The sequence below is a fragment of the Arenimonas donghaensis DSM 18148 = HO3-R19 genome, assembly GCF_000743535.1.
GTDB classification, from domain to species: Bacteria; Pseudomonadota; Gammaproteobacteria; order Xanthomonadales; family Xanthomonadaceae; genus Arenimonas; species Arenimonas donghaensis.
Map to the genome: position 1 here is coordinate 1 of NZ_AVCJ01000043.1, position 57,278 is coordinate 57,278.

At 69.3% G+C, this 57,278-nt stretch carries 45 protein-coding genes and 1 tRNA gene (1 of these 46 running past the window's edge); 12 read left to right on the forward strand and 34 right to left on the reverse strand.

The features are described from left to right. Together N788_RS10895 and N788_RS10900 are read right to left on the reverse strand one after the other, a co-directional pair. Positions 1–1,178 (reverse strand): tetratricopeptide repeat protein (locus N788_RS10895; protein ID WP_051924589.1); only part of this gene is annotated, 1,178 nt, incomplete at its 3' end. Positions 1,179–1,238: 60 nt separating this feature from the next. After that, complete coding sequence (locus N788_RS10900) at positions 1,239–3,362, reverse strand: RelA/SpoT family protein (RefSeq protein ID WP_425476482.1); 2,124 nt, start codon at positions 3,360–3,362, stop codon at positions 1,239–1,241. A 103-nt stretch (positions 3,363–3,465) separates the two neighbouring features. Between N788_RS10900 and N788_RS10905 the strand changes: the two genes are divergently transcribed. After that, complete coding sequence (locus tag N788_RS10905; RefSeq protein WP_034225010.1) at positions 3,466–3,945, forward strand: hypothetical protein; 480 nt, start codon at positions 3,466–3,468, stop codon at positions 3,943–3,945. 623 nt (positions 3,946–4,568) lie between these two features. Here the strand turns inward: N788_RS10905 and hrpA are convergent. Continuing rightward, positions 4,569–8,531 carry an ATP-dependent RNA helicase HrpA gene (gene hrpA, locus N788_RS10910; RefSeq protein WP_034225011.1) on the reverse strand — a complete coding sequence of 1,321 codons (3,963 nt, stop codon included), beginning with the start codon at positions 8,529–8,531 and terminating at the stop codon, positions 4,569–4,571. A 91-nt stretch (positions 8,532–8,622) separates the two neighbouring features. On the opposite strand from hrpA, the gene N788_RS10915 reads away from it, so the two are divergent. Then, positions 8,623–9,138, forward strand: coding sequence for a Dps family protein (locus tag N788_RS10915; protein ID WP_034225012.1), 516 nt, complete (start codon positions 8,623–8,625; stop codon positions 9,136–9,138). A gap of 6 nt (positions 9,139–9,144) precedes the next feature. Here N788_RS10915 and N788_RS10920 read toward each other — a convergent pair whose 3' ends face one another. Then, positions 9,145–9,792, reverse strand: a complete 648-nt coding sequence (locus tag N788_RS10920) for a YiiX/YebB-like N1pC/P60 family cysteine hydrolase (protein ID WP_034225013.1) — start codon at positions 9,790–9,792, stop codon at positions 9,145–9,147. 4 nt (positions 9,793–9,796) lie between these two features. Continuing rightward, positions 9,797–10,189 carry a DUF4878 domain-containing protein gene (locus N788_RS10925; protein ID WP_160171924.1) on the reverse strand — a complete coding sequence of 131 codons (393 nt, stop codon included), beginning with the start codon at positions 10,187–10,189 and terminating at the stop codon, positions 9,797–9,799. A gap of 111 nt (positions 10,190–10,300) precedes the next feature. Between N788_RS10925 and recQ the strand changes: the two genes are divergently transcribed. Both recQ and N788_RS10935 read left to right on the forward strand, forming a co-directional pair. Next, positions 10,301–12,103: a DNA helicase RecQ gene (gene recQ / locus N788_RS10930; RefSeq protein ID WP_034225016.1), complete on the forward strand. Its 1,803-nt coding sequence runs from the start codon at positions 10,301–10,303 to the stop codon at positions 12,101–12,103. A 61-nt stretch (positions 12,104–12,164) separates the two neighbouring features. Next, positions 12,165–13,166 carry a lipid A deacylase LpxR family protein gene (locus tag N788_RS10935; RefSeq protein WP_034225017.1) on the forward strand — a complete coding sequence of 334 codons (1,002 nt, stop codon included), beginning with the start codon at positions 12,165–12,167 and terminating at the stop codon, positions 13,164–13,166. Between the two features lie 93 nt (positions 13,167–13,259). Here N788_RS10935 and N788_RS10940 read toward each other — a convergent pair. The 19 genes from N788_RS10940 to N788_RS11030 all read right to left on the reverse strand — a co-directional run bounded on the left by N788_RS10940 (position 13,260) and on the right by N788_RS11030 (position 28,674). Next, positions 13,260–13,335: transfer RNA gene (locus tag N788_RS10940), tRNA-Lys, on the reverse strand. A gap of 42 nt (positions 13,336–13,377) precedes the next feature. Next, on the reverse strand, positions 13,378–14,061 hold the full coding sequence (gene queC / locus N788_RS10945) for a 7-cyano-7-deazaguanine synthase QueC (protein WP_034225019.1): 684 nt from the start codon (positions 14,059–14,061) through the stop codon (positions 13,378–13,380). A gap of 20 nt (positions 14,062–14,081) precedes the next feature. Then, complete coding sequence (queE, locus tag N788_RS10950; protein WP_034225021.1) at positions 14,082–14,738, reverse strand: 7-carboxy-7-deazaguanine synthase QueE; 657 nt, start codon at positions 14,736–14,738, stop codon at positions 14,082–14,084. A 24-nt stretch (positions 14,739–14,762) separates the two neighbouring features. Further along, positions 14,763–15,602 carry a tol-pal system protein YbgF gene (gene ybgF, locus N788_RS15150; RefSeq protein WP_034225023.1) on the reverse strand — a complete coding sequence of 280 codons (840 nt, stop codon included), beginning with the start codon at positions 15,600–15,602 and terminating at the stop codon, positions 14,763–14,765. 3 nt (positions 15,603–15,605) lie between these two features. Continuing rightward, on the reverse strand, positions 15,606–16,112 hold the full coding sequence (gene pal / locus N788_RS10960; protein ID WP_034225025.1) for a peptidoglycan-associated lipoprotein Pal: 507 nt from the start codon (positions 16,110–16,112) through the stop codon (positions 15,606–15,608). Between the two features lie 67 nt (positions 16,113–16,179). Continuing rightward, positions 16,180–17,490: a Tol-Pal system beta propeller repeat protein TolB gene (gene tolB, locus N788_RS10965; RefSeq protein ID WP_034225026.1), complete on the reverse strand. Its 1,311-nt coding sequence runs from the start codon at positions 17,488–17,490 to the stop codon at positions 16,180–16,182. Then, positions 17,487–18,437 carry a hypothetical protein gene (locus tag N788_RS10970; protein WP_034225027.1) on the reverse strand — a complete coding sequence of 317 codons (951 nt, stop codon included), beginning with the start codon at positions 18,435–18,437 and terminating at the stop codon, positions 17,487–17,489. Before N788_RS10970 ends, tolB begins: the two co-directional genes overlap by 4 nt. Beyond that, positions 18,427–18,867, reverse strand: a complete 441-nt coding sequence (gene tolR, locus N788_RS10975) for a protein TolR (RefSeq protein WP_034225028.1) — start codon at positions 18,865–18,867, stop codon at positions 18,427–18,429. Before tolR ends, N788_RS10970 begins: the two co-directional genes overlap by 11 nt. Before the next feature lie 44 nt (positions 18,868–18,911). Continuing rightward, entirely contained in the window at positions 18,912–19,562 is a 651-nt protein-coding gene (gene tolQ / locus N788_RS10980; protein ID WP_244444130.1) for a protein TolQ, read from the reverse strand. A 144-nt stretch (positions 19,563–19,706) separates the two neighbouring features. Continuing rightward, the gene (gene ybgC, locus N788_RS10985; protein ID WP_034225030.1) at positions 19,707–20,105 is read right to left on the reverse strand and encodes a tol-pal system-associated acyl-CoA thioesterase; all 399 of its coding nucleotides are present in this window, start codon (positions 20,103–20,105) and stop codon (positions 19,707–19,709) included. Further along, positions 20,102–21,139, reverse strand: a complete 1,038-nt coding sequence (ruvB, locus tag N788_RS10990; RefSeq protein ID WP_034225031.1) for a Holliday junction branch migration DNA helicase RuvB — start codon at positions 21,137–21,139, stop codon at positions 20,102–20,104. Before ruvB ends, ybgC begins: the two co-directional genes overlap by 4 nt. 47 nt (positions 21,140–21,186) lie before the next feature. Further along, complete coding sequence (locus tag N788_RS10995) at positions 21,187–23,076, reverse strand: potassium transporter Kup (RefSeq protein WP_034225033.1); 1,890 nt, start codon at positions 23,074–23,076, stop codon at positions 21,187–21,189. 31 nt (positions 23,077–23,107) lie between these two features. Further along, positions 23,108–23,704 carry a Holliday junction branch migration protein RuvA gene (ruvA, locus tag N788_RS11000; protein WP_034225034.1) on the reverse strand — a complete coding sequence of 199 codons (597 nt, stop codon included), beginning with the start codon at positions 23,702–23,704 and terminating at the stop codon, positions 23,108–23,110. Further along, positions 23,701–24,228, reverse strand: a complete 528-nt coding sequence (gene ruvC, locus N788_RS11005; protein ID WP_034225035.1) for a crossover junction endodeoxyribonuclease RuvC — start codon at positions 24,226–24,228, stop codon at positions 23,701–23,703. Before ruvC ends, ruvA begins: the two co-directional genes overlap by 4 nt. Continuing rightward, positions 24,225–24,956 (reverse strand): YebC/PmpR family DNA-binding transcriptional regulator, encoded by a 732-nt coding sequence (locus tag N788_RS11010; RefSeq protein ID WP_034225037.1) that lies wholly within the window; start codon positions 24,954–24,956, stop codon positions 24,225–24,227. Before N788_RS11010 ends, ruvC begins: the two co-directional genes overlap by 4 nt. A gap of 66 nt (positions 24,957–25,022) precedes the next feature. Further along, a complete protein-coding gene (locus N788_RS11015; protein ID WP_034225038.1) occupies positions 25,023–25,625 on the reverse strand; it encodes an esterase/lipase family protein in 603 nt (200 codons plus the stop codon). 37 nt (positions 25,626–25,662) lie between these two features. Continuing rightward, positions 25,663–27,438 (reverse strand): aspartate--tRNA ligase, encoded by a 1,776-nt coding sequence (gene aspS, locus N788_RS11020; RefSeq protein ID WP_034225039.1) that lies wholly within the window; start codon positions 27,436–27,438, stop codon positions 25,663–25,665. A 200-nt stretch (positions 27,439–27,638) separates the two neighbouring features. Next, entirely contained in the window at positions 27,639–28,313 is a 675-nt protein-coding gene (locus tag N788_RS11025; RefSeq protein ID WP_034225040.1) for a hypothetical protein, read from the reverse strand. Between the two features lie 40 nt (positions 28,314–28,353). Continuing rightward, positions 28,354–28,674 (reverse strand): FmdB family zinc ribbon protein, encoded by a 321-nt coding sequence (locus N788_RS11030; RefSeq protein ID WP_034225041.1) that lies wholly within the window; start codon positions 28,672–28,674, stop codon positions 28,354–28,356. 167 nt (positions 28,675–28,841) lie between these two features. Here N788_RS11030 and N788_RS11035 point away from each other — a divergent pair, with 167 nt between their 5' ends. Together N788_RS11035 and ggpS are read left to right on the forward strand one after the other, a co-directional pair. Continuing rightward, entirely contained in the window at positions 28,842–30,098 is a 1,257-nt protein-coding gene (locus N788_RS11035) for an MFS transporter (RefSeq protein ID WP_034225042.1), read from the forward strand. Positions 30,099–30,118: 20 nt separating this feature from the next. Then, complete coding sequence (ggpS, locus tag N788_RS11040) at positions 30,119–32,476, forward strand: glucosylglycerol-phosphate synthase (protein ID WP_244444125.1); 2,358 nt, start codon at positions 30,119–30,121, stop codon at positions 32,474–32,476. On the opposite strand, the gene N788_RS11045 is transcribed toward ggpS, so the two are convergent. Beyond that, the gene (locus N788_RS11045) at positions 32,383–33,930 is read right to left on the reverse strand and encodes a sodium:solute symporter family transporter (protein ID WP_034225044.1); all 1,548 of its coding nucleotides are present in this window, start codon (positions 33,928–33,930) and stop codon (positions 32,383–32,385) included. The two genes, ggpS and N788_RS11045, sit on opposite strands and share 94 nt — an antisense overlap. A 112-nt stretch (positions 33,931–34,042) precedes the next feature. Continuing rightward, a complete protein-coding gene (locus N788_RS11050) occupies positions 34,043–35,947 on the reverse strand; it encodes an ABC-F family ATP-binding cassette domain-containing protein (RefSeq protein WP_034225046.1) in 1,905 nt (634 codons plus the stop codon). 57 nt (positions 35,948–36,004) lie between these two features. Here N788_RS11050 and ybaL point away from each other — a divergent pair, with 57 nt between their 5' ends. Continuing rightward, positions 36,005–37,702 (forward strand): YbaL family putative K(+) efflux transporter, encoded by a 1,698-nt coding sequence (gene ybaL, locus N788_RS11055; protein ID WP_034225053.1) that lies wholly within the window; start codon positions 36,005–36,007, stop codon positions 37,700–37,702. Positions 37,703–37,791: 89 nt separating this feature from the next. Here the strand turns inward: ybaL and clpB are convergent, their stop codons facing one another. The 3 genes from clpB to rluD form a co-directional block, all read right to left on the reverse strand. After that, the gene (gene clpB, locus N788_RS11060; RefSeq protein WP_034225058.1) at positions 37,792–40,371 is read right to left on the reverse strand and encodes an ATP-dependent chaperone ClpB; all 2,580 of its coding nucleotides are present in this window, start codon (positions 40,369–40,371) and stop codon (positions 37,792–37,794) included. Positions 40,372–40,478: 107 nt separating this feature from the next. Then, positions 40,479–41,234: a peptidoglycan editing factor PgeF gene (gene pgeF, locus N788_RS11065; protein ID WP_034225062.1), complete on the reverse strand. Its 756-nt coding sequence runs from the start codon at positions 41,232–41,234 to the stop codon at positions 40,479–40,481. 2 nt (positions 41,235–41,236) lie between these two features. Then, positions 41,237–42,232: a 23S rRNA pseudouridine(1911/1915/1917) synthase RluD gene (rluD, locus tag N788_RS11070; protein WP_034225064.1), complete on the reverse strand. Its 996-nt coding sequence runs from the start codon at positions 42,230–42,232 to the stop codon at positions 41,237–41,239. Between the two features lie 112 nt (positions 42,233–42,344). On the opposite strand from rluD, the gene N788_RS11075 reads away from it, so the two are divergent. After that, positions 42,345–43,181: an outer membrane protein assembly factor BamD gene (locus N788_RS11075; protein WP_051924593.1), complete on the forward strand. Its 837-nt coding sequence runs from the start codon at positions 42,345–42,347 to the stop codon at positions 43,179–43,181. A gap of 99 nt (positions 43,182–43,280) precedes the next feature. Here N788_RS11075 and N788_RS11080 read toward each other — a convergent pair whose 3' ends face one another. The 4 genes from N788_RS11080 to sucC form a co-directional block, all read right to left on the reverse strand. Beyond that, positions 43,281–44,915 (reverse strand): NAD+ synthase, encoded by a 1,635-nt coding sequence (locus N788_RS11080; protein ID WP_034225067.1) that lies wholly within the window; start codon positions 44,913–44,915, stop codon positions 43,281–43,283. Positions 44,916–44,940: 25 nt separating this feature from the next. Further along, complete coding sequence (locus N788_RS11085; RefSeq protein ID WP_160171925.1) at positions 44,941–46,884, reverse strand: acyltransferase family protein; 1,944 nt, start codon at positions 46,882–46,884, stop codon at positions 44,941–44,943. Positions 46,885–46,990: 106 nt separating this feature from the next. Continuing rightward, positions 46,991–47,866 carry a succinate--CoA ligase subunit alpha gene (gene sucD / locus N788_RS11090; protein ID WP_034225070.1) on the reverse strand — a complete coding sequence of 292 codons (876 nt, stop codon included), beginning with the start codon at positions 47,864–47,866 and terminating at the stop codon, positions 46,991–46,993. Positions 47,867–47,884: 18 nt separating this feature from the next. Next, positions 47,885–49,045, reverse strand: a complete 1,161-nt coding sequence (gene sucC / locus N788_RS11095) for an ADP-forming succinate--CoA ligase subunit beta (protein ID WP_034225072.1) — start codon at positions 49,043–49,045, stop codon at positions 47,885–47,887. A 115-nt stretch (positions 49,046–49,160) separates the two neighbouring features. Between sucC and N788_RS11100 the strand changes: the two genes are divergently transcribed. Next, positions 49,161–50,795, forward strand: a complete 1,635-nt coding sequence (locus tag N788_RS11100) for a sensor histidine kinase (RefSeq protein WP_051924595.1) — start codon at positions 49,161–49,163, stop codon at positions 50,793–50,795. A gap of 50 nt (positions 50,796–50,845) precedes the next feature. Then, positions 50,846–52,231, forward strand: coding sequence for a sigma-54-dependent transcriptional regulator (locus N788_RS11105; protein ID WP_034225074.1), 1,386 nt, complete (start codon positions 50,846–50,848; stop codon positions 52,229–52,231). 24 nt (positions 52,232–52,255) lie between these two features. On the opposite strand, the gene N788_RS11110 is transcribed toward N788_RS11105, so the two are convergent. Continuing rightward, positions 52,256–55,261 carry a spermine/spermidine synthase domain-containing protein gene (locus N788_RS11110; protein ID WP_034225076.1) on the reverse strand — a complete coding sequence of 1,002 codons (3,006 nt, stop codon included), beginning with the start codon at positions 55,259–55,261 and terminating at the stop codon, positions 52,256–52,258. 323 nt (positions 55,262–55,584) lie between these two features. Here N788_RS11110 and N788_RS11115 point away from each other — a divergent pair, with 323 nt between their 5' ends. Together N788_RS11115 and N788_RS11120 are read left to right on the forward strand one after the other, a co-directional pair. Next, a complete protein-coding gene (locus N788_RS11115) occupies positions 55,585–56,016 on the forward strand; it encodes a pilin (RefSeq protein ID WP_034225078.1) in 432 nt (143 codons plus the stop codon). 85 nt (positions 56,017–56,101) lie between these two features. Then, on the forward strand, positions 56,102–57,278 hold the 5' portion of the coding sequence (locus N788_RS11120) for a tetratricopeptide repeat protein (RefSeq protein ID WP_152560465.1). 785 nt of this gene lie beyond the right edge of the window; the window shows 1,177 of its 1,962 coding nt (coding positions 1–1,177); the start codon lies at positions 56,102–56,104; the stop codon falls past the right edge of the window.

Consider the following 57,278-nt stretch of genomic DNA (forward strand, 5'->3'; position numbering starts at 1 on the left):
GGCAGCTCCTCGCGGGCGGCGCGGGCGCGTTCGAGCCGGCGTCCGGCAGCGGCCACGGCCGGCGAGTCCGGCGCCCACTCGCGGGCCCGGGCGATGGCATCGGCGGCGGCATCGAAATCGAAGTCGGCGGCATCCCGGCCTGCGCGTGCGGCCAGCATCGCCGCGGCATCGTCCAGGCCCTGGCGGGCCTCGACGTCGTCGGGCTTGCTTTCGAGCAAGGCCTGGAAACCACTTGCCGCGGCATCCAGGCGGCCGGCGCGCAGTTCGGCCTGGGCGGCGCGCAGCGCGGTTTCGCGGCTGCGTTCGCCCGCGGCCCGGACTTCACCCAGGCGCGCCTGCAGCGCCGGCAGGCCCAGGTGGCTGGGATCGGTGGCGACCACCCGACCAACCAGGGCGACGGCGGTGCGCAGGTCGCCGGCATCCAGGGCGGCGTCGGCATCGCGCAGCAGGCCCGCGAGCAGGCTGCGCCGGCCTTCGAGCGCGATGGCGTTGTCGGGCTGGCGACGCAGCACGTCTTCGTAAAGCGCCAGCGCGCCGTTGGACGGCTGTTCGATGCGACCCAGGGCGTGCGCTTCGCGGGCGGCCTGCAAGCGCTCGGCGACGTCGGCTTCCAGGGACTCACGCTCGGCCAGTTCGGCTTCGATGCTGGCCATGTCGGCGGCCGGCGCCGCCATCGTCCGCGCCAGCGCCAGGCGTTCGCGCGCGGCGTCGAAGTCGCCGTCGGCCAGGGCGGCGCGCGCCTGCACCAGGGCCGCTTCGCGCACCGCCACCAGGCCGCTGCGTGCCGCCGGGTGGTCGGGGTCCCGGGCCAGCACGGCCTGGAAACGCTCGCGCGCACCCTGGCCGTCGGGCCGGCTGAGCTCGCCGCGCGCCAGCGCCAGCTGGGCGGCTTCGATTTCCTGGTTGAGTTCCGAAGAAGGAATGAGTGCCTGGCTCAGGCTCTCGCGCCAGACGCCGAGCACCAGGCCCAGCGCCAGGACAAGGACGACCACCGTGCCCAGCGCCAGCCAGGCCCAGGTGTGGCGGCGCGGGGGATTGGCTCCACGGCCGTCGTCGCGACGCGGCGGCGACGGCGGCGGGGCCTCGCCGCGGTCGCGGTGGCGCGGCGCATCCAGGTCCAGCTGGTCCATCGCGCCCAGCGACGGACTGGCGTCGGGGTCCTTGCGATCACCGATCATGCGGGCGTCTCATCCATGCGCGGCAGGATAGCAGCGCAGCATGAACCGACCCCGGCCGGCTCAACCCAGGCGGTGCGCCTCGCGCACGCCGGGCACGGCGTTCAGCCGCCCCAGCAGGTCGCTGAGCTGGCCGTAGTCGGTCACCCGGACCGCCAGCCGCAGGTCGGCCAGGCCGCGTTCGTCGTCCACCCGCGACTGTAGGCCCAGGATGTTCACGCCCTGCTGGGCGACGAGGTTGGTGAGGTCCTTGAGCAGCCATTTGCGGTCGAAGGCGTGCACCTGGATGTCGACGTCGTAGCTGCCGCGGGTGCCCCGGCCCCATTCGACCGGCAGCAGGCGTTCGGGATGGCGGCTTTCCAGGCGCTGCAGCGCCGGGCAGCCCGCGCGATGGATGCTGACGCCGCGACCGCGGGTGAGGTAACCGACGATGGCATCGCCCGGCACCGGCCGGCAGCAGCGGGCGATCTGGCTGAGCAGGTTGCCGACGCCTTCGACCGTGAACGGCGCGTTCGCCGGTGGCGGCGGCGGGCTCCGGCGGGTCACCGGCGCCGGTTCGGCAGGCTCCCTGGCTTCCTGCGCATGGTCGTGCAGGCAGCGGGTGACCTGGCTGGGCCCCAGGTCGCCCAGGGCCAGGGCCAGGTGCAGGTCTTCGAGGCTTTCGAGCCGGAACTTGGCCAGCACCGGCCCCAGGTCGGCCTGGGTCAGCGCCATCCTCCGCAGTTCCTTGTCCAGTATGTCCTTGCCGTCATGCAGGTTGCGCGCGCGGTCGATGCGATGGAACCAGGCACGCACCTTGTCGCGGGCGCGACCGGTGGCCAGGAAGCCGTTGCTGGCCAACAGCCAGTCGCGGCGCGGCTCGCCGGTCTTGGCGGTGAGGATCTCGACCTGGTCACCGGTGCCGGGCTGGTGGTCGAGCGGCACGATGCGGCCATTGACCTTGGCTCCGCGGCAGCGGTGGCCGACTTCGGTGTGCACGGCATAGGCGAAATCGAGCACGGTGGCGCCACGCGGCAGGTCGACCACCTCGCCACGCGGGGTGATGGCGTAAACGCGGTCCTCCACCAGTTCGGTGGAAAAACCCTGCACCAGCGCCGCATCGCCGTCGCCGCCGCCGTCGCTGGCGTCGCGTGCCTCCAGCAGCTGGCGCATCCAGGCGACCTTGCGCTCGAAGCTGGCGTCGGCGCCGCCGCCCTCCTTGTAGCGCCAGTGCGCGGCGACGCCCAGCTCGGCGTGGTCGTGCATCTGGCGGGTACGGATCTGCACTTCCAGGGTGCGTCCGCCCGGACCGATGACGGCGGTGTGCAGCGACCGGTAGTCGTTGCCCTTGGGATGGGCGATGTAATCGTCGAACTCGGAAGGAATCGACGGCCAGAGCTGGTGCACCACGCCCAGCACCGCGTAGCAGCTGGGGATGTCGTCGACCAGCACGCGCACGGCGCGGATGTCGTAGAGCTCGCTGAAGGGCACGCCCTTGCGCTGCATCTTCTTGTAGATGCTGAAGATGTGCTTGGGCCGGCCGGCGACGTCGGCACCGGTGATGCCGGCTTCCGCCAGGGCAGCCTGGATGCGCGCCAGCGCGTCGTCGATGAAACGCTGGCGATCACCGCGTTTTTCGTCGAGAAGGCGGGCGATGCGCTGGTAGGTGTCGGGCTGCAGCCAGCGAAAGGCCAGGTCCTCGAGCTCCCACTTGAGCTGCCAGATGCCCAGGCGGTTGGCCAGCGGCGCATGGATGTCCCGGGCGAGTTCGGCCAGGGCGCGGCGCTCTTCCTCCGGCAGCTGCGCCGCCTCGCGCAGGCGCACCAGCTGCACGGCCAGCAGCACCAGCACCGCGCGCAGGTCGCGCACGAGCGCCAGCAGCAACCGGCGCAGGCCTTCGGCGCTGCCCTGCCCCGGGCGATGGTGGTGCAGGTCGTCGACCTGGCCGGCGGCGGCCAGGCCCTCGAGCAGGCGCTGGACACGCGGGGCCTGTTCGAGCGCCTTCCCGGGCAGGGCCGCGCGCAGGGCCGGCCACAGGTGCAGCGCGGCAGCGGCCTGGACTTCAGCGTCGGCGCGCAGCGGCCGCAGGGTGTCAAGCACGGCCAGGGCGCAGCGCTCGTCCTTGTCGGCGGGCAGGCCGGCCGCGGCCTCCACCAGCGCCGGCCACCAGGCGGCGCCGGCCTCGACGCTGGCCAGGGCTTGCTTCAAACGCTCGGGTGGGGGGCTGGGGGTGTTCAAGTAGCGTCTGCATTGGCCGGGGAGTTAGACTGCCCCGCGATTGCTGGCAGTTCAACCAGTACGGAATCAAACCATGCGCCGAATGCTCCTGATCTCCTTCGTCCTGACCGCCCTGATCGGCGGCAGCGCCCTGGCCCAGTCGTTCTCCTCGCTCGAGGAGCGCATGACCGAAGCCGAATTCAAGGCCGCGGGCCTGGACAAGCTGACGCCGGCGGAACTGGCCGCGCTCAATGCCTTCGTGCGGGCGGAAACGAGCGAACTGGCCTCGACCCTGCCGGCGGCGACGCCAGCGGTGGACCAGCGTGGCTTCCATTCGTCGACGGGGCCCGATGGCGCGATCTTCAGCTCGATCAGCGGCGAGTTCCGCGGCTGGGAGAACGGCCAGCGATTCAAGCTCGACAACGGCCAGATCTGGAAGGTCACCGATTCCACCGCGCGCCTGCGCGTGAACCTGACCGATCCGAAGGTGACGATCGAACCCGGTGCGTTCAGCGCCTGGTACCTGAAGGTCGAGGGCTACAACTCGCGCGCACGCGTCACGCGCATCAAGTAAGCCGGCCGTTTTCCCCAAGGCTTCGGGACGCCTGTCCCGAAGCACTCCCCTTGCCCCTGTAGGAGCGCCTTCAGGCGCGAAGCTTTTGCCTTGCCCGTCGGTCAAGCAGGGCTTGGGGTCGTGGTGCCTTCGCGGGTGGAGGCAGCGTGCAGTCGCCCTGGCCGACACGCCGCAAGTACCTCCATGTAGGCTCTTCGTCGACGTCCTTGTCTCCGAAGGTCGGCCAGGGCGACTGCACGCTACCTCCTCAACAATACGCAGTGGCCGCCAGGAAAGCCGGCCGGAAGTCCCCTGGAATCCATGACTCGCGGCCGCCGTTTGGCGAAGCCGAAGCTATTCGACGCCATGCGTCGGGCTGGCAGTCAGCGGCCCGTGATGAAGTGGGAGCGACGACGTGCACGCTATGTCCTCGACGAAGTGTAGGACAGGATGTCCGGAACGGCCGGCCGTGAGCTGGTCATGGATGACGCTTGGTCCCGGCCGGGCGGCGAGGACGTAGCGTGCGCGGCGGCGCCTCCGACGAAAGCAGCATGGGCCCCTGTGCCTGCCCTATGGGCAGGTCCAAGGGCTCGGGACTGAAGTCCCTCCCACAGGGGTGGGAAGCTTCGCGCCTGAAGGCGCTCCTACAGGTTCGAGAGGGTGCGGGCGAGTTTCTTGGCGGAGACCTGGCGGCGGGTGCCCAGTTCCTGGGCGAAGGTCGAGACTCGCAGTTCCTCGAGGTCCCAGCGCAGGGACTGCCAGGCCGGCAGCGCCGCCTGCCCGGTTTCGCGGGCGCGTTCGAGGGCGTCTGAAAAGGGCTTGAGTTCGAGCATGCGGGCCTGGTCGCGCACCGGGTCGCGCAGCGCGCGTTCGGCGCGCAGCGACAGCGCCTTGAGGTAACGCGGGTACTGGGCCAGGGCCTCGGCCGGCGTCTCGCGCAGGAATCCCGGCGGCACCAGGCCGGCCAACTGCGCCTTGAGGTCGTCGAGATTGCCCTGGGCCCAGCCCAGCAGCGGCGATTCCAGCCGTGGCTTGATTTCGGCCACCAGGCCCAGGATCTGCTCGGCCAGCTGCAGGCGCGTCATGGCTTCCGGGAACAGCTGTTTGCCGGCTTGCTGGAGCTGGGCCTGGAACGCCGCCGGGTCGCGCACCGCGCCCAGGTCGCCGTCGGTCACCGCCAGCAGCGCCGCGTCGGCCAGGTCGGCGCGCAAATGTTCATGCGCCGGGCCCTGGCCGGGGCTCTGCTGGAAGCCTTCGATGGTCGCGTACAGCAAGGCCAGCTTCGGACTGACCGGCAGCTGCTTGCGTGCCTGCCTGAGCTTGTCGGCCAGGGCCAGGCGAAGCAGGCGGCGCACGCCGGCGGCATGCTCGCGCCGGGCCTCGTCGCGATCGGCGAAGACGCTCAGCGACACCGTGCCGCCGGCGTCCACCAGCGCCGGAAACGCCGGTACGCCGGCCGCGCCGGCCACCTGGTCCGGGATCGGTGCGTCCGGGAAGTGGGTAAGACCGTCCCTGGCCAGCTCTTCGCCGGCACGCTCGGCGAAGGCCTGCTCGGCGCGGTCGCCAAACCGCGCGCGCAGTTGCGCCAGGTCGCGCGACACGGCCAGCACCCGGCCCTCGCGTTCGGCCAGGCGCAGGTTCATGCGCAGGTGCGGTTCGAGGGCGGCTTCGTTGAAGTCCAGTGCCGCCACCGGGGCGCCGGTGGCCTTGCTAAGGAATCGCGCCAGCGTACCGGCCAGGCTGTCGGCTTCGGGCCTGGGGAAAGCCTGGGCGAACGCGCGGGCGAAATCGGGCGCGGGCACATAGTTGCGGCGCAGCGCCTTGGGCAGGCCGCGAATGAGCGCGGTGGCCTTTTCCTCGACAAGGCCCGGCACCAGCCAGCCCAGCCGGGTGGCGTCGAGCGCCATCAGCAGGTGCAGCGGCACGTCCAGGGTGACCCCGTCCTCGGGATGACCAGGTTCGAAGCGGTAATGCAGGGCCAGGCGGACGTCGCCGAGCGCGAAGAACTTCGGGAACCGCTCGGCTTCGCTGCCCTCGCCCGGCAGCAGCTCGGCCAGCGGCCATTCGATCGACTTCTTCTGCTCCGGACCGAGCTTGCCGTACCAGGCATCGAAGCCGGCCACGGAATTGATCTCCGGTGGCAGCCGGTCCAGGTACCAGCGCGCCTGCCAGTCTTCGTCGGCGACCAGGCCGGCGCGGCGCAGCTTGGCTTCTTCCTGGTGGGCTTTTTCCAGCGTCGCCAGGTTGCGCTTGAGCAAGGGTGCACGGCAGTCGACTTCGCCCGGCACCAGGCCCTGGCGCACGAACAGCTCGCGCGCCTCGGCCGGATAAAGTCCGCCGTAGTGGACCGGTTTCTTCGGGGCCAGCACCAGGCCGAACAGGCTGATCTGCTCGCTGCCGATCACCCGGCCCTGGCTGCGCGACCAGTGCGGGTCGAAATGTTTGCGCGCCAGCAGGTGCGGCAGCTCGGCGATGACCCAGTCCGGTTCGATCTTCGCGGCCATCAGGCCCCAGACCTTCTGGGTGTCGAGCAAGGTGGCCACCAGCACCCACGCCGGCGGCGCCTTGGCCAGCGCCGAACCGGGGAAGAGCTGGAACTTGCGCTGGCGCGGTGCATCGTAGACGCCTTTTTCGGTGCGATGGCCGATCTGCGTGGGCAGGCCGGCGATCAGCGCGCGGTGCAATCGTTCGCTGCGTGCCGGCTGGCCCTTGCCGCGGCGGCGGCCACGCCCCGCGTCAGGCGCCTTGCGGGCGTCTTCGAGCAGGTCGGCCAGGCCACTGGCATCGCCGCTGTCCCAGCGCATCTCCTCGCAGGCCAGGCGCAGCTGGCGATGCAGCTCGCGCCATTCACGCATGCGCAGGAACGCCAGGAACCGTTTTTCGCACCAGCCGCGCAGCTTCGATTGCGTCAGGTCCTCGTGGGCCTGGCGATAAGCGTCCCAGAGCTTGAGGATGCCGACGAACTCCGACCCGGGGTCGGCGAACTCCGCGTGGGCGTTGTCGGCCTTCTCACGGGCATCCGCGGGTCGCTCGCGCGGGTCCTGGATGCCCAGGAAACTGGCGATCACCAGCATTTCGTGCACCACGCCGTGGCCGTTGGCCGCGACCAGCATGCGCGCCAGTTTCGGGTCCACCGGCAGTCGCGACATTTCGCGGCCGATGGGGGTCAGCTTGCGCTCGTCGTCGATGGCGCCCAGCTCGGCGAGGGTCTGCCAGCCGTCGGCGATCGCACGCGGGTCGGGCGCGTCGATGAAGGGGAAGTCCTCGACCCGGCCCAGGCCCAGGGTGAGCATGCGCAGGATCACGCCCGCCAGCGAGGCGCGCAGGATCTCCGGATCGGTGAAGCGCGGACGCGCGGCGAAATCGTCCTCGCCGTAGAGCCGGTAGCAGACGCCGGCGGCGATGCGGCCGCAGCGGCCCTTGCGCTGGTCGGCGCTGGCCTGGCTGACCGGCTCGATGTGCAGGCGGTCGAGTTTGCCGCGTGGACTGTAGCGTTTCACCCGCGCCAGTCCCGGGTCGATGACGTAGCGGATGCGCGGCACCGTCAGCGAGGTTTCCGCGACATTGGTCGCCAGCACGATGCGCCGACCGGGCCCGGGATTGAACACCTTGTCCTGGTCGCGCACCGACAGCCGCGCGTACAGCGGGATGACCTCGGTCGACCGGTACTTGCGCCGGTTGAGCGCGGCATGGGCGTCGCGGATTTCCCTTTCGCCGGGCAGGAACACCAGGATGTCGCCCAGCGGGTCCTGCCGGGTGATGTCGTCGGCGGCGGCGACGATGGCGTCGGCCAGCGGCAGCTCGCCCGCGGGCTCGTCCTCGCCCGCGTTTTTCCCGGGCGTGAAATAACGGACGTCGACCGGAAAGCCACGGCCCTCGACGTTGACCACCGGGGCGTCGCCGAAATGTTTCGCGAAGCGCTCGGTGTCGATCGTGGCCGAGGTGATGACCAGCTTCAGGTCCGGCCGCCGCTGCACCAGTTGCTTGAGGTAGCCGAGCAGGAAGTCGATGTTGAGGCTGCGCTCGTGGGCCTCGTCGATGATCAGGGTGTCGTACTTGGACAGCCAGCGGTCGGACTGGATCTCCGCCAGCAGGATGCCGTCGGTCATGAACTTGATGAAGGTGTCGTCGCCGACGTTTTCGGTGAAGCGCACCTGGTAGCCCACGGCGCCACCCAGCGGCACCTGCAGCTCCTCGGCCACGCGCCGGGCGACCGCGCGCGCGGCGATGCGGCGTGGCTGGGTGCAGCCGATCAGGCCGGCGCCGCCGCGACCGGCGGCCAGGCACAACTTCGGCAGCTGGGTGGTCTTGCCCGAACCGGTCTCGCCGGCGACCACCACCACGGGATGTTTGCGGATCAGGTCCACCAGGGTGTCGGCGGCGCGCGACACCGGCAGGCTGTCGTCGAACCGTGGCTGCGGCCGCTTCGACAGCCGGGCGGCATGCGCCGCCTTCGCCACCGCAAGCGCGTCCACGTAGGCCTGGCGCTTGCCCGCGTCGTCCGGCGCCTTTTGCGCAGCCCCACGCAGCCGCAGCAGGCGGCCGCGGTCGCGGCTGGGCACGGCGTCGTCGGGAAGGGAGGGGAGCGGGGCCGGTCGGGCAGACATATAACGCTATTCTAACGTCGGCCCGGGGTTCATCCGACTTCAACCTTCGCGAGGGTAGTATTTCTGTTGTCCCTTCACGAGGAGTCCCGCCATGGCGTCAAAATCGAAGAAGTCCGCCGCTTCCGCCGCCGCGCCCAGGATCGACATCGGCATCAGCGAGAAGGACCGCCGGAAGGTCGCCGACGGGCTGTCGGCTTTCCTGTCCGACAGCTACACGCTCTACCTCAAGACCCATAACTTCCACTGGAACGTCACCGGGCCAATGTTCAACAGCCTGCATGCGATGTTCATGACCCAGTACACCGAACAGTGGACCGCGCTCGACGAAATCGCCGAGCGCATCCGCGCCCTGGGATTCCCCGCGCCCGGCTCCTACGCCGAGTTCGTCAAGCTCTCGTCCATCAAGGAAGAGCAGTCGCCCGGCGGCCTGGACTGGCAGGGCATGGTTCGCCAGCTGGTCAGCGGCAACGAAGCGGTCTGCCGCACCGCCCGCAAAGTCATCAAGACCAGCGAAGCCGCCGGCGACGACCCGACCGTGGACCTGGCCACCCAGCGCCTGCAGATCCACGAGAAAAACGCCTGGATGCTGCGCTCGCTGCTGGAGTGATGCGCGTCAGCGGCCTGCGGCCGGCAGCCGGTGCTCGAGCACCGGCTCGACCCGGGCGCTGAGCCGCAGGTCGTCGATGCTGATGATCGGCATGCGGCCGAATCGGCTGCGCGGGCGGGCGATGTCCTCGCCGGTTGCGGCCAGCACCAGGGCCTGGATCCATTCCGTGCAGTACATGGCCTCGCCGTCGTCGTCGAGCCGGAAGCGGGCGTCGAAGGGAATCGCCTGCCAGGCCGGATCGCGGGCCAGTTCGAGCGCACGCGCGGCCTGCGCGCGTTCCAGGCGCGGCCTGACGACCGCGACCCCCTGGGCCTGCGCGAGGAAGTGTTCCAGCCGGTCGGTGCGCACGCCGCCCACGCCGGTGCGGTCGTCGGCTTCGGTGTGGACCACCAGCCAGTGGCCGCCGTCGTGCATCAGCAAACCGACATGGCTGAAATAGCCGCGGTCGCCCGACGCACCGGCGAAATAGCCGCTCCAAAGGCCATTGCCGCGGCGGAACACCAGGTCACCGGGCTGCAGGGCCTGCTGCCAGCCGGACAGCGGCGCCAGCTCGAGCAGGGCCGGCACGACCGGCGCCGCGCGCAGCGGCGCCGCCCCCGGCCCGGCCAGGGCCACCGCCAGCGCGGCGGTGGCCAGGGTGCCGATCAGGCGCATCGGCTTATTTTTCGAGGTTGAAGTCCAGCTTCCACTCGCCGTCTTCCTTCACCAGGGTCTCGGTGTCTTCCTTGCCCTCGGGATTGCGGTAGCGCACGGTGGCCTTGTCGCCCTCGATCTTGGTTTCGAGGATCTCGATTTCGCCGGCGGTCTCGCACTCTTCCTTGATCTGGGCCTTCATCTGCTCGGCCTTGGCTGGCTCGGCCATGACGGCGGTGATCATGCCGACGGCGGGCTGGGACTTCTTGCTGACGTACTTCTGCATCACCGAGGGATCGCCGGTGGCGCAGATCTCGGCCTGCATGTCGATGATGGTGTCGCCAGGCTGCTTGCCGCCACCGCAGGCGGACAGGGCCAGCACGGCCGCGGCGAGAAGGGAAATCCGGAGGGTTTTCATGTAGGTCCTTTGGGTTTTGGGGCTGGGGCGACTGCAGCGACAGCGCCACGAGTTTAACCAACGTGAAGAACAGGCGGGTCCGGCCCCCTCGCAGCGGCTAAAATGCCCGGCATGCCTTCCCCTTCCCTCGAACTGCTGCGCCGCGTCTTCGGCCATGCCGACTTCCGCGGCCAGCAGGCTGCCGTGGTCGAGCACCTGGTCGCCGGCGGCGACTGCCTGGTGCTGATGCCCACCGGCGCCGGCAAATCCCTTTGTTACCAGGTGCCTGCGCTGCTGCGCGAGGGCACGGGCATCGTCATTTCGCCGCTCATCGCCCTGATGCAGGACCAGGTCGAAGCCCTGGAGCAGTTGGGCGTGCGCGCCGCCTGCCTCAACTCCTCGCTGCCGGCCTCCGAGGCCGCGCAGGTCGAGGCCCGGCTGCTGGCCGGCGAGCTGGACCTGCTGTACGTGGCGCCCGAGCGGCTGCTGACCGACCGTTTCCTGTCCCTGCTCGGGCGCAGCCGGCTGGCCCTGTTCGCCATCGACGAAGCGCACTGCGTGTCGCAGTGGGGCCACGACTTCCGGCCCGAGTACCGGGAACTGAACCTGCTGCACGAACGCTGGCCGGACGTGCCGCGCATCGCCCTGACCGCCACCGCCGACCCGCCGACCCGGCGCGAAATCGCCGAACGCCTGGACCTGACCGACGCCCCCTGCTTCATCACGTCCTTCGACCGGCCCAACATCCGCTACCGGGTGGTGCTCAAGGACAACGCCCGCCAGCAGTTGCTCGATTTCCTGCAGCCGCGCCGCGGCCAGGCCGGCATCGTCTACTGCCTTTCGCGGCGCAAGGTCGAGGAAACCGCGGCGCACCTGGCCAGTCGCGGCATCGAGGCCCTGCCCTACCACGCCGGGCTCGATGCCGGCGTACGCGCCGCCAACCAGCGACGCTTCCTGCGCGAGGAAGGCATCGTGATGGTGGCGACCATCGCCTTCGGCATGGGCATCGACAAACCCGACGTGCGCTTCGTCGCGCACCTGGACCTGCCCAAGTCGGTGGAAGGCTACTACCAGGAAACCGGCCGCGCCGGCCGCGACGGCGACCCGGCCGAGGCCTTGCTCTGCTACGGCCTGGGCGACGTGGTGCTGCTGGGCCAGATGATCGCCCAGTCCGGCGCCGGCGAAGAGCGCCAGTGGCTCGAGCGCCGCAAGCTCGACCGCCTGCTGGGCTACTGCGAATCCACCCGCTGCCGCCGCCAGGTCCTGCTGGCGGCCTTTGGCGAAGACCATCCCGGCGACTGCGGCAACTGCGACAACTGCCTGGAGCCGCCCAAGACCTGGGACGGCACCGTGGCCGCCCAGAAGGCGCTGTCCTGCGTGTATCGCACCGGCCAGCGCTTCGGCGTCACCCATCTCGTGGACGTGCTGCGCGGCGCCGACACCGAGCGCATGCGCCAGCTGGGCCACGACCAGCTGAGCACCTACGGCATCGGCAGCGAGCTGACGACGCAGCAGTGGAAGGGCGTGTTCCGCCAGCTGGTGGCGGTGGGCCTGCTGGACGTGGACATCGAAGGCCATGGCAGCCTGCGCCTGACCGAAGCGAGCCGTGCGGTGCTGCGCGGCGAGCAGAAGGTCAGCCTGCGCGAGGAAGTCGTGCGCCGGCGCGAACGCGATCGCGGAGCCCGGGCCGCGCCGGCGCCGGTGCAGCTCGGTGCCGCTGACCAACCGGTGTTCGACGCCCTGCGCGAACTGCGCGCCAGCCTGGCCCGCGAACAGGCCGTGCCGGCCTACGTCATCTTCCACGACGCCACCCTGCGCGCCATCGCCGAGCGCCGGCCGGCATCGCTGGCCGAGCTCGGCACCGTCGGCGGCGTCGGCGTCGCCAAGCTCGAACGCTACGGCCCCCGCGTGCTCGAAGTTCTCGCCGACCTGTAGCAGCCCCTTCTGTGGGAGGGGTCGGTAAACTGGGCTCCCCCACGTTTCTCCAGGTTTCCCGATGCTTCGTCCCACCCTGCTCGCCACCGCCCTGCTCACCCTGGCTCCGCTGGCCCACGCCGGCTGCGGCGGCACCGCCACCGCCCGCTCGGACAACGACCTGTACGGCCAGGCCGGCCAGGACCAGGGCTACTCCGCCGGTTTCGCTTTCACCTGGGCCACGCCCACGACCGGCCGGGATCAAACGGGCTGCTTGCCCTTTCTGGACCGCGCCAGCCGCTGGCTGGCCTGGGGCCCGGGGACGCAGCGCAACCTGGTGATCACCTGGCACCACGCGCTTTACACGCCGACCGACGGCACCCGCGCCGACCTGATCCTGGACGACCGTCCCTACGCCGGCACGATGGTGTTCGGGATCGGCCAGCAGGTGCGCGATGAACACCGCCTGGCGGCCACCCACCTGCGCCTGGGCATCGTGGGTCCTTCGGCGCAGGGCGAGGCGGCGCAGGACAGCTTCCACCACCTGTTCGGGCGGGCCCGCTTCCGCGGCTGGGAAAACCAGCTGCGCGACGAACCCCTGCTGCAGCTGGCGCACGAACGCAGCTGGCGCCACCAGCCGGATGCCGGTGCCGACGGCCTGGGCTGGGACCGCAACGTCTGGGTCGGCGGCGCGGTGGGCAGCCCGTCCACCTATGCCAATGCGGGCATCGAGCTGCGCTTTGGCAAGAACCTGCCCGACGACTTCGGCTCCAACCCGATGCGCCTGGCCGGTGACGGTACGGCACCGGTGCTGCGCGGCGCGGCCGACAGTAGCTGGGACTGGCATTTCTTCGCCAGCCTGGAGGCGCGCGCGGTGGCCCATGACGTCACCCTGGACGGCACGCTCACCCGGGACAGCCATTCGGTGGACAGCCGCGCCGGCTTCGCCGAGCTCGGCCTGGGCGTCGTGCTGAGCCACGGCCCGTGGCGCCTGGCCGGCGGCCACTACCGGCGCAGCCGGGAATTCGACGGCCAGCGCGAGGCGCCGGTGTACGGCAGCGTGTCGCTCTCGCGACGCTTCTAATGCCCATGTAGGAGCGCCTTCAGGCGCGAATCTTTTGACTTTGCCTTTGGCAAAGAAGAGATTCGCGCCTGAAGGCGCTCCTACAAGAAGGGGTGGTGGGCCGTGAAGGATTCGAACCTTCGACCAAAAGATTAAAAGTCTTCTGCTCTACCAACTGAGCTAACGGCCCACCGATCGAACCGGTGAAAAACAAGGCGCGCAGTTTACCGCATCAGGCGCGCGGCGCGTAGCGCGTGGGGTCGGCCAGGCCCGCGGCGGCGAATCCCTCGGCGCGCAGGCGGCAGGCATCGCAGCGGCCGCAGGCGCGGCCCTGGTCGTCGGCCTGGTAACACGACACGGTGCGCGAGAAGTCCACGCCCAGGCGGGCGCCCTCCCGGGCGATGTCGGCCTTGGACATCCGCATCAGCGGCGCGTGCACGCGCAGGGCATGGCCTTCGACGCCGGCCTTGGTGGCCAGGTTGGCCAGGGCCTGGAAGGCCTCGATGAAGGCCGGCCGGCAGTCTGGGTAGCCGCTGTAGTCGACCGCGTTGACGCCGCAGAACAGGTCGTCGGCGCCCAGCACTTCGGCCCAGCCCAGGGCGATGGACAGCATGATGGTGTTGCGCGCCGGCACGTAGGTGACCGGAATGCCCTGCCCGCCCTGCTCGGGCACGTCGATGTCGGCGGTGAGCGCCGAACCACCAATGCTGCGCAGGTCCACGGTGACCACCTTGTGCTGCGCACCGACCGAGGCCGCCAGCTCCGCCGCGGCCGCCAGCTCCGAGGTGTGGCGCTGGCCGTAGGAGACGCTCAGCGCATGGCAGACGAAGCCCTGTTCGCGGGCCATCGCCAGCACGACCGCCGAATCCATCCCGCCGGACACCAGCACCACCGCATGCTTTTGATTCTGGTTCATCGCAAATCCAATTTCGTCGGTCACTTGCCGGCGACGTCGCCCCACAGGACCTTGTGGAGCTGGAGCTGGAAGCGGACCGGGAGTTTGTCGGCCAGCAGCCATTCGGCGAGTTCGGCCGGGGACTGCTGGCCCTGGCTGGGTGAAAACAGGACCTCGCAGCGATCGGCCAGGGCGTGTTCGGCCAGCATGGTCTTGGCCCAGTCGTAGTCGGCGCGGTCGCAGACGACGAACTTCACCTGGTCGCGCGCCGTCAGCAGCGGGATGTTCTCCAGCAGGTTGCGGTGCATTTCCTTCGAGCCCGGCGTCTTGAGGTCCACCACCCGGCTCACGCGCGGATCGACGTCCGCGATGTCGATCGCGCCGGAGGTTTCAAGCGAGACTTCGTAGCCGGCGTCGCAGAGCTTTTCCAGCAACAGCAGGCAGCGCTTCTGCGCCAGCGGCTCGCCGCCGGTGACGCAGACGTGGCGGGCGCCGTGGCGGGCGACTTCGGCCAGGATGGTGTCGATCTCCCACCACTCGCCGCCGTGGAAGGCATAGGCGGTGTCGCAGTACTGGCAGCGCAGGGGACAGCCGGTGAGCCGGACGAACACCGTCGGCCAGCCGACCGAGCGCGACTCGCCCTGCACGGACAGGAAAATTTCGGTCAGGCGCAGACGCTCGGCAGCCGGTGTATCCATGGCGGTGTCCGGCACGCGCCGGGGTCAGCGGTTTTCGAGCGCGAGCGTGCGCAGGCGGCTCTCGGCCTTGGCGGCGGCCTCGGAGCCCGGATAGCGCGAGGACACCTCGCGCAGGGTGGCTTCACCGGCGGCGCGCTGGCCCAGGGCGATCTGGCAGTAGCCGACCTTCAGGAAGGCGTCGGCTTCCTTGCGCGAGCCCGGGTAGCCCGACAGCAGGGACTCGAAGGCTTCCAGCGCCAGCTCGTAGTTCTGGGTGACGTAATAACTTTCACCCAGCCAGTACCAGGCATTGGGCACCAGCGGGCTGGCCGGGTAGTCGTTGATGAAGGCGCGGAACATACGCGCCGACTGGTCGGCTTCGAAGCGTTCGACCAGGGTGTCGAGCGCGGCCTGGTAGGCGGCCTCTTCCGCGGCCGGGTCGGCCGGGACACCCGCCGCCGGGTCGGCGGCCGAAGGCGCCGGGCCGGCAACGGGTTCGACCGGCGCGGGCGCCGGGGTGGCGTCGGCCGGAGCCGGCGCCGGGGAATTCGGGGTGGCAGCCACGGGCTCGCCGCCCTCGAGCCGCTGCAGGCGGCTGTCGAGGTCCACGTACTGGTCGCGGTTGCGCTGCTTGAGCTGCTCGATCTCGTGCGTGAGCGTTTCGATCTGGTTGCGCAGGCCCGACACCTCGGCCTGGAGCTGGGTGATGCGGTTCTGCGCCTCGAGGTTGGCCTGGCCGGCACTGCGGTTTTCCGCATTGGCCTGGTTCTCGAGCAGGGTGACACGTTCGGCGAGGCTCAGGCGCTGGGCCTGGACCGGGGCCGGGGTGGCCGCCACGAGGGCGGCCACCACGGTCAGCACGCATACAAAGTGCTGGCGTCCCATCGCTTACTTCGCGGTGTAGACGATTTCGACGCGACGGTTCTGCTGCCAGCAGGACTCGGCCGAGGTGTTGCAGGTCGGACGCTCTTCACCGTAGGACACGACGGTGATCTGGCCGGCCGAACCACCCGCACCCTGCAGGGCGCCGGAGACGGCGTTGCCACGGCGCTCGCCGAGACCCAGGTTGTACTCGCGGGTACCGCGCTCGTCGGCATTGCCTTCCAGCGTGACGCGGGCTTCCGAACGATCGTTCAGGTACTTGGCGTGGCAGGCCATGATCGACTGGAATTCCGGACGCAGGGTGTCCTGGTCGAAATCGAAGTAAACGGTACGCTGGCGCAGGCAGGCGTCGGTATCCAGGTCGGCCGGGGTGTAACGACCGTCGTTGACCGGAGCGGTGGTGGCCGGAGTGGTGTCGACCGGGGCCGGCGCTTCTTCCTTGACCTTCTTGGTGCAGGCAGCGAGGGCGACGCAGATCGAAGCGGCGAGCAGCACGCGGGTGGTGGTATTCATGGCAAAGCCTCTTTGGGTTTTCGGATGCAGTGGTGGTGCTTATTCTTCGTTAGGGCCCGTCCTGCGTTTAACGCTGCCGGTAAGGTGACCAGGCGGGCTCCCGGACGTCACCATCGGCCAAAACCAAACGCTGTCGCACACGACCGTCCGCCGATACGGCGTACAGCACGCCACGCGAAGCTTCCTTCGTGGCATACAGCAGCATGCTGGCGTTGGGGGCAAAGCTGGGCGATTCGTCGAGGTTGCCCGGCGACAGGGTCTGCCAGCGCCCCGCCCCGCCAAAGCTGCGGTCAAGAACGGCAATACGATAAACGTTTCCGTTGCCCTGTGCCATAGCTATCTTCTTGCCGTCAAAGGAAATACTGGCCTTGGCATTGGAGTCGCCCTGGAAGCTCAGGCGGCTGGCGTCGCCGCCGCCGGCGGGCACCTGGTACAGCTGGGGCTTGCCGGCCCGGTCGGAAGTGAAGATCAGGGACCGGCCGTCGGGGGTCCAGACGGCCTCGGTGTCGATGCCCCAGTGGCGGGTCACCTGGGTGAGGTTCTTGCTGGCCAGGTCCATCACGTAGATCTCGGGGTTGCCCGAGCGCGACAGGGTCAGGGCCAGGCGGGTGCCGTCGGGCGAGAAGTTCGGGGCGCCATTGATGCCCTTGAAGCTGGCCACGACCTCGCGGGCGCCGGTGGCGATTTCCTGGATGTAGATGGTGGAATTGCCGCGCTCGAAGCTGACGTAGGCCAGCTTGCGGCCGTCCGGGCTCCAGGCCGGCGACAGCAGCGGCTCGCGCGAGCGCACCACGGTCTGCGGATTGAAGCCGTCGGAGTCGGCGATCATCAACGAGTACTGGATGTTGTTGCCGACGCCGTTGGCGGTGACGTAGGCGATGCGGGTCCAGAAGGCGCCGCGCACGCCGAGGATCTTTTCGTAGATCTGGTCGGCGATCTGGTGCGAGACGTCGCGCATGCCGCGGGCGCGGCCACCCACGGCCAGCCCGAGCAGGCGTTCCTGCTTGGCCACGTCCCACAGTTCGTATTCGACCCGGTAGCCGCCGTCGGGGTTGTCGAGCACGCGGCCGACGACCACGAAGTCCTGGCGAAGCACCCGCCAGGTCGGGAACTTGATCTCGGAGCCGCGGATGGGCTTCTCGATCACGTCCTGTTCGGCCAGGGCGCGGAACTGGCCCGAGCGGTTGAGGTCGGCGCGGATGACCGCGGCGATATCGGTGTCCGGCGCCACCGACGTGCCCAGGTAGGGCATCGGCACCACGGCGATGGGCAGCGCGGCTTCGTTGCCGGTCACCACGCCGATGTCCAGGCCCTGGGCCCGGGCCTGGCCGAAGGGGAGCAGCAGCGCGAGCGCCAGGAAAGAAAGGAATCGCATCATCGGCAGGCCTCTTCGGGGTAGCAGAACGTCAGGGTGACTTGTCGCTCGAACACGGTCTTGAACTCTTCGTAGGGCATCGGCGAACGGCGCAGGGCCCGTTCGACCGATTCCCGGCCCTGGCTGTCGAAGGGACAGCTCAGGAAGGACACATCAATAACCTCTCCACCCGGTATTTGGGTGAAGCGCACCTGACAGCGGGTGCGTTCGGGCGCCAGGACCCGGTTCCAGTTGTTTTGTGCGGTCTGCAGCATCGCCAGCGCGTAGCGGGCCCGCAGGTCGGTGTCGGTGCCGTTGTTGCCGCCGCTGGCCTGGGCCGGCGCCGGGCTGGGGCGCGGCTGCGGGGTCGGCGGGGCCTCGCGGTCGGCCAGCTGGCGCAGGCGCTGTTCCTCGAGGCGGGTGCGGCGCTCGGCGGCCTCGCGCTCGGCGCGCAGGGCTTCGAGCTGCTGGCGGCGCTGGCGCTGGCGTTCCTCCACCTCTTGCTGGCGCTGGCGCTCGGTCAGGTCGATCTGCTCCTGGCGGCGGCGGGCTTCCTGCTCTTCGCGCTCGCGGGCTTGTTCCTGCTCCAGGGCCAGCCGGGCCACGGCTTCCTGTTCGGTGGTGTCGGGCTTGGGAATGGGGGCCTGCGGCGCCGGCTGGGTTTCGATCGGCGCGTCCTGCGGGCGCGGCACCGGGATCGGCTGCGGCGGCGGCGCCTGTTCGAGCTCGGCCCGCGGGGCCGGCTTGGGCGCGGCTTCGGCGGTCTGCTCGGCGGCGCTGATGTCGGCGCTGGAAATGATCAGCGTCGCGTCCATCACCGGCCCGGCCACCGACACCACTTCCGGCGGACGCTGCAGCCAACCGCCCACGAGCAGCAGCAGGGCGATGCCCAGGTGCAGGGCCAGCGCCATCAGCACCGGGCCGCCCAGGTCCTCGCGGGTGTCGCGCAGCGGCAGCGCTTCAGCGTGCATTGCGCTCCGGAGGCTGGCCCATGAGGCCGACGCGCGGCACGCCGGCCTGCTGCAGCAGCACCATGGTGTCGAAGACCAGGGCGTATTCGGCGTCGCGGGCACCGGCGACGAACACCGGCACTTCCGGGTTCTGGGCCACGAAGGCGCGCAGCTTGGCCTGCAGCGTGGCCGCGTCGATCGGCTCGGCGTCCGCGGTTTCAAGCTTGAGCGAGTATTCGCCGGCGGCGTTGACGGTAACGACGACCGGCTCCTTCTGCTGCTGGATCGGCTTGGCCTGCGCCTGCGGCAGCTCCACGTCCACGCCCAGGCTGAGCAGCGGCGCCGTGACCATGAAGATGATCAGCAGCACCAGCATGACGTCGATGTAGGGCACGACGTTGATGTCGGCCTTGAGCTTGCGCTTGTGGCGGCGGGTGATGGTGGCGGACATGCGTCAGTACCTAACGTGGGACCGGGGCAGGCGGGGTTGGCCGCTTATTCCTCGATGTGGGTCTGTCGCTGCAGGATCGAGGAGAACTCCTCGGCGAAGGATTCGTAGCGCACGCTCAGGCGCTCGACCCGGGTGGCGAAGCGGTTGTAGGCCCAGACCGCCGGGATCGCCACGAACAGGCCGATGGCGGTGGCGAACAGCGCCTCGGAGATGCCCGGGGCGACGGCGGCGATCGACGCGCTCTGTTCGGTGGACAGGCCGTGCATGGTGACCATGATGCCGAACACCGTGCCGACCAGGCCCACGTAGGGCGCGGTGGAGCCGATGTTGGCCAGCAGCTCGAGGTTGTGTTCCAGGCGGTCGACTTCGCGGGCGAAGGTGGCGCGCATGGCGCGCTGGGCGCCCTCGAGCTGGGTGCGGCCGTCCAGGCCCTTCTTCTGGCGCAGGCGGGCGAATTCGCGGAAACCGGCCTCGAAGATGGCCTCCAGGCCCGACACCACCCGGTTGCGGTCGGTGGCGCTGCGGTAGAGCTGGGTCAGGTCGACGCCCGACCAGAAGCGCGATTCGAACTCGTCGGCATCGTCGGTGGCCTGCGAATACACCCGGTTCTTGCGGAAGATGATGACCCAGCTCAGCACCGAGCCAAGCAGCAGCAGGAGCACGATCAGCTGCACCGGCAGGCTGGCGTGGATCATCAGCTGCAGGTAGCTCAGTCCCTCGGCGGAGCCGGCGGCGGCCGCGGCGTCGGTGGCGGCCGGAACGGCCTCCACGGGCAGCTCGGTCACCGGGGCGGCGGCGAGGATCAGGGCGGTGGCTGGCGACATCGGGTGGACTCCGGATCAGGGGTTTTGCGCGAACAGCCACTCGGGCAGCGCGCGCGGTTTGAAGCTCGAAGCGACCAGGCAGGCGGCGCGAACCTTCGCGCCGACCAGGACCTGGCCGTCCCGGGTGACTTGTTGCGCGAACAGCAGGCTGGCGCGCCGGCGTTCGAGCAGTTCGACGGTCGCCTGGAGTTCATCGTCCAGGCGCGCCGGCTGGTGGAAATCAAGACTCATGTCGCGGATCACCAGCACCAGGTCCTCGCGGTCCTTGAGCTGCTGCTGGCCCAGCCCCATGGCGCGCAGCCACTCCGTGCGGGCGCGCTCGAGGAACCGGACGTAGCTGGCGTGGTAGACCACCCCGCCAGCGTCGGTATCCTCCCAATAAACCCTTATCGGGAAGCTGAACGCCGGTTTCATGGCTGTTCGAACAGGTCGTCGGGGGCCGGGGCCTTGCGCGGGGACTTCAGCCCCAGGTGGGTGTAGGCCTTGTGGGTGGCCATGCGACCCCGGGCCGAGCGCACCAGGTAGCCCTGCTGGATGAGGTAGGGCTCGATGACGTCCTCGAGGGTACCGCGTTCTTCGCTCAGGGCGGCGGCCAGGGACTCGACGCCGACCGGGCCGCCCTCGAAGTTGTCGATGATCATCTGCAGCATGCGCCGGTCGAGCTGGTCGAAACCCTCGCCGTCGATCTTGAGCATGGCCATGGCCTCGTCGGCCACCGGACGGGTGATGACGCCGCCGGCACGGACCTGGGCGAAGTCGCGCACGCGGCGCAGCAGGCGGTTGGCGATGCGCGGGGTGCCGCGCGAACGCCGGGCGACTTCCCCGGCGCCATCGGGCGCGCATTCGATGCCCAGGATCTGGGCGCTGCGGCGCACGATGCGGGTCAGCTCCTCGGCGCTGTAGAACTCCAGGCGCTGGACGATGCCGAAGCGGTCGCGCAGCGGTGCCGTGAGCAGGCCGGCGCGGGTGGTGGCGCCGATCAGGGTGAAGGGCGGCAGGTCGAGCTTGATCGAGCGCGCCGCCGGACCCTCGCCGATCATGATGTCGATCTGGAAGTCTTCCATGGCCGGGTACAGCACTTCCTCGACCACCGGCGACAGGCGATGGATTTCGTCCACGAACAGGACGTCGTGCGGCTGCAGGTTGGTCAGCAGCGCGGCGAGGTCGCCGGCACGCTCGATCACCGGGCCGGACGTTTGGCGCAGGTTGACGCCCAGTTCGTTGGCGATGACGTGGCTGAGCGTGGTCTTGCCCAGGCCGGGCGGGCCGAAGATGAGCACGTGGTCCATGGCCTCGGACCGGCCCTTGGCGGCCTCGATGGCGATCTTGAGCTGCTCGCGCACCGGCTGCTGGCCCAGGTAGTCGTCCAGCCGCTTGGGCCGGATGCTGGCCTCGGCGAGGTCGTCTTCGCGGGTGGCGGCGGGGGCGATGACGCGGGTGTCTTCCATGGGCAACGATTATGGCAGGGAAGCCCGGCCGTACGCAGGCCGGGCGCTCAGATGGCGACCTGGGTGCCCATTTCCACCAGCCGGTTGCCGGGGATGTGGAAATACTCGGTGGCCGGGGTCGCGTTCCGCGACATGAAAACGAACAGCCGGTCCCGCCACAGGGCCATGCCCTGGCCCGGACGGGCGACCAGGGTTTCGCGGCTGGCGAAATACGTGGTCTCCAGCGGCGGGAACGCCGGTCCCGGGACGGGCCAGTCGCGCAGCGCCCGCGGCACGTCCGGGTCCTCCAGGTAGCCAAAGCGCAAGCCCAGGCGCGCAAAGCCGTGCCCGAGGTCAACGTAGGCGACGCGGTCGCCTGCGTCGGCCCGCGGCACCTCCAGCACTTCCACGCTGAGCAGGACGTTGTATTCGTGCAGGACCTTGTTGTGCTTGAGGTTGTGCAGCATGGCCGGCGGCGTGAACTGGTTGGTCGGCGTCAGGAATATCGCGGTGCCCGGCACCCGGATCGGCGGATGCGCGGCCAGGTTGCCGACGAAATCCTCGATGCGCAGGCTGCCGCGGCCGACCTGGGCACGCACGAGTTCCCGGCCTCGTCGCCAGCTGCGCATCACCGCGAACGCAAGCACCCCCAGGGCCAGCGGGAACCACGCACCCTCGACGAACTTGACCACGTTGGCCGAGAAGAACGCGCCCTCGATCACCAGGAACACCGCCGCCAGCGGCCAGACCTGCCAGCCGCGCAGGCGCCACCGGACCTTGGCCAGGATCACCAGCAGCAGCGTGCTGATGATCATCGTGCCGGTCACCGACACGCCGTAGGCGACCGCCAGGTTGCTGGAACTGCCAAAACCCAGCACCACGGCGATGACCGCGAACAACATCGCCCGGTTCACCCAGGGCAGGTAGATCTGGCCTTCGCTGTGCGCCGAGGTGTGCACGATCTTCATGCGCGGCAGGTAGCCCAGCTGGATCGCCTGGCGCACCACCGAAAACGTGCCCGAGAGCAGGGCTTGCGAGGCGATGATCGTGGCCAGCGTGGCCAGCACGATCATCGGGAACAGCGCCCAGCTCGGCACCAATTCGTAGAACGGATTGGTCACCCTGCCTGGATGCGACAGGATGAAAGCGGCCTGGCCAAAATAGTTGAGCACCAGCGACGGCAGCACCAGTCCGACCCAGGCCAGGCGGATCGGGAACCGGCCAAAATGGCCCATGTCGGCATACAGCGCCTCGCCGCCGGTCACCGCCAGCACGATCGCCCCCAGGGCCAGCCAGGCCAACGCCCCGTGGTCGAAGAAAAAGCGCAGCGCCCAGACCGGATTGACCGCCTCGAGCACGGCAGGATGCTGGACGATCTCGACCAGGCCAAGGACCGCCAGGGCGAAGAACCACAGGCACGTAACCGGACCAAACACCTGCCCTACCCGCTCGGTGCCGAAGCGCTGCATCGAGAACAACAGCACCAGCACCGTCAGGGTGATCGGCAGGACGAAACGCTTGAGCTCGGGCGCCGCGACTTCCAGGCCTTCGACCGCCGAAAGCACGGAGATCGCCGGCGTGATGACGCCATCACCGAAAAACAGCGCGGTCCCGAAGATGCCCAGGATGCCGACCGTGTAGGCCATCGGCGCCGCCCGCGGCAGGCTGCGCTGCACCAGCGCGGTAAGCGCCAGGATGCCACCCTCGCCCTTGTTGTCGGCGCGCATCAGCACGACCACGTACTTGAGCGTGACCACCAGCACCAGCGACCAGAGGATCAGGGAAACCACGCCCAGGACGTTCTGGGGATCGGGCGCGATCCCGTAGTGCGGCCCGAAGGCTTCCTTGAGCGTGTAAAGCGGGCTGGTGCCGATGTCGCCGAACACGACGCCGACTGCGCCGACCACCAGGGGCCAGGTGCGCGGGACCGGGGCACCGGCGTGGGATGAGAGAGTCATGGGGCTGCCCGAAGGCGATGGGGAGGGGGTGTCAGCCGCGCAGCACCGATTTGAGGGCCTTGCGGATGATGTCTTCGGCGCTGTCGCCGGGTTCGGCCTGCTTGAGCATGCGCTGCACCTCGGCGGGCTTGTAGCCCAGCTGCTGCAGGGCCACCGAGGCTTCGGAGGCCGGGTCGGCCGGCACGGCGCCGGCGGCGCCCCCGAACACCGCCCCGCCGCCGGCGAAGTCGGCCGCGCGGTCGCGCAGCTCGACGACCATGCGTTCTGCGGTTTTCTTGCCGATGCCGGGGATGCGGGTGAGCGCGGTGATGTCGCCCGATTGCACCAGGCGCGCGAACTCGTCGACGCTGGCGCCCGACAGCACCGCCAGGGCGATCTTGGCGCCGACGCCGGTGACCTTCTGGACCTCGCGGAACAGGCGCCGCTCGCCCTCGGTCAGGAACCCGTAGAGCGCGACGCCGTCTTCCTTGACCGCGTAGTGCGTGGACAGCGTCACTTCCCGGCCCACCTCCGGCAGGTCGTAGAAGGTGCTCATCGGCGCCGAGAGCTCGTAGCCGACGCCGTTGACGTCCACCATCAGCTGCGGCGGCGACTTGTAGACCAACACACCCTTCAGTCGACCGATCATCGGCGTCTCCTCAGCATGGCAGCGGCCAGGCCGGTGCGGCCGGCCGTGGCGCTGGTGTGGGCATGGGTCAGGGCCACCGCCAGCGCGTCGGCGGCATCGGCCTGCAGTTTGCGCTCGCCCAGCTGGAGCAAAAGCTTCACCATGTGCTGGACCTGGTCCTTGTCGGCGGCGCCGTTGCCCACCAGCGACTGCTTGATCAGCCGCGGCGCGTATTCGTGCACCTGCAGGCCGCGACGGACGACGGTGGCGATGGCGGCGCCGCGGGCATGGCCCAGCTTCAGCGCCGACGTGGCCGACTTGGCCATGAACACCGATTCGATCGCCACGACCGTCGGCTTCCATTCGGCAAGCACGTCCTCGAGATCGAACACCAGCTTGCCCAGCCGGGCCGGGAAGTCGTCGGTGTCCACCAGCAGGTTCAGCGCCTGGCAGTGCACGTAGGCGCACTTGCCGGCCTTGTCCACGTCGACCAGGCCGATGCCGGTGCGCTGCGAGCCCGGGTCGATGCCGAGGATGCGGGTCACGTCCAGGCGACGTCGCCCAGGTCGGCGTTGTGGTAGACGTCCTGGACGTCGTCGAGGTCCTCGAGCATGTCGAGCATCTTCTTCACCTGCTGCGCGACCTCGCCTTCGACCTTGCTGTCGTTGTCGGCGCGCATCGTGACCTGGGCGTCGAGCGGCACGTGGCCGGCCGCGGTCATCGCTGCCTTGACTTCGTCGAAGGCCTCCGGCGAGGTCAGCACCTCGATGACGCCGTCCTCGGGGTAGCTGGCGACGTCGTCGGCGCCGGCCTCGATGGCGGCTTCGGTGATCGCGTCCTCGTTGCTCTCGGGGCCGAAGCTGAGCACGCCCAGCTTGCGGAACATGAAGGCCACCGAACCATCCGTGCCCAGGTTGCCGCCGCACTTGTTGAAGGCGTGGCGGACGTCGGCGACGGTGCGCACCTTGTTGTCGGTCAGGCAGTCGACGATGACCGCGACGCCGCCGGGCGCATACCCCTCGTAGCGGATTTCCTCGTAGCTCACGCCCTCGAGTTCACCGGTGGCCTTCTTGATGGCGCGTTCGATGACGTCGCGGGTCATGTTCACCGCCAGCGCCTTGTCCACCGCCACGCGCAGGCGCGGGTTGGCCTTGGGGTCGCCGCCCCCCAGGCGCGCGGCCGTGGAGATCTCGCGGATCACCTTGGTGAAAACCTTGCCGCGCTTGGCGTCCTGGGCGTTCTTGCGCCCTTCGATGGCCATCAATCTGCCCATGGAACCCAACTCTTCATGCAGTGGCGAAGCCGCGATTATACGGCCCGCCCCACGCAAGGCGCGGATTCAGGCCGGGAAGCGGCCGTCGCGCAGGTAGCCCGCCGCCAGGTCGGCCACGCGCCGGTCGAGCAGCAGGCCGGTATGGCTGTCGGGCAATACCCGGTGGTCGGCCAGGCCGGGCAGCCGGGTTTCCCACACCGCCACGGTGCCGTCGTTGAGTCCGTCGAAGTCGCCGAACAGCTTGCCCAGCCCCACCGGCTTGCTGCCGGCGATCACCGCCACTTCGCGCCCCGCCGGCAGGGCGGCCAGGCCGCTGCGCAAGAGGGTACCGCTGCGCCCGAGCCAGAACCCCAGGTGGTGCCTGGCCAAGCCGCGCGCCGCACCCGAGCCAGCCAGCGGCGAGCCCAGGCACAGCACGCGACCCGGCGGCAGGCCGGCATAGCTGGCGACGGTTTCCAGGGCCACCAGGCCGCCCAGGCTATGGCCCACCAGGTGCACCGGGCCGTCGTCCAGGGCCAGCAGGCGCCGGGCCAGCTTGTCGACGCTGGGCGCGGGCCCGTGCCACAGGCTGGCGTAGTCGAAGACTTCGGCGCGGTAGCCGAAACCGCGCAGGCGCCGGGCCAGCGGCCACAGCGTCAGGCCGCGCATCCAGACGCCGTGCAGCAGGATGACGCGGTCGCCGGTGGCCTCCGCGCGCGCCAGGGCCTCAGTCCTTCGGCACCGTGGCCTTGGGCACCGCCCGCACGTGCACTTCGGCCAGCTGCACCTCCGGCACCGGCGACGGCGCGCCGGTCATCAGGCACTGGGCGGTGGTGGTCTTGGGGAAGGCGATGACGTCGCGGATCGATTCGGTGCCGGCCATCAGCGCGGCGATGCGATCGATGCCGAAGGCGATGCCGCCGTGCGGCGGCGCGCCGTAGCGCAGCGCGTCGAGCAGGAAGCCGAACTTGGCCTCGGCCTCCTGCGCACCGATGCCCAGCAGGTCGAAGACCGCGCTCTGCATGTCCGGGCGGTGGATACGGATGGAGCCGCCGCCGATTTCATTGCCGTTGAGCACCATGTCGTAGCCGCGGGAGACCGCGATGCGGGCATTGGCCTTGAGCTCGGAAATGTCGTCGATCGCCGGCGCGGTGAACGGGTGGTGCAAGGCGACGTAGCGGCTTTCTTCCTCGTCCCACTCGAACATCGGGAAGTCGGTGACCCACAGCGGCTTCCAGGTGCTTTCGACCAGGCCGAAGTCCTTGCCGGCCTTCAGGCGCACTGCGCCCATGAAGTCGCAGACCTTGTTGTAGGCACCGGCACCGAAGAACACCATGTCGCCGGCCTGGGCACCGGTGGCCTGCAGCAGCGCGGCGAAGGCGGATTCGTCGAAGAACTTGGCGATCGGGGAATTGACCGCACCCGACTCATCGAGCTTGGCGTAGGCCAGGCCCTTGGCGCCGTACTTGGCGGCGTGCGCGCCGTACTCGTCGATCTGCTTGCGGCTCAGCGCAGCGCCGCCGGGGATGCGCAGCGCGGCGACGCGGCCGCCGTCTTCGTTGGCGGCGTCGGCAAAGACCTTGAAACCACAGTCCTTGACCAGTTCGGCCACGTCCACCAGTTCGAGCGGGATGCGCAGGTCGGGCTTGTCCGAACCGAAGCGGCGCATGGCCTCGGCCCAGGTCAGGCGCGGGAACTGCGCGTCGAGTTCGACGTCGATCACGTCCTTGAAGACCTCGCGGATCATGCCTTCCACGGCGTCCTGCACGTCGCGCTCGGACACCCAGGCGAACTCCATGTCCAGCTGGGTGAACTCGAGCTGGCGGTCGGCACGCAGGGCTTCGTCGCGGAAACAGCGGGCGATCTGGTAGTAGCGGTCGAAGCCCGCCACCATGAGGATCTGCTTGAACAACTGCGGCGACTGCGGCAGCGCGTAGAACTCACCCGGATGCAGGCGCGCTGGCACCAGGAAGTCGCGCGCGCCTTCGGGCGTGGCCTTGGTGAGGATGGGCGTCTCGATGTCCTGGAAGCCACGCGCGTCCAGCCAGCGGCGCAGCGACTGCACCAGCCGGATGCGGGTGCGCATCATCTTCTGCATTTCCGGGCGGCGCAGGTCGAGGTAGCGATACTTGAGGCGGATGTCCTCGCCGGCGTTTTCGTGCGCGTGGAAAGGCAGCGGTTCGGCCTTGTTGAGCACTTCGATGTCGGTGGCGACGACTTCTACCTTGCCGGTGCGGATGCGGTCGTTGACCGCGTGGCGCGCGCGCACGACGCCGGTGATGCGCAGGCAATCCTCGTAGCCGACGTCGGCGGCGGCCTTGACCACCGCGGCGTTGCCCTGCGCGTCGGACGGTTCGGCGACGACCTGGACGATGCCTTCGTGGTCACGCAGGTCGATGAAGCAGACGCCACCCAGGTCGCGGGCGACGTCGGCCCAGCCGCAGAGGGTGACGGTCTGGCCGATCATGGACTCGTCCACGAGGCCGCAGTAATGGCTGCGCATGCTGGCTCCGGAAATCATGGCGCGAGGGCGGGAATCCGCCCCCGGAAAAGCCCGTAATGGTAGGTCCTGGGCGATGCTCCGGCAAATCCCGGCCGTTCCGGACCCGTGCAGGAGCGCCTTCAGGCGCGAAGTGCTTCTTTGCCAATGGCAAAGTCAAAAGAATCGCGCCTGAAGGCGCTCCTACAAGGTGGTTGTGCGGGTCAGTCGTGGCCCCAGGGGGCCGGTGGCGGCTCGACCGGCTGGCTGAGGTCGAATTCGACCTGGAACAGGCGGCCGCCGGGGCGGGAGAGCTCGTAGAGGAAACGCTTGCCCGGCTCGATTTCCATGGCCCAGGTGTTCTGGATCGAGGCCTTGAGGCCCTCGCGGCCGAACATCGCCACCGATTCGGCATCCACCGGGAAACTCTGGCGCACCGCCGTCCCGGCGTCTTCGCTGTTGCCGCCGTACAGGGTCACCGGGTCCGGGCTGCCGTCCTGGTGGCGGTGGTCGTGCTTGAGGCGCAGGCCGGTCCCGGTGCGGGTGATGATCCACGTCCGGGAGTGGTCGTCCCCGACATGGAACGGCACTTTCAGCTCACCGGGCTCGCAGCTGCGCACGTGCATCACCAGCGGCTTGCCCTTGAACGGGTCATCACCCTCCGGCGGCGGCACGTCGGCGACGATGCGGCCGGCGAATGCCTGGCCGCAGTGCCTGGCCAGGCGCTTCATGAAGGCGTCCGCCGGCGCCAGCCTCGCGGTTTCCCCGGCAAGTGCGCCGGCATCGGGGCGGGCCTGGACCCGGGCCGTGTCGGCCTCGGGCTCGGCGGCACAGCCAGCGAGCACGAACAGGGACGGGAGCAACAGGTGCGGAAGCGTGCGGCGCAGGTTCGTCTTCATGCACCGACCGTACCCCGGGCCCGCGAAAGCGGGCAAGGCCTCAGGCCGCGGGCTTGCTGCCGGACCCACCCTCGGCCTTGGCCGGTGCCGGTTTGGCGTCGCCCTTGGCCGCGGCCGCCGGCTCGGGCTTGCTGGCCGGCTTGTCGCCGGCGTCGGCGAGGTTGCGCTTCTTGTCGCCGTCCTTCTTGAAGTCGGTTTCGTACCAGCCGGCGCCGGCCAGGCGGAAGCTGGGCGCCGTGAGCTGGCGGCGGACCTGCGCCTGGCCGCATTCGGGGCAGTCGGTGGGGTCGGCATCGGACAGCTTCTGCAGCCGGTCGAAGGCGTGGCCGCAGGCGCTGCATTCGAAGGCGTAGATGGGCATGGCTCTCAATCCGTGGAAGCAGCTGGGGGACCGCGCATTAGTGGGGGGACGGGCCCCGGATTCAAGCCCCGGGCCCGGCCCGGACCGGCAAGCACCTGAATGCTGTCGATTTTTTCCATTCATATCAATATGTTAGAATCCCGCGCTGTTTCGCGATTGGAGTTCCGATGATCCGCGTGGTCCTGCCGCTGGCCGCCCTGCTGGCGGGCGTGGCGCTGCTGCTGGCCGGCAGCGGCCTGCTGGGCACCCTGCTGGCCGTGCGCGGCAGCCTGGAAGGCTTCGACGGCCGCACCCTGGGCCTGGTGATGTCCGGCTACTTCGCGGGTTTTTTCGTCGGCACGTTCCTGGCACCCATGCTGATCCGGCGCATCGGCCATGTCCGGACCTTCGCGTTCTGCGCCGGCCTGGCCGCGATCGCGGTGCTGCTGCACCCGATCTTCGTCAACGCCCCGGCCTGGTTCGGGCTGCGGGTGCTCACCGGCATCGCCCTGGTCGGCCTGTACACGGTCATCGAGAGCTGGCTCAACGCCCAGCCCGATCCGGCCCTGCGCGGCCGGGTGTTCACCCTGTACATGGCGGTGAACCTGGGCGCGATCGCCGTCGGCCAGCTGCTGCTGGGCCTGGGCGAAGACGGCGGCTTCATGCTTTTCAGCCTGGTGGCGATCCTGATCTGCGCCTCGGCGCTTCCGGTCACGCTGACCCGACTGGCCCAGCCGAGCATCCCGGACACCCCGCGGCTGGGCCTGCGCAAGCTGTACGCGGTGGCGCCCGCGGCGACGCTGGCGGCGGGCATCTCCGGCCTGGCGATGGGCGCGTTCTGGGGCCTGGGCCCGCTGTATGCCGGCCAGATCGGCTTCGACCGCGAGGGCGTTTCGCACTTCATGATCGCCACCATCCTGGGCGGGGCCTTGTTGCAATACCCCATCGGCCGCCTGTCGGACCGGGTCGATCGCCGGATCGGCCTGGCCCTGGTTTGCCTGGTGGCCGCCGCGGTCGCGCTGTTGGCGCTGCTGGCGGGAGACTGGGGGCGCTGGCCGGTGTACGGCCTGTTCTTCGCGTTCGGCGGCATGGCGTTTTCGATCTACCCGATGAGCGTGGCGCACATGCTCGACACCCTGGCGCCGGAAAACCTGCTCTCGGGCTGCTCGAGCCTGCTGCTGGTGCATGGCATCGGCGCCGCCCTGGGCCCGGCGATCGCCGGCGAGCTGATGACGCGCAACGGCCCGGGGGCCCTGCCCGCCTATTTCGCGGCGGTGCTGGCGGCGCTGGCGGCCTTCCTGCTGCTGCGCCTGGCCGCGCGCCGCGGCCGGGCCCACCCCGCCCCCTTCCATCCGATGCTACGCACTACCCCGGGCGCGCTTGAACTGCTGCCGGAAACCCAGTCGGAGGCCGACCCGGCCTCCCCCGACAAGGAAACCTATTGAGCAACCAGAAAGGCGATTCCATGAAGTCCCCCAACGACACCCCCCGCATGGTGCTGGCCACCGACCTGGACGGCACCTTCCTCGCCGGCGAGCCCGGCCATCGCCAGCGGCTTTACCGCCTGGTCGACCAGCACCCGGGCATCCGCCTGGTGTGGGTCACCGGCCGCAGCCTCGAGGCGGTCATCCCGCTGCTTTCCGACCCTTCGCTGCCGCGACCGGACTACCTGGTCTGCGACGTCGGCGCGACGGTCGCCTGCGGCCACAGCCTGCAACCGCTGCAGCCGCTGCAGTCGGCCATCGACGCGCGCTGGCCGGGGGAGCACGTGGTGGCCGAAGCGATGCGCCGCTTCCCGGCGCTGCAGCGCCAGGACGTTCCCCAGGAACGCCGGTGCTCCTATTTCTGCGATCCCGACGTGCTGGCGCGGCACCGCGACGACATCGAGGCCGTCGCGGTTGAACTGGGCTGCGACGTGCTCTATTCCGCCGATCGTTACCTCGACATCCTGCCGCCGCGCACCGACAAGGGCCGTACGCTGATCGCGCTGGCCGAGCAGCTTGAACTGGCGCGCGACCACATCCTGGTCGCCGGTGACACGCTCAACGACCTGTCGATGTTCGACGCCGGCTTCCGCGGTGTCTGCGTCGGTCGCTCGGAGCCGGCCCTGCTCGAGGCCACCGCCCGCCACGAGCGCGTGCTGCATGCGAACGAACCCGGCTGCGGCGGCATCCTGGAGGCGATCGAACACTTCGACTTCCTGCCGGCCAACGACCCCTACGTCGATTCGCCGGCCTGCACCGGCAAGGGCCAGTCCGACCTGGTGATGGTCTACCACCGCCTGCCCTTTGACGAGTCGGTGGAAGACGGCAAGCGCGTGCAAAAACGCCACGCCTCGCCCAACGGCATCATCCCCAGCCTGCTGAGTTTCTTCGCCGGCGGGCAGTCCGGCTCCTGGGTGGCCTGGACCCTCGACGACGCCAAGCGCCCGGGCTTCGAGGCCCGCACGCCGGTGGACCCGGACCGCTACCCGAAGCTCACCGCCGCGCGGGTGCCGCTGGCCAAGTCGGAGGTGGACGCCTTCTACAAGCGTTTCTCCAAGGAAGCCTTCTGGCCGATGCTGCACACCTTCTGGGAGCGCGCGCGTTTCCGCGAGGACGACTGGAAGGTGTTCTTGAAGGTCAACCGCAAGTTCGCTGAGGCCGCCGCCGCCGAGGCCGCCCCCGGCGCCACCGTCTGGCTGCACGACTACAACCTGTGGATGGTGCCGGCGCGCCTGCGTGAACTGCGCCCGGACCTGAAGATCGCCTTCTTCCACCACACCTATTTCCCGTCGGCCGATATCTTCAACGTGGTGCCCTGGCGGCGCGAGATCCTGGGCAGCCTGCTCAGCTGCGACTACATCGGTTTCCACATCCCGCGCCAGGTCGAGAACTTCGTCGACGTCGTGCGCGGCGCGATGCCGGTCGAAGTGCTCGAACGCGAGGGCTGTGCGCCGCGCTTCCTGACCTACGGCTGCGCGGTGGGCCTGGAGTCGATGGTCACCCGCATGCGCGCCGGCGACCGCGAGGTCGGCCTGGGCGCGCACCCGGTCGGGACCGACGTGGGCCGGATCCGCGACGTGCTGGCCCAGCGCAGCACCCGCAACGAGATCGAGAAGCTTCGCCGCGAGATCAGCCCGCGCAAACTCGTGCTGTCGATCGAACGGCTCGATTACACCAAGGGCACGCTGGAGAAGCTCAACGCCTTCGAGCGGCTGCTGGAGGCCCAGCCACACCTGGCCGGCAAGGTCACGCTGTTGATGATCTGCGTCCCTGCCGCCAAGGAAATGACCATCTACCAGAAGCTGCAGACCCAGATCGAACAGGCGGTGGGCCGGATCAACGGCAAGCACTCGCGGCTGGACTGGACGCCGGTGCGTTTCTTCGCCCGCCCCCTGCCCTTCGAGGAAGTCGTGGCGCATTACGCCGCCACCGACGTGATGTGGATCACCCCGCTGCGCGACGGCCTGAACCTGGTGGCCAAGGAATTCGTCGCCACCCAGGGCATCGAGGGCGGCAAGGGCGTGCTGGTGCTTTCCGAATTTGCCGGCGCGGCGGCCGAGCTCAAGGGCGCGCTGCTGACCAACCCGCATGACCCGGCGGACCTGACCGCGGCCCTGGGCCAGGCCCTGGCCATGAGCCAGGACGAAGCCGAGGACCGCCTGCGCCAGCTGCACGGCATCGTCGAGAACTACGACGTGGATCGCTGGGGCAAGGACTTCCTGGCCGCGGTGCGCGGCCCGGACGGTCACCAGAAGGCCAGCACCAGGGCCGCGGTGGCCGAAGCCATGGCCAGGGCCGCGGGCCGCAGCCAGCCCGGCGAGGCCGACGCGGCGGCCTGATCAACCACCGCCAGCGCGGCGGGTGCCGGGGTTTCACCGGTGACCCGCCGCCAGGCGAAGGCGAACAGCAGCGTCACCACGAACAGCAGCCCGGCGACGATGGTGAAGTGCAGGTCCAGCCAGCCCACCTGGGTGCAGGCGAACCAGCCGGCACTCACGACGTGGCCGCAGGCGGTGGCGTAGAGCGCCGCGCGCGGGCCCAGCCCCTTGTCCAGGAACGCCAGCGCGAACACCGCCACCAGCGGCGGCGTGACGTAGGCGAAGGCCTGCTGCAGGTAGGCGAACAGGCCCGGGAAGGAGTCGATCATCGGCGCCCACAGCGCCGCCAGCGCCATCAGGGCCAGGGTGGTCCAGCGGCCCAGGCGCGCCAGCGCGCGGGTGTCGAGGCCGGGCCGGCGCGGCTGCACGAAATCAAGCGTGATCAGGGTCGAGGCGGAGTTGAGCGCCGAGTCCACGCTCGACATGATCGCCGCCAGCAGCGCCGCCAGCACCAGCCCGACCAGGCCCGCCGGCGCATAGTCGGCCAGCAGCCGCGGGAACACCTCGTCGCCGCGCTGCAGGTCCGGCAACAGCGAAATCGCCATCGCGCCCGGGATGACCATCAGGAACAGCGGCAGCAGCTTCAGGCCCGCCGCCAGCAGGGCGCCGCCGCCGGCCGCCTTCATGTCGCGGGCACCAAGCAGGCGCTGCGAGACGTACTGGTTCATCGTCCAGTAGTAGAACCCCAGGACCGGCAGGCCGATCAGCGTGCCCAGCCAGGGCAGGTGCGGGTCGTCGAGCGGCCGGATCAGGGAAAGATGATCGGCCGGCACCGCCGCCTTCACCGCCGCCCAGGAAAAATCGAACTCGGCGAACACCAGCCAAGCCAGCATGGCCGAGCCCGCGAGCAGCACCACCGACTGCAACACGTCGGTGTAGACGACGGCGCGCAGGCCGCCGGCGGCGGTATAGAGGCCGGCGAACACCGCCAGCGCGGCGATGGTGCCGCCCAGCGGCAGCCCGGGAAAAAACACCTGCAGCACCAGTGCGCCGGCGAACAGGCTGCCAGCGGTGTCGAGCACGATGGAAAGGAAGATCGACACCCCCGACAGGTACTTGCGCATGCGCGCGTCGAAGCGGCGCTCGAGCAGTTCCGGGAGCGTGGTGATGCGGTTGCCCAGCAGCGTCGGCGCGACGAAGACCGCGGTGAACACCAGCACCAGCGCCGCCATCCATTCGTAGTTGGCCACGGCGATGCCGCTTTGCCAGGCGGCGCCCGGCAGGCCGATCAGGGTGGTCGAGGAGATGTTGGACGCGAACAGCGACAGGCCGACGACGCCGGCACCCAGCGTGCGCCCGGCCAGGAACAGCTCGTCGCTGTCGGGGCTGCGGCGGCTGACGCGCAGGCAGACGGCGATGACGACCAGCAGGTAGACCGCCAGGACAATGTAATCGAGCGTTGCGAGCGCGCCCATGCCGGACAGGGAAACATGGACCGGCGGCGCGACTCAAGCCACGACGGTGCCTGTGGGAGGGACTTCAGTCCCGAAAAGCTTCGGGACTGAAGTCCCTCCCACAGGGGTTCGATCAGGCTTCGGCGATCTCGAGCTGGGCCAGCCACTCGGCTTCCAGCGCATCCTTCTCGGCGGCCAGCTTCTGCTGGCGCTGGGTCAGCTGGCCGACCTCCGAGCCGCCGTCGTTGCCGTAGATGGCCGGGTCGGCGAGTTGGGCCTCGACCTGGGCCAGCTGCGAGGCCAGCTCGGCGACCTGGGCCTCGAGCTGGCGGGCGCGGCGCGCGGCGGTGTCGAGTTCGTGCTTGCTGCGCGAGGGCTTGGGCGCGGGGGCCGGCTTGGCGGGCGCGGCCGCGGGCTTGGCCGGACGCGGGTCGTTGTTGCGGCTGCGCAGCCAGGCGGCGTATTCGTCCAGGTCGCCGTTGAATTCCTCGACGTGGCCGTCGGCGACGCGCCAGAAGGTGTCGCACACCAGGCCGATCAGGTGGCGGTCATGCGACACCAGCACGATCGCGCCCGGGAAGTCGGACAGGGCTTCGGCCAGGGCCTCGCGCATGTCCAGGTCGAGATGGTTGGTCGGTTCGTCGAGCAGCAGCACGTTCGGTTCGCGGTAGGCGATCAGCGCCAGCGCCAGGCGCGCGCGTTCGCCGCCGGAGAACCCGTCGACGTTTTCGAAGGCGCGATCGCCGATGAAGTTCCAGCGGCCCAGGAAGTTGCGCAGCTGCTGTTCGCCGGCGTTGGGGGCCAGTTCCTTGAGGTGCCACAGCGGGCTCTGGCCCTCGTGCAGGCTTTCGACCGTGTGCTGGGCGAAATAGCCGATGCGCAGGTCCGGGTGGGCGACGCGTTCGCCGTCCAGCAGGCGCAGCTCGCCCACCAGCGTCTTGACCAGCGTCGACTTGCCCGCGCCGTTGGGGCCGAGCAGGCCAACGCGGTCGCCGGCCTCGAGGCCGAAACCGACGTCCCTGAGTATCCTCGTGGGAGGGGCTTCAGTCCCTCCCACAGGGGCAACTGCGGGGTAGCCGGCGTCGCCGTGGTTGATGCGGATCAGCGAGTGCGGCAGCTTCGGCGGATCGGCGAAGGCGATGCGGAAGGCGCGCTCGGCGCGCACGGCTTCGGTGCCCTGCAGCTTGGCCAGCCGCTTGACCCGGCTCTGTGCCTGCTTGGCCTTGCTCGCCTTGGCCTTGAACCGGTCGATGAAGCTTTGCAGGTGGGCGCGTTCGGCCTGTTCCTTGTCGTGCGCGATCTGCTGCTGGCGCAGGTGTTCGGCGCGCTGGCGTTCGAAGCTGGTGTAGTCGCCGACGTAGAGCTTGGCCCGGCCCTCGTGCAGGTGCAGCGTGTGCGTGCTCAGGCCGTCGAGGAACTCGCGGTCGTGCGAGATCATCAGCAGGGTGCCCGGGTACTTGAGCAGCCACTGCTCGAGCCACAGCACGGCGTCGAGGTCGAGGTGGTTGGTGGGTTCGTCGAGCAGCAGCAGGTCCGAGGGCATCATCAGCGCCCGGGCCAGGTTCAGTCGCACGCGCCAGCCGCCGGAAAAGTCCGAGACCGGCTTGGCATGCGTTTCCGGCGGAAAACCCAGGCCGTGCAGCAGGCGCCCGGCGCGGGCGGTGGCGTCGTAGCCGTTGATCTCGGCCAGCCTCTGGTGCGCCTCGGCCACGGCGTTCCAGTCCTCGGCGGCGGTGGCCGCGGCTTCGGCCTGCAGCACCGCGTGCACCTCGGTGTCGCCCGAGAGCACGAAATCGATGGCCGCGTCGGGCAGCGAGGGCGTTTCCTGGGCGACCCAGGCGATGCGCACCTTGCCGGGCAGGTCGATGTCGCCCTGGTCGGCTTCCACTTCACCCAGCACGGCGGCGAACAGGCTGGACTTGCCGCAGCCGTTGCGACCGATCACGCCCACCCGCCAGCCGGCGTGCAGGGCCAGGTCCACCTGTGAGAGCAGCAGGTGTTCCCCGCGGCGCAGGGCGAAGTTGCGGAAAGCGATCATGACAGGCGCACAAGTAAAGGTCGGGTAGTCTATCAGTCCCCCCGGCGAGGACCCCGCATGCCCCACGACACGCCCCTGATCGCCCTGCTGGCCATGGGCCTGGTACTGGCCTTCCTGCTGGGCACCCTGGCCCACCGGCTGCGGCTGTCGCCGATCGTGGGCTACCTGGTGGCCGGCATCCTGGTCGGACCGTTCACGCCCGGCTTCATCGCCGACCCGGCGCTGGCGATGGAGCTGTCGGAAATCGGCGTCATCCTGCTGATGTTCGGCGTCGGCCTGCATTTTTCGGTCGAAGACCTGCTGGAAGTGAAGGCGATCGCCATCCCCGGCGCCATCGTCCAGATTTCGGCCGCCACCGTGATGGGCTGGGGCCTGGCCTGGTTCCTGGGCTGGCCGCACCTGCACGGCATCGTCTTCGGCCTGGCCCTGTCGGTGGCCAGCACCGTGGTGCTGCTGCGCGCCATGGAGGACCGGCGCCTGCTCGAAACCCGGCGCGGCAAGATCGCGGTGGGCTGGCTGATCGTCGAGGACCTGGTCATGGTCGGCGCCCTGGTGCTGCTGCCGGCCCTGGCCGAAGCGCTGGGCGCCGGCGACGGCGAACGGGTCGGCGCCGGCAGCGTGCTCTCGTCGCTGGGCTGGACCTTCCTGAAGGTCAGCGCCTTCGTCGCGGTGATGATGGTGGTCGGCAAGCGCGCGATCCCCTGGATGCTCGAACGCGTGGCCGGTTTCGGCTCGCGCGAACTGTTCACCCTGTCGGTGCTGGCGATCGCCCTGGGCGTGGCCTTCGGTTCGGCCAAGCTGTTCGGCGTGTCCTTCGCGCTGGGGGCGTTCTTCGCGGGCATGCTGCTCAACGGCGACCTTAGCCACAAGGCCGCCTCCGACTCGCTGCCGCTGCGCGACGCCTTCGCGGTGCTGTTCTTCGTTTCGGTCGGCATGCTCTTCGACCCCATGATCCTGGTCGAGCATCCGATCCCGGTGGTCGCCACCTTCCTGATCATCGTGGTCGGCAAGTCGGCCGCCGCCTACCTGATCGTCCGCGCCTTCAAGCACCCCAGCGACACCGCGCTGACGATTTCCGCCAGCCTGGCCCAGATCGGCGAGTTCTCCTTCATCCTGGCGGCACTGGGCGTGTCGCTGGGCATCCTGTCCGAAGAAGGCCGCGACCTGGTGCTGGCCGGCTCGCTGCTGTCGATCATCGCCAACCCGCTGATCTTCGGCTGGCTGGACCTGTGGCAGGCACGTCGCCAGGAAAACGCGGCGGCGGCCGGCGAACCCGTCCCGGAGCCCTCGCGCCCCGTGCACGCCGGCCCGCCGCTGCCGGAAGGCGAGCACGCGATCCTGGTCGGCTTCGGCCGCGTCGGCAGCGAAATCGCCCGCCTGCTGCGCGAGCGCGAGGTGCCGCTGGTGGTGATAGACGACGACATGGACCTGGTGCAAAAGGCCCGCGACGACGGCTTCCCCGCGATCCGCGGCAATGCCGCCAACGTCCGCGTGCTCGACGAGGCCGCGCCGGACAGGGCCAGCCTGATGGTGCTGGCCATCCCGCAGGCGCTGGAGGCCGGCGAAGTGATCGCCCGCCTGCGCGAGATGAACCCGCAGATGACCATCCTGGCCCGCGCCCACAGCGACGGCGAAGTCCGGCACCTGCTCAAGCACGGTGCCGACGGCGCGGTGCTGGCCGAAAAGGAACTGGCCCACTCGATGGCCGAGATGGCGCTGTCGGCGCCGCCGTTCCGCAAACACCGCGCGATCTGATGAACCTGTAGGAGCGCCTTCAGGCGCGAATCTTTTGGCTTTGCCCTTGGCAAAGAAGTGATTCGCGCCTGAAGGCGCTCCTACAAAAGCTAGCGCGTGAAGGTGATGGCGCCGGACTCGGCGCTCACCCGCACCGTATCGCCCTGGGCGAACTCGCCGGCGAGGATCTTCTGGGCCAGCGGGTTTTCCAGCTGCTGCTGGATCGCCCGCTTGAGCGGCCGGGCGCCGTAGACCGGGTCGAAGCCCACGTTGCCCAGCAGGGCCAGCGCCGAGTCGTCGATTTCCAGGGCGATCTGCCGCTCCGCCAGGCGCTTGGACAGGTAGGCGGTCTGGATGCGGGCGATAGCCTGGATCTGGTCGCGACCCAGCGGATGGAAGACCACGATCTCGTCGAGCCGGTTGATGAACTCGGGCCGGAAGTGCGACTGCACCACGCCCATCACCGCGGCCTTCATCTGCACGTAGGCCGCGTCGCCTTCGCCGCTGAGCTCCTGGATGTGCTGGCTGCCCAGGTTCGAGGTCATCACGATGACGGTGTTGCGGAAATCCACGGTGCGGCCCTGGCCATCGGTGAGGCGGCCGTCGTCGAGCACCTGCAGCAGGATGTTGAACACGTCCGGATGCGCCTTCTCGACCTCGTCGAGCAGCAGCACGCTGTAGGGCCGGCGACGCACGGCCTCGGTGAGGTAACCACCTTCCTCGTAGCCGACGTAACCCGGGGGCGCGCCGATCAGGCGGGCCACGGAGTGCTTCTCCATGAACTCGCTCATGTCGATGCGCACCATCGCGTCCTCGGTGTCGAACAGGAAACCGGCCAGCGCCTTGCACAGCTCGGTCTTGCCGACGCCGGTGGGCCCGAGGAACAGGAAGCTGCCATTGGGCCGGTTCGGGTCGGACAGGCCGGCGCGGCTGCGGCGGATGGCGTCGGACACGGCCTTCACCGCCTCGTGCTGGCCGACCACGCGGGCGTGCAGCGCGTCCTCCATCTTCAGAAGCTTCTCGCGCTCGCCTTCGAGCATCTTGCTGACCGGGATGCCCGTCCAGCGCGCCACCACCTGGGCGATCTCCTCGGCGGTGACCTTGTCCTGCAACAGCTGGAAACCCTGGGTCTCGACCTCCTGCGCGGCCGCCAGCTGCTTCTCCAGCGCCGGGATGCGGCCGTACTGGAGTTCACTGGCCTTGGCGAAGTCCTGGTGCCGGTGCGCGGCATCGAGTTCGAGCCGCGCCTGCTCGAGTTGTTCCTTGAGCCTGGTGGCGCCGGTCAGCGTGGCCTTCTCGGCCTTCCAGATTTCCTCGAGGTCGTTGAATTCGCGTCCGAGCGTGCCGATTTCCTCCTCGAGGTCGGCCAGCCGCTGCCTGGACTCCTTGTCCTTCTCTTTCTTCAGCGCCTCGCGCTGGATCTTGAGCTGGATCAGGCGCCGTTCCTTGCGGTCCATTTCCTCGGGCTTGGAGTCGATTTCCATGCGGATGCGCGACGCCGCCTCGTCCATCAGGTCGATGGCCTTGTCCGGCAGCTGGCGGTCGGCGATGTAGCGGTTCGACAGCGTGGCCGCGGCGACGATGGCCGGGTCGGTGATCTCGACGCCGTGGTGCACGGCGTAGCGCTCCTTGAGCCCACGCAGGATGGCGATGGTGTCCTCGACCGAGGGTTCGCCGACGAAAACCTTCTGGAAGCGGCGCTCGAGCGCGGCGTCCTTTTCGACGTACTTGCGGTATTCGTCGAGCGTGGTCGCGCCGATGCAGTGCAGTTCGCCGCGCGCCAGGGCCGGCTTGAGCATGTTGCCGGCGTCCATCGAGCCTTCGGCCTTGCCGGCGCCGACCATCGTGTGCAGTTCGTCGATGAACAGGATCACCTGCCCTTCCTGCTTGGACAGGTCGTTGAGCACGCCCTTGAGCCGCTCCTCGAACTCGCCGCGGAACTTGGCGCCGGCGATCAGCGCGCCCATGTCCAGGCTGAGCACGCGGCGTCCGCGCAGGCCCTCGGGCACCTCGCCGTTGACGATGCGCTGGGCCAGGCCTTCGACGATGGCGGTCTTGCCCACGCCCGGCTCGCCGATGAGCACCGGGTTGTTCTTGGTGCGCCGCTGCAGCACCTGGATGGTGCGGCGGATTTCCTCGTCGCGGCCGATCACCGGATCGAGCTTGCCGGACTCGGCCCGCGCGGTCAGGTCGATGGTGTATTTCTCCAAGGCCTGGCGGTTTTCCTCGGCGTTGGCGTCGTCCACCTTCTCGCCGCCGCGCAGGCCCTCGATGGCCTTTTCAATCGCGTCTTTGCGCGCGCCGGCGGCCTTGAGCGCCTGGCCGGCCTCGCCCTTGTCGTCCAGGCAGGCCAGCACGAACAGCTCGCTGGCGATGAAGGCATCGCCGCGCTGCTGGGCCAGCTTGTCGGACAGGTTGAGCAGTCGCGAGAGGTCGTTGCCGACCGACAGGTTGCCTTCCTGGCCGGAAACCTTGGGCAGCTTGTCCAGGGCTTCGGCCAGCCGCTGGCGCAGGGCCGAGGTATTGACGCCAGCCTGGGCCAGCATCGGCTTGGTGCTGCCGCCGGACTGGTCGAGCAGCGCCAGCAGGACGTGCGCGGGTTCGATCAGGTTGTGGTCGCGGCCGACGGCCAGCGACTGGGCGTCGCTCAGGGCCTGCTGGAAGCGCGAGGTCAGTTTGTCCATCCGCATGGAAAGTTCCTTTGCATCGGGGGGTGGCGATTGGCCACCCGATGGCTCCGAAATGGCGGCCGCGGCGCCGGTATTCAAGGCACGAACGCGGACCGGACAGCCGGAAGTCAGTTCCTGTCGAACCAGGCCAGCGTGGCCATGCGGCCGCTGCGGCCGTCGCGGCGATGCGAATAAAAGCGTGCCGGGTCTGCGATCGTGCACAGGCCACCGCCGTGGATAGCGTGCACGCCGGCCGCCGCCAGGCGCCGGCGCGCCAGGGCGTACAAATCAACGTGCCAGTGGCCCGGGCGCGTGGGCACGAAGGCGGCCCCGGCCCCGGCGTCGCGCGTGACGAAGGCCTCCCGGACTTCGGCGCCGATCTCGTAGCGCCCGGGGCCGGCCGCAGGACCCAGCCAAACCCGCAGGCGCGACGGCGGCGTCGCCATGGCGCCGACCGTGGCTTCCAGCACGCCGGCGGCGAGGCCGCGCCAGCCGGCGTGGGCGGCGGCGATTTCGCTGCCGTCGTCGGCGGCGAAAACTACGGGCAGGCAGTCGGCCGTGAGGATGGCCAGCACCGTGCCCGCATCGGAGGTCACGCTGGCATCGGCTTCGGCGCCCTCCCCCGGCGGCGGACCCGGGCGGGGCCGGGCGACCGCGACGCCGTGCACCTGCCGGAGCCAGCACGGCTCGCCCGGCAGGTCCAGCCAGGCACGCAGGCGCCGGCGGTTCTCATGCACGGCCGCGGGCGCGTCCCCGCTGTTCGTGCCGAGGTTGAGCCGGTCGAAGGGCGGCTGGGAAACGCCGTCGCCGCCACGCAGGCTGGTAACGACACGCACGCCGGGAGGAGCCGGCCAGTCGGCGTCGAGCCAGGCCGAGGCCGGCATCGTCAGCCCTTGAAGGCCACGGTGTCGTCGCGAAGATCGTCGACCACCGCCTGCATGTCGGGCGGCATCCCGACTTCGTTGGACACCGTCTCGCCGCTGGCCGGGTGCTTGAAGCTGAGCTTCTCGGCATGCAGGGCCTGGCGCCTGAAACCGTGCAGGCGTGCCACCAGGGCTTCGGTGGCGGCCTTGGGCAGGCGGAAGGCGCCGCCATAGAGCGGGTCGCCGACGATCGGGTGGCGCACATGGGCCATGTGCACGCGGATCTGGTGGGTGCGGCCGGTTTCAAGCCGGCACTCGACCAGGGTGTGGGCGCGGAATTTCTCGCGCAGGCGGTAATGGGTGATGGCCTCGCGGCCGTTTTCCTTCACCACGGCCATGCGCACCCGGTCGGTGGGATGCCGGCCGATGGGCGCGTTGACGGTGTTGCCGGCGACCATGCTGCCCTGCACCACCGCCAGGTACTGGCGATGCACTTCCCGGCCCGAGAGCTGTTCCACCAGCGAGGTGTGGGCGCGCAGGGTGCGTGCGACCACCATCAGGCCGGAGGTGTCCTTGTCGAGGCGATGCACGATGCCGGCGCGCGGGAGCTCGGCCATCCGCGGATCGAAGTGCAGCAGGGCATTGACCAGGGTGCCGCGGGGATTGCCGGCGCCGGGGTGCACCACCAGGCCGGCGGGCTTGTTGACCACCAGCACGTCCTCGTCCTGGTACACCAGGTCCAGGGCGATGGCTTCGGGCAGGGCGTGGGTTTCCACTTCCAGGCGCACCGAGACCGTGACCGGCTCGCCGCCACGCACGGCTTCCTTGGGTTTGACCAGCCGGCCGTCGAGCAGGGCATCGCCGGACTTGACCCATTCGGTCAGCCGCGACCGGGAGAAATCCGGGAACAGCTCGGCCAGCACCTGGTCGAACCGGCGGCCTGCGGCCTCCAGGGGAATGCTGGCCTCGAGCAGCTCGCGCTCGTTTTCGTCGTTTTCGGGGGTCTGGTCGGGGGACATGCGGGTTCCTGGGGCCGGCGGGAAGGGTCGGCCCCGGTTCATGGAGGCGACAGCGGGCTTTCCGGTATTATCCCTGAACTTGCTGTCCGCAGCGTCCGAACCTGTTCCCCTGATGACCCGACCGACCGGCCTGATCCGTATTTCCGCCCTTTTGGTGATGATGCTCGCCCTCACCGGCTGCAAGACCGTCGGTGGCTGGTTCGACGGCGACAAGGAAAAACCCACCGAATCCCTGCCGGTCGAAGAGATGTACCGGGTCGGCCAGGATTCGATGAACCGCAACAACTGGAACCGCGCGGAGCTCTACTTCCAGCGCCTGGTTGCGCGCTTCCCCTACGGTGCCTACAGCGAACAGGCCCAGCTCGAGCTGGCCTACGTCCTGTACAAGCAGAGCAAGAACGAAGAAGCGACCTCGGCCGTCGACCGCTTCATCCGGACCTACCCGACCCACCGGCACATTGATTACGCCTATTACCTCAAGGCGCTGATCAACTTCGACCAGGGCCGGGCCACCCTGCTGCGCATCGCCAGGCAGGACATGGCCAAGCGCGACCTGGGTGCACCGACGCAATCGCTCAACGACTTCGCGGAAGTACTGCGCCGCTATCCCAACAGCCGCTACGCCGCGGATTCGCGCCAGCGCATGATCTACCTGCGCAACCTGCTGGCGCGGCACGAGATCCAGGTCGGCCTGTACTACCTGCAGCGCGACGCCTACGTGGCCGCGGCCAACCGCGGCAAGTACATCCTGCAGACCTACCCGCGCAGCGAGCACGAAGGCGATGCCCTGGCCCTGATGGCCTCGGCCTACACCGAGCTGGGCCAGGACGACCTGGCCGCCGACACCCGCAAGGTGCTCGAAGCCAACTATCCGGACCATGACTACCTGGACGGCAACTGGCCGGACGGGCAGGGTTTCTTCAGCAAGATCAACCCGTTCTCGGACTGATCCGGGACCGTGTAGGAGCGCCTTCAGGCGCGAATCTTTTGACTTTGCCCTTGGCAAAGAAGAGATTCGCGCCTGAAGGCGCTCCTACATCCAAGGGGTCTAGTCGCGCCAGCGTGAGCTGATCGGGTAGCGGCGCTCGCGGCCGAACGCCCGGTGCGACACCTTCGGGCCCGGCGCCGACTGGCGGCGTTTCCACTCGTTGACGCGCACCAGGCGCAGCACGCGCTCCACGGTGCCGGCGTCGAAGCCTTCGGCGACGATCTCGTCCGGCGATAATTCCTGGTCGACGTAGCGCAGCAAGATGCCGTCGAGCACGTCGTAGGGCGGCAGGGAGTCCTGGTCGGTCTGGTTGTCGCGCAGTTCGGCCGAGGGCGGGCGCGTGATCACCTGCTCCGGGATAACCCGCGACCGGGCGTTGCGCCAGTGGCAGAGCGCCGTCACTTCGGTCTTGTACAGGTCCTTGATCGGCGCGAAGCCGCCGCACATGTCGCCGTAGATGGTCGCGTAGCCAACCGCGTATTCGCTCTTGTTGCCGGTGGTGAGCAGCAGGCCGCCGAACTTGTTCGACAGCGCCATCAACAAGGCGCCGCGGCAGCGCGACTGCAGGTTTTCCTCGGCCACGCCGGGCTCCTGGCCTTCGAACAGCGGTGCCAGCGCCTCCAGGAAACCTTCGAACGGGGCCTTGATCGGCAGGGTTTCCAGGCGGATGCCCAGCAGCCTGGCCTGTTCGTCGGCCAGGTCGTTGCTCAGGCCGGAGGTGTAGCGCGAAGGCAGGCGCACGGCGGTGACCTTGTCGGCGCCCAGCGCATCCACGGCCAGCGCCGCCACCAGGCCCGAATCGATGCCGCCCGAGAGCCCCAGCCAGACCGAGTCGAAACCGTTCTTGCCGCAATAGTCGCGGATGCCGCGGACCACGGCGCGCCAGGCCTGGGACTGCCAGGATTCGTCGTCCTCGGTCGCCCAGTGCACGCGGCTGAAGCGACCGCTGTCGGCGTCGAAATCGGCCACCAGCCAATGGTCGGCGAAGGCTTCGGCGGCATCGTGCAGGCTGCCGTCGGCGTCCACCAGCACCGAGGCGCCGTCAAAGACCAGCTCGTCCTGGCCGCCGACCACGTTCAGGTAGGCCAGGCCGACGCCGGTTTCCTGCACCCGCATTTCCAGCAAGCGGTCGCGCTTGGCGGTCTTGCCGCGTTCGAAGGGCGAGGCATTGGGCACCAGCACCAGCTTCGCCCCCAGGGCCGCGGTGTCGGCCAGCGGCTCGGCGAACCACAGGTCCTCGCAGATCACCAGGCCCACCGGCACGCCCTTGACCTCGAAGCAGCAGGCGCCGCCGTCCGGGTCGACGTCGAAGTACCGGCGTTCGTCGAACACGGCGTAGTTGGGAAGTTCGCGCTTGCGGTAGGTCAGCGCCACCTTGCCGTCGCGCAGCACGCTGGCGGCGTTGTAGACGATCGACCCGGCCGCCTGCGGCCAGCCGACCACCGCGACGATGCCGCGGCAAGCCTTGGCGAGCCCGGCCAGGGCTTCCTCGCAGGCCTGCAGGAAGGCCGGCCGGTGCACCAGGTCCTCGGGCGGGTAGCCGCTGAGCGCCAGCTCGGGGAACAGCACGATGTCGGCCCCGTGCACGTCCCGGGCTTCGGCGACCCAGGCCGCCATGCGCGCGGCGTTGCCGGCGACGTCGCCCACGGGGAAGTCGAACTGGGCCAGGGCGATGCGGAGGGTCGGGCTGGACATGGGCACCACCGTTGCGAACTGCGGCCTATTCTACGACGCCTTCGGGCCCGTCCTTGCCGTCGGCCAGGGCGTGTTCGAGGCGTCGTGCGAACGCCGGCGCCAGGTCCATCACGTAACCGGCGTTGAGATGCTGGTCGTCCCGGAAAGTGATGTGGCCACGCACCAAGCCGTCGCAGCGACCGTCCGGACAGACCAGGTCGTTCATCTCGACCAGGCCCGTGCCCGGCACCGAGGCCACCGCCGCGCGCAGCGAATCCACCGCGCCGCCGGGCCGCGGCTCGGCCAGGGGCTCCGTGCACGCAGGCGCCACCAGCACGCCGTCCTGCAACCGGCCCTGGGCAATCAGGCAAATCGGATTGTGGTAGCCCAGCAGGGGCGTCGGGGCGATGACCGCCACCGGACGGCCGGGCGCACCCAGGGCGAGGAGCATGCGCCGCGTGCCCTCGCGCCATTGTTCGGCGCTGAAGGGATAACGACTCGACCCGATCACCACCAGCGCCGGCTTGCGCGCCTGCACGTATTGCACCGCGGCCTTGCGCCATTGTTCGCAGACGGTGAAACGCTGGTTGATCCGCTCGTAGAAATACGGCTCGTCGACGATCGGACAGGCCGACTTGGTCAGCACCACCACCTTCAGGCCGCGCTGCCTGGCGACCTGTTCGATCGCCGGCAGCCATTGGGCACCGACGCTGTCGCCGATGAACACCAGCACCCCGCTGGCGTCGTCCGGCCCCGCGAGCTCACAGGGCACCAGCTCCGCCGAGTAGTACCAGCGGTCGCACTCGGGACGGCCCTGGATGGACGGCACGAAGATCCGCGAGCGCACCAGCGCGTCGATTTCGGCGCGGGCGTGTTCCTGCTGCCCGCGCAGCGGCCAGGCGGCCAGCTGCAGCAGGCCCGCGACGACCAGGCAAGCCAGTACGGCCAGGCCCACCGCCCGGCGCGGATGTTCGCGCCGGCGCCGGAACGGTTGCTCGACGTACGCATAGCTGGCCAGGCTGACCAGCAGCGACGCCAGCACCAGGCCCAGGCCCAGCCAGGGGCCGGGTGTTCCCAGGCCCATCGCCGGAAGGAACAGCAGGAACGGCCAATGCCACAGGTACCAGCTGTAGGAAACCTTGCCCGGCAGGCGCAGCGCCCGTGATCCCAGCACCGACGCCACCCGGCCCTGCGGCCCGCAGGTGGCCAGCAACAGGCAGGCCGCGCCCAGCGTCGGCAGCAGCGCATCCAGGCCCGGATAGGGACGGGTGCCGTCGATCCACCACATCGCCGCGCCCAGCAGCAGCACGCCGATGACCCCGAACACATCGGGCGAATGCCGCCAGCCGTCCTGGCGGCTGGCATATCGATAGGCCAGGCCACCCAGGGCCAGCTGCCAGAGCCGCGACGGCATCAGGTAGTACGCCGCGTTCGCGTCCCAGGCCAGGATTGCCAGGCTGGCGGCGAACCCCAGCAGGGACAGTCCCGCCAGCCAGCGCATGCCCGTGCCGCCCAGGCGCCACGCCACCACGACGACCAGCGGCCAGAGCAGGTAGAACTGTTCTTCCACGCCCAGCGACCAGGTGTGCAGGAACAGGCTGTCGTTGGCCGCCGCGCCGAAATAGTCGAAGCCGGCGAAGGCGAAATACAGGTTCGACGACCACAGCACCGCCCAGAACGCCGACGCCAGGTGCACGTCCAGCGCCGCCGCCGGCAGTCGCCACAGGGCCAGGCCGGCCACGACGACGATCATCAGCAGGGCGGCGGGCGCCAGCCGGCGGGCGCGGCGGGCGAAGAAGGCCCAGTAGTCGACCCGGCCGGTCGCGTCCAGTTCCTGGGTCAGCAGGCCGGTGATGAGGAAGCCGGAAATGACGAAGAACACATCCACGCCGATGAAGCCGGCGGACAGGCCCGGCACGCCGGCGTGGGCCAGCACCACGAGCCCGATCGCAACGCCGCGCAACCCTTCGATGCCTGGATTGAACTTCACCCTGCCCCCTTCCCTTGCCCCGGACACAACAAGGGCCGCACATGGCGGCCCTTGCTGGACTGCGTCACCCGGAGCTTACTGCATGCCCCGGGGATGGCTGCCGGGATTACTTCTTGAGCTTGGCGGCGATCGCCGCGCCCAGGTCGCCCGGCGACTTGACCGTGGTGACGCCGGCCTTTTCCAGGGCCTCGAACTTGCCGGCCGCGGTGCCCTTGCCGCCGGAGGCGATGGCGCCGGCATGGCCCATGCGCTTGCCGGCCGGTGCCGAGGCACCGGCGATGAAGCCGACCACGGGCTTGGTGACGTATTCGGCGATGAACTCGGCCGCTTCTTCCTCGGCGGTGCCGCCGATCTCGCCGACCAGGATGATGCCCTCGGTCTGCGGGTCGTCCTGGAACAGCTTCAGGGCGTCGATGAAGTTGGTGCCGTTGATCGGGTCGCCGCCGATGCCGATGCAGGTGGACTGGCCCAGGCCGGCGTCGGTGGTCTGCTTCACGGCTTCATAGGTGAGCGTGCCCGAACGCGAGACGATGCCGACCTTGCCCGGCATGTGGATGTGGCCCGGCATGATGCCGATCTTGCACTCGCCCGGGGTGATCACGCCGGGGCAGTTGGGGCCGACCAGCACGACGTCGTCGTAACTGGCCAGGGCGTTCTTGACCCGCAGCATGTCCAGCACCGGGATGCCTTCGGTGATGCAGACGATGACCCGGATGCCGGCGTCGGCCGCTTCCAGGATGGCGTCGGCCGCGAACGGCGGCGGCACGTAGATGACCGAGGCGTCGGCGCCGGTTTCATCGACGGCTTCGCGCACGGTATTGAAGACCGGCAGGCCGATATGGGTGCTGCCACCCTTGCCCGGGGTGACGCCGCCGACGACCTTGGTGCCGTAGTCGAGCATCTGCTCGGCGTGGAAGGTGCCCTGCTGGCCGGTGAAGCCCTGGACGATGACCTTGGTGTTCTTGTTGACCAAAACGCTCATGGATAGATGTCCTTGGGATCAGGCGGCGGCCGCGACGGCCTTCTTGGCACCGTCGTTGATGTCGTCGGCGGGCTGGATGGCCAGGCCGGAGTTCTTGAGGATCTCCTTGCCCTTGTCCACGTTGGTGCCTTCCAGGCGCACGATGACCGGCACCTTGACGTCCACTTCCTTGACCGCGGCGATGATGCCTTCGGCGATCATGTCGCAGCGCACGATGCCGCCGAAGATGTTGACGAAGATCGCCTTCACGTCCGGGTCGCGCAGGATCAGCTTGAAGGCTTCGGTGACGCGCTCCTTGTTGGCGCCGCCGCCGACGTCGAGGAAGTTCGCCGGCTCGCCGCCGTTGAGCTTGATCACGTCCATCGTGGCCATGGCCAGGCCGGCGCCGTTGACCATGCAGCCGATGTTGCCGTCCATGGTGACGTAGTTGAGGTCATGCTGGCTGGCCAGCACCTCGGTCTCGTCTTCCTGGCGGATGTCGCGCATGGCGGTCAGTTCCGGGTGGCGGAAGCTGGCGCTGTCGTCGGAGTTGATCTTGCCGTCGAGCACGGCCAGGTCGCCGTTTTCCAGGATCGCCAGCGGGTTGAGTTCGACCAGGGCCAGGTCCTTCTCGTTGAACAGCTTGTACAGGCCCAGCATGATCTTGCTCAGCTGGTTCACCTGCTTGGCCGTCAGGCCCAGGCTGAAGCCCAGCTCGCGGCACTGGTAGGGCTGCAGGCCCTGCACGTAGTTCACGTGCAGCGACTTGATGGCGTCGGGATTGGTTTCGGCGACCTTCTCGATCTCGACGCCGCCTTCGGCCGAGGCGATGAAGGTGATCGAGCGCGTGGCGCGGTCGACCAGCACCGACAGGTAGAGTTCCTTGGCGATGTCGGTGGCCTGGGTGACCAGCACGCAGTCGACCGGCAGTTCGACGCCGGCGGTCTGGTAGGTGGCCATCTTGGTGCCGAGCATGGCTTCGGCGTACTTGCGCACGTCTTCAAGGGTCTTGGCCAGCTTGACGCCGCCGGCCTTGCCGCGGCCGCCGGCGTGGATCTGCGCCTTGACGACCCAGAAGTTGCCGCCGATGGCCTTGGCCGCGTCAACGGCCTCATCGGGGGTACGCGCAACGCGGCCGGCCGGGACGGCGATGCCGTAGTCACCGAACAGCTGCTTGGCCTGGTATTCGTGGAAGTTCATGCCGATACCTGTATGGGAAGGGGGTCGCGAACGGGGGCGGTATTGTCGCCGACCCGGCCACCCCAACGCAAAAGCGACTGCGCTTGACAGCCGGCCGCGAGGCATACTGGGCGCCATGGCCCCCGCCTCCCGCAAATCGCCCGGCCCCAGCCCCCAGCGCCGCGAGCTCTATTTCTTCAGCCTCTGGCGAATGCTGGAGGCGTCCCTGCTGGCCCTGGTCGCGTTCAGCCCGGCCGGGGAATACCTGCTGCAGGTCCGCCAGCCGGCGCTGCTGCAGTCGGTGGTGGTGCTGTACCTGGTGGCCGCGGTCACCTTGCTGGTGGCCGGCTACCGCAGCGACCTGCCGCCGTCGCGGCAGGCGGCGATCGGCCTGGGCATCGACCTCGCGGTGGCCGCGGCGGTATTCACCACCACCTCGGGCAGCCAGGGCGGCGTGGCGCTGCTGCTCCTGTTCAACATCGGCGCCGGCGCGCTCATCCTGCCCCAGCGCGCGGGCCTGGGTTTCGCCCTGGCGGCCTGCCTGGTGGTGCTGCTCGACAGCCTCTACACCCGCACGGTGGACCTCGCCAATGCCCGGCCGCTGGCCGAGTCGGTGATGTTCTCGGTGACCTACCTGGCGACGGCGGTGTTGTGCGAACTGCTCAGCCGGCAGGTGCTCGAATCGCAGGCCCTGGCCGAACAGCGCGGCGAGGAACTGGCCAACCAGGCCGAGATCAACGAACTGGTGATCCGGCGCATGCGCACCGGCATCCTGGTGGTGGACGGCGAACACCGGGTCAAGGTGTGCAACGAAGCCGCCTGGGGGCTGCTGGGCAAACCGTCCCCCGACCGCCGCCAGCTGGCCGACATCGCCATGGGCCTGCACCGGGCTCTGCTGGCCTGGCGCCAGGGCCGTGGCGAGATCCCCAAGGCCATGACCCTGGGCGACGGCACGCCGGAGGTATTGCCGCGCTTCGTCTCGCTGAGCCTCACCGACAACCTGTTCCTGATCTTCCTCGACGACAGCCGCCTGTACTCGAACCGGGCCGAGGAACTGACCCTGGCGACCCTGGGCCGGCTGTCGGCCTCGATCGCCCACGAGATCCGCAACCCGCTGGCGGCGATCATGTATTCGGTGCAGCTGCTGGAGGAAACCGCCGAACTCCCCGAGGCGGACCAGCGCCTGCTCGAGATCATCCACACCCAGTGCCAGCGCATGAACGGCATCGTCCAGGACATCCTGGGCCTGGCCCGGCGCGAGCGCAGCCAGCCCGAGTCGATCGACATCAGCCGGTTCGCCCGCCGTTTCGTCGACGAGTACCGGGCCAGCCATCCGCTGGAAACCGACGTGCTGCAGTCGGTCAGCGAGCGCAGCGTGCTGGCCATGGCCGACCCGCGCCACCTGCACCAGGTACTGACCATCCTGGTGCAGAACGCCCTGACCTACGGCCGCATGCCCGGCGAACCGGCCAAGGTGACCGTGGCCGTGCGCAGCGCCCCGCCGGGCGCGCCGCCCGAACTGAACGTCATCGACCGCGGCCCCGGCATCCCGGCCCCGGTGGCGTCCCAGATATTCACCCCGTTCTATACGACCAGCGAGCACGGCACCGGACTGGGCCTGTACATCGCACAGCAGCTTTGCGAGGCCAACCAGTGCAGCCTGAGCTACCAGCCGGTGCCTGGCGGCGGCAGCTGCTTCCGCATCATCCTGCCGCCCGGCATGACGCTGATGCAGGACGATGCCAGCCCCGGACGGCTAAATCTGGCCTGAACGGCTTGGCTTGGGCTAATGTGTAGGCGTCCCCAGCCCCCCGAACCCGCATGGCTATTGCCCGCAGCGCCCTGGTAGTAGATGACGAACGCGACATCCGGGAGCTGCTTGTCCTGACCCTGGGCCGCATGGGCCTGAGGGTGGACACGGCAGCCGACCTGTCGTCCGCGCGGGCCCAGCTCGCCCAGGGAAGCTACGACCTGTGCCTGACCGACATGCGCCTGCCCGACGGTTCGGGCCAGGAGCTGATCGAACACATCGCGCAAAAGTACGCTGACATCCCGGTGGCGATGATCACCGCCTTCGGCAACGTCGAAGCGGCGGTGACCGCGCTCAAGGCCGGCGCCTTCGACTTCGTCACCAAACCCGTCGACCTGGCGGTGCTCAGGCGCCTGGTGCAGCACGCGCTGGACCTGAACCAGCAGCGCAAGTCGGCCCCGGCCAGCGCCCGCTTGCTGGGTGATTCGCCGCGCATGCAGCAGCTTCGCCAGACCATCCAGCGCGTCGCGCGCAGCCAGGCGCCGGTTTACATCAGCGGTGAGTCGGGCGTCGGCAAGGAACTGGTGGCCCGGCTGATCCACGAACAGGGGTCGCGCGCCGGCGGCAGCTTCGTGCCGGTCAACTGCGGCGCGATCCCCTCCGAGCTGATGGAAAGCGAGCTCTTCGGCCACAAGAAGGGCAGCTTCACCGGCGCCCATGCCGACAAGGAAGGCCTGTTCCAGGCCGCCCAGGGCGGCACCCTGTTCCTGGACGAGGTCGCCGAGCTGCCGCTGCACATGCAGGTGAAGCTGCTGCGCGTGATCCAGGAAAAATCCGTGCGGCCGGTCGGCGCGCCGGCCGAGCTGCCGGTGGACGTGCGCATCCTGTCGGCCACGCACAAGAACCTGGCCAAGCTGGTCGAGGACGGCAAGTTCCGCCAGGACCTTTATTACCGCATCAACGTGATCGAACTGGCGGTGCCGCCGCTGCGCCAGCGCCGCGAGGACATTGCGCAGCTGGCCGAAGCCATCCTCAAGCGCCTGGCCGGTGAAACCGCCGACAAGCTGCCGACGCTGAGCGAAGAAGCCGAAGCCGCGCTCACCGCCTACCCGTTCCCGGGCAACGTGCGCGAACTGGAGAACATCCTCGAGCGCGCCGTCGCCCTCTGCGACGGCCAGAGCATCGAGGTCTCCGACCTCTACCTGCCGGAAGTCGACAGCCTGATCGGGCTGGAAGCCGACATGCCGCTGCGCCCGGTCGCCGCCGCGCCCTCGCCCGCCGTGCCCGCCGGCCTGGCCGACGGCACCGCCCTGCCCGACGCGATCGAGCAGATGGAGCGCGAAACCATCCAGAAGGCGCTGGAAGCCAACCGCTACAACAAGACCAAGACGGCCGCGCAGCTGGGCATCACCTTCCGGGCGCTGCGCTACAAGCTGAAGAAACTCGAGATGGAGTAAGGCCGGCGCGCCGCCGGCCCCCGCCTAGTCCGAAGACGTTTCCTGGTCGGCCCAGGCCAGCAGGAAACCGCGCACGAAACCGTAGGCCGCGTCGCCACCGCCCGGCACGTCGCGGCCGAACTGGCGCTCGATCGCCACCGAAGCCTCCAGGTCGCCCTGGCCGATCGCGCCCAGGCGCGCGATCACCAGCATGTGTTCGCGCACCAGCAGCGGCGCCACCGCCGGGTCCAGCACGTCCAGCGCGGCCAGGCCGGTCTGCTGCATGGCGGCGTGGTCGCGGCGGGCGGTGGCGTCGTAGGCCTGCAGCACGCGGCGCACCGACACCGGCGCGTCCTCGGCGTGGTACCAGACGGGATCGATCCACAGGCCGTCGAGATCGGACGGCGACAACCCCGACAGCGTGGCCTCGGCCACCTGCGCCGCGGCGGCGAGCCAGCGGCCTTCGTCCTGCTGCCCGATGCCGGCGCCCGAGAGCAGGCGCAGCTCGCGTCCGGCATCGGCCAGCGACGGTTCGTGAAACGCGCCGGGCAGCGGTTCGCCGGTCATCGCCGCGCGGATGCGGCGGCCTTCCTGCGCCAGCCGCAGCGACAGGCTGCCTTCGGCCTCGGTCAGCACCAGGTCGGCGGGCACGGTGCGGCGACCGGCGATGGTTTCGAGCAGCGGCAGCCCGGCGGTTTCCAGGCGAAGCAGCCAGTCGGCGGAACGGTTCTTGAAGCGCGCGCGCGGCGCCTGCAGCGACACCACCGGGTGGAAGTCGTCATGCGCCGGCACGCCGGTCATGCGCACCAGGGTGTCGAGTACGCGGCGGTCGCCGAGGCGGCGGACTTCGAAATCCGCCGCGCTGCCCAGGCCAACCCGCGCCATTTCGGCGGCGAAGCCGCTGTCGGGTGCGGCCGGATAACGCGGCGCGGGCAGCGGCCGGCGGCTGGCGGCCAGGATCAGGTCGCCCTGGTTGGCCAGGTACAGGTCCACGTGCGGGAATTGCTGGCCCAGCGCGGCCAGCATGGTGGCCAGCAGGGGGTTGTCGAGTTCGTAGATGTGCACCCACTGGATCAGCACGCCGTCGTCTTCCAGGTGGTCGCCCAGGAACCCGTAGAACTGCCGGGTGAACAGGCTGCCGACGCCGCTGACCCAGGGATTGGACGGCTCCGAGACGATCACGTCGTAGCGCTTGCGGCCGGTGGAGAAGAAGGTGCGTGCGTCGTCGATGTGCAGGTGCGAGCGCGGGTCGTCGAAGGCGCGATACACGCGCGGCATCATCAGGCGCGAGCCTTCGACCATGGCCGGTTCGATTTCTATCGAGTCCACGCGCGCGGGCCGCGGGCTGCCCAGCAGGCTGTGCGTGCTCAGGCCCGAGCCCCAGCCGATGACGGCGACGTCGCGCGGCGCGGGGTGCAGGGCCAGCGGCAGCGTGCCCAGCAGGACCATGGTGATTTCATCGTCCGCCGGGTCGGCGTCGGGATCGAGGTTCACCGCGGCGTCGGGTTTGCCGTTGGTGGTGATGCTGTGCCAGTTGTCGCCCGCGACAACGGCCACCGTCGAGGTCTTGCCGTCCTTGAGATAGGGAATGTCCACGCCGCTGCCGAGGCTCGCCGCACCGGTGCGGTAGACGCCGCCGGCGAGCGCCCGCGGGTCGGCGCGACCGAACACCAGGCTGATGCCCAGCACCAGCATCGTCGCCACCAGCGCACCCGGCAGCGTGCGCGGGCTGCCGTCGCCGGCGGCATACCAACGGATCAGCACCACGCCCAGCACCACGTCCACCAGCGCCGCCAGCGTCACCGACAGCTGCAGGCCCAAGGTCGGAATGAGCACGTGCACGGCCAGCACCACGCCCAGGATCGCGCCCAGGGTGTTGATGGCGTAGACGCGGCCGATGCCGGCTTCGCCCGAGCCGTTGCGCAGCATGGCCATGGTGAGCAGCGGCAGGGTCATGCCGGCGAAGAAGGCCGCCGGGAACATCACCAGCATCGCGATGGCGCCGCTGGCCAGGGTGAACAGCGCATAGCCTTCGTCGGTGCGCGGCAGCAGGCCCATCAGCCAGCCCACCCAGTGGAAGCTGTTGGCGAACAGCGGCAGCGACACCAGCGCCGCCAGTCCCATCCACAGCTGCGCCCAGCCGGCGTAGGCCACCGGGTCCGTGACCCGCGGCGCCCGCCGGCGGACCCACAGGCCGCCGAAGGCCAGGCCCAGGATGAAGGCCGAGAGCATCAGTTCAAACGAGTGCACGGTGGTGCCCAGCACCTGGTTGAGCATGCGCACCCAGCCGATTTCATACACGAAGGAGCTGGCGCCGGTGAGACAGGCGACCAGCAGCATCGCGCGGAAAAAACCCGGCGCGGCAGATGGCGTGACCGGCGTTTCGCCGACGACGGGCGCTTCGGACGGCTGGGCATCGACTCGTCGCGACACACGCCAGGCCAGGACGCCGACCACCAGGTTCACGGCGCCCGCGAACGCCACCGCACCGGGCATGCCGATCCAGGGCAGCAGCACGAAGGTGGCGAACAACGCGCCGAAGGCCGCGCCAATGCTGTTGCTGAAGTACAGGCCGCCCAGGATTTCGCCGTCGGCACGCGGCGCGATGCGCAGGTAGCCGCCGCTCATCAGCGGGAAGGTCATGCCCAGCAGGATCGACTGCGGCGCAATCAGCAGCGCGGCGCTGCCCCACTGCCAGGCGCGCACCGCCGCCGCCGATTCCAGGGCCGGGTAGACCGTGTCCTGGGACAGGCCGGTATAGGCCAGGAACACCGGATGGAAGGCCAGTCCGGCCAGGCCGATCACTATCTCGACCAGGGCGTAGGCGGCGATGAGCCGGCGCCAGCGCACGCCGCGCCGGCTGACCACCCAGGCACCCAGGGCCATGCCGCCCATGAAGATGCCCAGCACCAGGGTCTGGGCGTAGGCCGCGTGGCCCAGGCTCAGGCCCAGGTAATGCGACCAGATGGCCTGGTAGATGAGGCCGGCGAAACCCGACGCGACGAACAGGGCCAGCAGCAGCCTTTCCAGGCCCAGGACGCGTGGCGGCATTCGGATCCCCTTCTCCAATCTCCGGCGGCCGCTAGCTTAGCCGAAGGTTTTGGAATGGCCCTGTTTGAGTCCGATAACACGGGGCGGGGCAAAAAGTGACGCTTTGCGTCAGCTTTTGACCACGGTCACAGTTTTAATGTGAATGTCCCCTCAAAGGCTGGCGCTGCGTTCTTCCCTGTGCCTAACATCTTGGCCTGTGAGGGTCCTCCGGGACTGGCACAGTTGATGCATCTAAGAAAAAGCACGTGCTCCGGCACGGCCACCCAAGGACGGGAATTCCGTTCCAGCACGTGACAATCACAATCCACCTAGGGGATTCACCCATGAAGAACATCCAGAAAGGCTTCACCCTGATCGAACTGATGATCGTGGTCGCGATCATCGCGATCCTCGCCGCCATCGCCCTGCCGGCTTACCAGGACTACCTGGCCCGCTCGCAGGTCTCCGAGGCCATGAGCCTGACCTCCGGCGCCCGCACCGCGGTTGCCGAGGAATATGCCAACACCGGCACCTGGACTGGCATCGACAACGACGCCGCCGGCCTGGCCGCCGCCGCCTCCATCAACGGCACCTACGTCAACGACGTGGCCGTCGATGCGGGCATCATCACCGCCGGCTTCAAGGCGGGCGCCAGCGCCAAGATCAACGCGGACGACTTCATCCTGTCGCCGGTTGACCAGGGTGGCTCGATCTCGTGGACCTGCGAGAACAGCACCGTTGCCGCGAAGTACCTGCCGTCCAGCTGCCGCCCGTAATTTGGCCGTAGCAAAACGGTTGCAACACAAGCAAAGCCCCGGTTCGCCGGGGCTTTTCTTTTCCCGGACCCGATAAGATCGCGTGGTGCCCAAGACCGTCCTGACCCGATTCGCCTGGATTGCCGCGTTCGTGGCCACGGTGGCCCTGTGCTTCTGGCCCCTGCTTTCCGCCGGTTTCCTGTTCGACGACTTCGCCAACCTGCCCGCGCTCGGCGAGTACGGGCCGATCAAGGATTTCGACGCGCTGGCGCGTTACCTGACGGCAGGCATCGCCGACCCGTTGGGCCGCCCGGTGGCGATGGCGAGCTTCCTGCTCGATTCACGGGACTGGCCCGCCGCGGCCCGGCCCTTCCTGCGTACCAACATCATTCTCCACGCCATCAATGGCTTGCTGCTGCTGGCCCTGCTGCGGCGCCTGGGGCGCGCACTCGACCTGGACAACCGGACGGCGTTCAACGCCGCGCTGTGGGGCGCGGCCCTCTGGTGCCTGCATCCGCTCTGGGTTTCCACCGTCGGTTACGTGGTGCAGCGGCACGCCATGCTGGCATCGACCTTCGTGCTGCTGGGCCTGCTGGCCTGGCTGTCGGCGGTGGCGGCCTTCCGCGAAGGCCGGGCCGGCCAGGGCTGGCTCTGGGCGGCCTGCGTGATGCCCGCCTGCGGGGTCCTGGCGGCCCTGAGCAAGGCCAACGGCATGTTGCTCCCGGTACTGGTCCTGGCGATCCAGTGGTTTGTCGTCATGCCTCGCCACGGCGTCGGCCGGGCCGAGCGCCTTGCGACCTGGCTGCTGCTGGGGGTACCGAGCCTGCTGCTGGTGGCGGCGCTGCTGGCGCAAATCGAGGCGGAGCCGCCCGGGCGCTCCTGGACCCTGGCCGAGCGCCTGATGAGCCAGCCGCGCGCCCTGGCCGATTACCTGTGGACCCTGCTTGTCCCGCGGGTCAACAGCACGGGCATCTTCGCCGACGGATTCCAGGCATCGACAGGCTGGCTGACGCCAGCGTCCACCCTGCCCGCGGCCCTCGGCATCCTGGCCCTGCTGGTGGCGCCTTTCCTGCTGCGCCATCGACAGCCCGCCCTGGCCGCGGCGCTTGCCTTCTACCTGGCGGGCCATCTGATGGAAAGCACGGTATTGCCGCTGGAGCTGTATTTCGAGCACCGCAATTACCTGCCGGCCATGCTGCTGGCTTGGGCGCTGGCCATGTCGGCCCTTTCGCCCTTGTCCAGGACCGGCCATGGCAAGGCGGTGGTCTTCGGACTGGGCGCCT

What these genes read in the sequence shown, in the direction of transcription:
- N788_RS10905 (WP_034225010.1), top strand. Translation starts at nt 3,466, where the DNA reads ATGCGCCGAATGCTCCTGATCTCCTTCGTCCTGACCGCCCTGATCGGC.
- hrpA (WP_034225011.1), bottom strand. Translation starts at nt 8,531, where the DNA reads ATGTCTGCCCGACCGGCCCCGCTCCCCTCCCTTCCCGACGACGCCGTG.
- N788_RS10915 (WP_034225012.1), top strand. Translation starts at nt 8,623, where the DNA reads ATGGCGTCAAAATCGAAGAAGTCCGCCGCTTCCGCCGCCGCGCCCAGG.
- N788_RS10920 (WP_034225013.1), bottom strand. Translation starts at nt 9,792, where the DNA reads ATGCGCCTGATCGGCACCCTGGCCACCGCCGCGCTGGCGGTGGCCCTG.
- N788_RS10925 (WP_160171924.1), bottom strand. Translation starts at nt 10,189, where the DNA reads ATGAAAACCCTCCGGATTTCCCTTCTCGCCGCGGCCGTGCTGGCCCTG.
- recQ (WP_034225016.1), top strand. Translation starts at nt 10,301, where the DNA reads ATGCCTTCCCCTTCCCTCGAACTGCTGCGCCGCGTCTTCGGCCATGCC.
- N788_RS10935 (WP_034225017.1), top strand. Translation starts at nt 12,165, where the DNA reads ATGCTTCGTCCCACCCTGCTCGCCACCGCCCTGCTCACCCTGGCTCCG.
- queC (WP_034225019.1), bottom strand. Translation starts at nt 14,061, where the DNA reads ATGAACCAGAATCAAAAGCATGCGGTGGTGCTGGTGTCCGGCGGGATG.
- queE (WP_034225021.1), bottom strand. Translation starts at nt 14,738, where the DNA reads ATGGATACACCGGCTGCCGAGCGTCTGCGCCTGACCGAAATTTTCCTG.
- ybgF (WP_034225023.1), bottom strand. Translation starts at nt 15,602, where the DNA reads ATGGGACGCCAGCACTTTGTATGCGTGCTGACCGTGGTGGCCGCCCTC.
- pal (WP_034225025.1), bottom strand. Translation starts at nt 16,112, where the DNA reads ATGAATACCACCACCCGCGTGCTGCTCGCCGCTTCGATCTGCGTCGCC.
- tolB (WP_034225026.1), bottom strand. Translation starts at nt 17,490, where the DNA reads ATGATGCGATTCCTTTCTTTCCTGGCGCTCGCGCTGCTGCTCCCCTTC.
- N788_RS10970 (WP_034225027.1), bottom strand. Translation starts at nt 18,437, where the DNA reads ATGCACGCTGAAGCGCTGCCGCTGCGCGACACCCGCGAGGACCTGGGC.
- tolR (WP_034225028.1), bottom strand. Translation starts at nt 18,867, where the DNA reads ATGTCCGCCACCATCACCCGCCGCCACAAGCGCAAGCTCAAGGCCGAC.
- tolQ (WP_244444130.1), bottom strand. Translation starts at nt 19,562, where the DNA reads ATGATCCACGCCAGCCTGCCGGTGCAGCTGATCGTGCTCCTGCTGCTG.
- ybgC (WP_034225030.1), bottom strand. Translation starts at nt 20,105, where the DNA reads ATGAAACCGGCGTTCAGCTTCCCGATAAGGGTTTATTGGGAGGATACC.
- ruvB (WP_034225031.1), bottom strand. Translation starts at nt 21,139, where the DNA reads ATGGAAGACACCCGCGTCATCGCCCCCGCCGCCACCCGCGAAGACGAC.
- N788_RS10995 (WP_034225033.1), bottom strand. Translation starts at nt 23,076, where the DNA reads ATGACTCTCTCATCCCACGCCGGTGCCCCGGTCCCGCGCACCTGGCCC.
- ruvA (WP_034225034.1), bottom strand. Translation starts at nt 23,704, where the DNA reads ATGATCGGTCGACTGAAGGGTGTGTTGGTCTACAAGTCGCCGCCGCAG.
- N788_RS11010 (WP_034225037.1), bottom strand. Translation starts at nt 24,956, where the DNA reads ATGGGCAGATTGATGGCCATCGAAGGGCGCAAGAACGCCCAGGACGCC.
- aspS (WP_034225039.1), bottom strand. Translation starts at nt 27,438, where the DNA reads ATGCGCAGCCATTACTGCGGCCTCGTGGACGAGTCCATGATCGGCCAG.
- N788_RS11025 (WP_034225040.1), bottom strand. Translation starts at nt 28,313, where the DNA reads ATGAAGACGAACCTGCGCCGCACGCTTCCGCACCTGTTGCTCCCGTCC.
- N788_RS11030 (WP_034225041.1), bottom strand. Translation starts at nt 28,674, where the DNA reads ATGCCCATCTACGCCTTCGAATGCAGCGCCTGCGGCCACGCCTTCGAC.
- N788_RS11035 (WP_034225042.1), top strand. Translation starts at nt 28,842, where the DNA reads ATGATCCGCGTGGTCCTGCCGCTGGCCGCCCTGCTGGCGGGCGTGGCG.
- ggpS (WP_244444125.1), top strand. Translation starts at nt 30,119, where the DNA reads ATGAAGTCCCCCAACGACACCCCCCGCATGGTGCTGGCCACCGACCTG.
- N788_RS11045 (WP_034225044.1), bottom strand. Translation starts at nt 33,930, where the DNA reads ATGGGCGCGCTCGCAACGCTCGATTACATTGTCCTGGCGGTCTACCTG.
- N788_RS11050 (WP_034225046.1), bottom strand. Translation starts at nt 35,947, where the DNA reads ATGATCGCTTTCCGCAACTTCGCCCTGCGCCGCGGGGAACACCTGCTG.
- ybaL (WP_034225053.1), top strand. Translation starts at nt 36,005, where the DNA reads ATGCCCCACGACACGCCCCTGATCGCCCTGCTGGCCATGGGCCTGGTA.
- clpB (WP_034225058.1), bottom strand. Translation starts at nt 40,371, where the DNA reads ATGCGGATGGACAAACTGACCTCGCGCTTCCAGCAGGCCCTGAGCGAC.
- pgeF (WP_034225062.1), bottom strand. Translation starts at nt 41,234, where the DNA reads ATGCCGGCCTCGGCCTGGCTCGACGCCGACTGGCCGGCTCCTCCCGGC.
- rluD (WP_034225064.1), bottom strand. Translation starts at nt 42,232, where the DNA reads ATGTCCCCCGACCAGACCCCCGAAAACGACGAAAACGAGCGCGAGCTG.
- N788_RS11075 (WP_051924593.1), top strand. Translation starts at nt 42,345, where the DNA reads ATGACCCGACCGACCGGCCTGATCCGTATTTCCGCCCTTTTGGTGATG.
- N788_RS11080 (WP_034225067.1), bottom strand. Translation starts at nt 44,915, where the DNA reads ATGTCCAGCCCGACCCTCCGCATCGCCCTGGCCCAGTTCGACTTCCCC.
- sucD (WP_034225070.1), bottom strand. Translation starts at nt 47,866, where the DNA reads ATGAGCGTTTTGGTCAACAAGAACACCAAGGTCATCGTCCAGGGCTTC.
- sucC (WP_034225072.1), bottom strand. Translation starts at nt 49,045, where the DNA reads ATGAACTTCCACGAATACCAGGCCAAGCAGCTGTTCGGTGACTACGGC.
- N788_RS11100 (WP_051924595.1), top strand. Translation starts at nt 49,161, where the DNA reads ATGGCCCCCGCCTCCCGCAAATCGCCCGGCCCCAGCCCCCAGCGCCGC.
- N788_RS11105 (WP_034225074.1), top strand. Translation starts at nt 50,846, where the DNA reads ATGGCTATTGCCCGCAGCGCCCTGGTAGTAGATGACGAACGCGACATC.
- N788_RS11110 (WP_034225076.1), bottom strand. Translation starts at nt 55,261, where the DNA reads ATGCCGCCACGCGTCCTGGGCCTGGAAAGGCTGCTGCTGGCCCTGTTC.
- N788_RS11115 (WP_034225078.1), top strand. Translation starts at nt 55,585, where the DNA reads ATGAAGAACATCCAGAAAGGCTTCACCCTGATCGAACTGATGATCGTG.